This window comes from Sporocytophaga myxococcoides DSM 11118, assembly GCF_000426725.1.
Lineage (GTDB): Bacteria > Bacteroidota > Bacteroidia > Cytophagales > Cytophagaceae > Sporocytophaga > Sporocytophaga myxococcoides.
In genome coordinates, this window is sequence record NZ_KE384560.1 from 976,002 (window position 1) to 1,033,672 (window position 57,671).

Genomic DNA, 57,671 nt, shown 5'->3' on the forward strand with positions numbered 1-57,671 from the left:
CTTTTTACATCACCAGCCATTGATGTGGACCTTATTATTGATAGTTTGATAGTTGGAAATACAGCAGCAGGAAGATTAGCATTGCTAGCTGCTCCAATTGGTAAGGAAAGACATTCAATAAATCTAAGTCTGTCAGGTAAAGAGAACAATGCTTATGTACATGGATTTGTAGATAAGGTAACACAGATAAGCGAAGCCACAGGAAATATAAACGTTGACATACCCAAATTGAGCTTACATTTTTTTGAGCCTTTTTTGAAGAATTATTTATTTGCTATGCATGGTTATATGTCTGGAAAAATGGCATTAAAAGGAAAACTTCTTCGTCCTGATGTGAAAGGAAAAATAGCATTTGAAGAGAGAAATGTTCTGGGGCTTCACTTTACTGAAAGTAAATATGTGATAGCTAACCAATACATAACATTTAATAATAACAAAATTATTTTTGATAATCTTGATTTCAGAGATTTTGAAGGAAATAAAGCGCGTGTAGATGGATATATTCTTCATGATTATTTTAAGAATTTTGATATCAATCTTTCTCTTGAAGCCACGAATTTTCAAGTGATGAACACTGAAAAGGTGAATCAGGCTGGTTTTTATGGAGTTCTCTTTGCTGATATTAATATGGAACTCAGAGGACCGGCAAATGACCTTGCAATTAATCTTAAACTCACCACAAGGCCTAAGTCTACAATAAACATCCCTCTTCAAACATCTAATTCTGAATTTAAAACACCGAGTTATATCATCTTTATTGGAGAAGAGGAAAAATCTGATACATCGGAAGGTGTATTTCACGGTGTACCTATAAATCTGTCAAGATTTAAGTTTACAGGTAATCTTGCAATTACCAAAGATGCTCAGATAAATATTATTGTAGACCCTGCCAATGGAGATAAAATCTCAGCCAAGGGATCAGGTAAGTTTGAAGTAAAGGTAGATCAGGATAATGTTCCGGAACTTTATGGTTCTTATCAAATCCGAGAAGGTAGTTATACTTTTACCTTTGCCAGCCTTGTAAAGAAGGATTTTATAATAGAGAAAGGAAGCAGGCTATCCTGGAATGGAGATATTATGGAGGGGCTTTTGAATGTAAAGGCAAGTTATACTACCAAAGCATCCAGGTACGACTTGATAAGTAATTATACAACTGCATTAAATGATGAGTTTGTAAGATCTTCGAAAAGAAATCATCCTGTAACTGTAAAACTTAATGTTACGGGTGAGCTTGCTGAACCAGAGGTGAGCTTTCAGATTGAAATGCCGGAGAGTAATGACCCCTTTCTAGGTAATATTATTTCACAAAGGATTAACGAAATTAACAATGATCAGCAACAGTTGCAGAGGCAGGTGTTTGGATTGATTGTTCTGAATAGATTTTTTCCGGAAGGGACAGGATATGTAAATTCCGGAGGAGGCATAGCAATGGAGCAGGCAAATCAAAGTGTGAGTCAGATTCTTAATTCTGAGTTGAATAAAATTGCACCTGAATCAATCGCAGGCTTTGATATTGATGTAAATATAGAAGCACTTTCACCCGATAATCCGGGGCTTGCGCAAAGTTTACAGTTTAAAGCCAGTAGACAGATTAGTGAAAGGATTACGATTACAGCAGGAGGGAATGTTAATGTGGGCAATGTGCCAAATTCCGGACAGTTTCTTGGAGATTATACTGTCGTTTATAGGTTGAATAGTTCAGGAAGTGTCAATCTCAAGTTTTTCAGTACGACTTATCAAAGTTATTACTATTACTATTATGATGATATCACTACACGTTCAGGTGTTAGTATTCAACATAGAAAATCTTTTAATGAATTTAAGGAACTATTTAAGTAATTCTTTATTTACTTCTACTGACCAACAAAACTCCTGCAAGCACGAAGGCTGTTCCTAAAATCTGAAGCATGGTAATTTCTTCATTTAGAAATATGTTTGCAAGTATAATCGTGGAGACAGGGCCGACACTGCCGATAATGGAAGCTTTTCCTGCTCCTATGAGTCTTATACCCTCTGCCAGAAGAAAACTTGGGATAACAGTTGCTACAATGGCCATAAATACGCTAAGCGCATATACCTGCCATTCATAGTGGAATAGATTACCTTCGGCATTCAATAAATAATGTATCAGCACTATCAATGTTGATACAATCATCGAAATGGAATTATATCTGACAGCACCAATTTTAGGGATAAGTTTTCCACTTCCTACAAGGTAAAATGAATAAGTGAGCGCACTTCCAAAAATGAGAAGTCCTCCAGTAATTACATTTTTTTGATCAAACTTTAAATCGTTAAGAAAAACAACTGCTATGCCACTATATGTCAGTAGTAAAGCAATAATTTCATTGCGCGTAATTTTCTTTTTATAAAGAGCAGCTGATAAAAGTACTACAAGGGTAGGATAGATAAAGAGGATAAGCCGCTCAAGACTGGCAGTGATATATTCAAGTCCTTTGAAATCAAAGTAACTAGCCAGGTAATAACCCATTAACCCTAAAATAATCAAGAAAAGCCAATCGTTTTTTTCAATAGGTTTGGGTTTTTCTTTAAGCCTTGAATATGCAAGAGCACCAACGAAAAATGGTAAAGAAAACAGCATTCGTAAAGCAAGAAGAGACACTGAATCTATATGATAATTATAAGCTAATTTGACTATTACCGCTTTGGAAGAGAAGCATATTGCTCCAATAAAAATGATAATAGATCCCCAAATGTTTTTGTACTTAGTATTCAATTGAATTCTTTTTCCGGTTTTATCCGGTGACTTAAATTAGTGAAATTACAGGTGCATTTTCCCTAGAATTTTTAAAACAAATCGTCTAAAAAAAACGTTTTAAAATTACTTCTAAGGGAGGTATTGATAAATATTAAATTTTTTAGAAAATGGTAATGCAAGGAAATAAATTAAAAGTTTTCATTCAGGAAGATGATAAACTTTTGCAAAAAAGAATAGCGGAAGATCTTAAAGAATATAACTACAAATTACATTTTTTCTCCAAAGATGATTCTGTATTTGATTTGCTTAAATTCAATCCGGATATTCTGATTCAGGATTATTACAAAAACAAAGTAATAAACTGCTATCAATGGACATTTCCTTATTAAGTTCCCAGATTTCTGAGGGATCTGAAGATAAGCTGTATATCGTTTATTGGTGTATAATCCCTGGAGTATAAATAATTAAGCCTTTTAACGGTCTCTTCATCCAGGGATTCGCTGGATATGCCTGTGATAGGGTTAATTATACCATTTTTCCCCTGTTGCAAATCTTTATTCTTAAGACCAACCCAAGAAATCTTTCCACTTATAACATTAAAGATATTTCTTAAAAATTTTCCAGGATTTTTTACCAGAAAAACCAATAGTGGAAAAGATATTAGAAAGAATAGTGCTATTAAGGTGTCAAATATTCTTTTAGTTTTTATCTTTTCATCATCAGTCTTATTAAGCTTAATATCAAGTGTATAAAATGATCCAGGAGCATTAGATGAATTGCTTCCTATGACAAAATTACTTTCATCCGGAACAATTTTGTATTCAGGTATATCTTCCCCATGAGTAAGCATCCATTCTATAATCTGCGAAGTATCAAGCCCCTTAGAGCAAAATATGATTTCATGAGGTTTGTATAGAAGGCATATTTCGTCTAAACGATCAATATTGCCAAGCCAGAAATCCTTATTGGTTCTTTTGTCCGGACTTACAAAACCTAGAATTTCAAGGTTATAATCCTGGGTGTTCAAAGTCCTGATAACACGTAAGCACTCTTCTTCGCGTCCTGCAATAATTACTTTTTTATTGAGATTTTCCGGAAGTAGTTTTTTTGACTTGATAAAATTGATAATTAAGCGGATCAAAAAACTACAAGCTATTGTCAAAATTCCACCCAGCACAATCAATGCTTTTGAAAAGCGGTAGTCATCAAAAAAATTGCTTACAGCCGAAATAATTAAAGTGCCTATTAAAGCCCCTTGAATAATTTTTCTTGGTTGAAATGATTTACGATACCCCCCAAAGAAATAGATGCTTAATGACCATACACAAATGTATGCCGGTACAATAAACTTCATATATACAGGAGGATACGGCAACGGAACATATTTGTGATTGTTCTCCCAATATGTTTTTAATAAAAACATGCCGACATAAATTAATGAGGCCTCGGCAAAAGGGATAGAGCACTTTTGTATAAATCTTGAAGAAATGGATAAAAATGCTCTCAGGTAAATTGCAATTCTGATTAAGAATGAAAATGCACCTGCCTTACTGTCTGGAAAATGCTTTTGAGCAAAGATTATCATTGCCTTATAAAAGATAAACACGTAGTTTATGCTAGTTTTCTTCGTGCTTTCTCCTTTATAGTGGATAATCCGTGTTTCTGGATAGTAATAGTTTTTATATCCTCCTTTAAGAATTCTGTAGGAGAGGTCAATATCTTCTCCATACATGAAATAATCCTCGTCAAGTAGGCCGATTTTATCAAGCACAGATTTGCGGATTATCATAAAAGCTCCACTGAGAACTTCTACTTCATGTATTTTATCTTTATCTAAATAGGTGAGGTGATATTTTCCAAATTTTTTTGATTTAGGAAAAAGGAAAGATAAGCCGAACATTTTGTAGAATGCAATCCACGGAGTAGGTAAGCCTCTTTTAGATTCAGGAAGAAAATTTCCTCTACCATCCAGCATTTTTACTCCCAAGCCACCACCATCAGGATTACTGTCCAAAAAAGAAATACATTTTTCAAATGTTTTTTCCTCAACAACAGTATCAGGGTTGAGCAACAAAATATATTCGCCGTTTGCTTGCCTGATAGCCTGATTGTTAGCTTTTGAAAAACCACAATTGACCTTATTTTCAATAAGATTAAATTCAGGAAATTTTTCTTTAACCATTTCTACCGAATTGTCGGCAGAGTTGTTGTCAACAATCCAAACTTCACCGTCTATTCCGGTAAGTGCTTTTTTTACGCTTATCAAAGTCTGCTCTAAAAAATAACAGACATTATAATTGACGATAATAATGGAAAGTTTTTTCAAGGATTTTAATGTTCGTACGTTGTTCGTGCTGTAATACTTCTTCCAAGAGTTATTTCATCAGTATACTCCAATTCTCCTCCAACGGGAATTCCCCTTGAAATGGTACTTATTTTCACGTTAAAATCCTTAATTTTTTTGGTGATGTAAAAAGCAGTGGTGTCACCTTCCATAGTTGGACTAAGAGCTAATATCACTTCTTTGATTTCCGAACCTGGTATTCTTCGAGTCAGGGCGTCAATTTTTAAGTCGGTGGGACCTATGCCTTGAAGCGGAGAAATGATACCTCCAAGTACATGGTAAATTCCATTATACTGATGCGTATTTTCTATTGCCATAACATCTCTGGTATCTTCAACAATACACAGGACTGAAGGATCTCTTCTTGGATTATTACAGACATTACACAAGTGATCATCTGCAATATTATGGCATTCTTTACAATAGGTAATATTTTTTCTCAGGGTCAGCAAAGCTGAGCTAAGGGATTCTGTAGCGGTACTTTGCTCTTTTAATAAGTGCAATACCAGTCTAAATGCTGTTTTTTTCCCTATGCCAGGTAGTTTTGAGACTTCATTAACGGCGTCTTCAATCAGCTTTGAGGGGTATATCATACTTTAATATAATTATTTAGGTTCAACCCGTTTTTCACAGAAATGATTTCCGAATAAAGCCTAAAAATTAAAGTATTTCTGCAGAAATGCCTCTGTTACAGATGGCTTGCCTCATTGGTATGAGCTTTTCAAAATTCCCTGATTTTACAGTGCATTTACCCTTGTAGTGAATAATAAGAGTACATTGTTCTGCCTGCTCGGATGAGTGTTCACATATTTCGATTAGAGTATTAATGACATGATCAAAAGTATTCACATCATCATTAAAGACAACCAAATCAAAATTTTCTGAAGTTTTTTCAAGCTCTAGAACTTCAATTTCTTCTTCGTGAAATGGACGCATGTTAGAAATTGTGGTCATATATGTGATTGACATTTTAGCAAATTTAAAAAAAAATAAACAATTTTATCGCTCATTTATTGATAAAATATGTCTCCTTCTCTGATTATCACTATTATAGCAGTCTATTTCAGCGCATTATTGGTAATTGCTTATATTACAGGCAAAAATGCTGACACGAAAACTTTTTTTACTGCCGATCGGAAATCGCCATGGTATTTGGTGGCTTTTGGAATGATAGGAACATCAATCAGCGGAGTAACGTTCATTTCTGTTCCTGGAGCTGTTGGCTTGGTCAATCAGTCAGGAGAATTGAAAGCATTTTCCTACTTCCAGATTATCCTGGGCCACCTGGTCGGATATTTTATCATCGCCACTGTTCTAATGCCTTTATATTATCGTCTGAATCTTATAAGCATTTATACTTATCTTGAACAGCGATTCGGTTTCTGGGCCTATAAAACAGGATCTTTTTTCTTTTTGCTTTCCCGCACAATAGGATCTTCTTTAAGACTCTTTCTGGCTGCTATGGTGCTGCAGTTGTTTTTATTTGACAAGCTTAATGTGCCGTTTTTTATGACGGTATTAATTACTATTGTTCTTATCTGGATCTATACTTTTAAAGGGGGGGTAAAAACCATCATTTGGACAGACAGTTTCCAGACTCTGTTTTTGGTTGGCGCAGTTGGAATCAGTTTGGTGTTGATCTCCCAGCATTTAGGTTTATCAGTACCTAAAATGTTCACCATGATCCAAAGCACTGATTACTCTAAAGTTTTCTTTTTTGATGATATAAAAAGCGATAAATACTTCTTTAAGCAATTCATTGCAGGAATTTTTATCGCAGTTGCAATGACAGGTCTCGATCAAGACCTGATGCAAAAGAATCTGACTTGTAAAAACATAAAGGAAGCCCAGAAAAATATGTTTTCCTTTTCCATTATCATGGCTATAGTAAACTATATGTTTTTAATGCTGGGAGCTTTGCTCTATATCTATTCTACACAAAAGGGAATTCTACTCCCTGCAGGTGCTGATAAAGCATATCCTTTTCTGGCAATGAATGAATTTGGTACTTTAGCTGCTGTGTTTTTTCTGCTTGGAATTATCGCTTCATCTTATGCCAGTTCAGACTCTGCACTTGCTGCCTTAACAACATCGTTTTGTATTGATTTTCTTGATTTTAAAAATAAGCCTGAAAATGTAAAAGCAAAGCAGAAAACTATTGTCCATGTGGGATTTTCCCTGGCATTTTTGATAATTATAGTTCTTTTTAAAGAACTAAAACAGACTTCTGTAATTGATGCCGTATTATCCGCAGCCAGCTATACCTATGGCCCTCTCTTGGGATTATTTAGCTTTGGAATATTGACTAAAAGAAAGGTAAAGGACACCTTGGTGCCACTTATCTGTATTCTGAGCCCATTTATTACACTGCTTATCAGTTATAATTCGGATGTTTTACTTTGGGGATATAAATTTTCGTTTGAAACCCTGATTTTGAATGGATTTATTTGTTTTCTTGGATTGTATCTGATTTCAAACTCTTCCCAAAAGGAAGAAAAAATAGTTATATGATTTTAAAGCAGTTCAATTGAAGGATCCCAAAAAAACGATTTAAAATCTTTTATTTTATCATTAATAACTTGAATTCCTTCCTTTTCCAGCTTTTCCTGCATTAAGGTAGGAGGGGAGAAATGCATTTTTCCAGTAAGCAGTCCGGAGCTGTTTACAACGCGATGAGCAGGAATATTTTTTTTGATATGTGATGACTTTAATGCCCATCCCACCATCCTGGCACCCGATTTTATTCCAAGATATTTTGCGATTGCTCCATAAGAAGTAACTCTTCCTTTAGGGATGAGCTTAACAACTTCATAGACATTTTCAAAGAAAGATTCAGATAGCATGGAGTAAAAGTAGGAGAAACAAAATTAAAATTAAAAAGTCAGGGTATTGGCCCTGACCTTACTTAATTTCGATAGATTTAACATTTTTAATATCCTTGTCGGCTATTTTAGGAATAAATAATGCTAAAATTCCATTTTCATATTTTGCTTCTACCTTATTTTTATCTGCTGTTTTTGGCAATATAAAAGACCTTGAAAAACTTGAATAGCTGAATTCTTTTCGACTATATTTTTCATTCGATTCTTCTTCACTTACCTCTTTTTCAGCAGAAATGGTTAACGTATCATTATCGATATTAACCTTAAAGTCCCCCTTTTCCATACCAGGAGCAGCCACATCCACTTGAAATCCTTTATCTTCCTCTTTCACATTTACAGCTGGCACAATGTCAGCAGAAGTGCCGAGAAAATCAGAGACGTCTCTTCCAAAAAAGTCTTCCAATACGTTTGTGATGCCAGGAACCCTGGATTTATTAAATTTAACAATTCCCATAATTATATCCCTCCATATAAAAAACAATGGGTTATGGAATATAATTCTTACCCAGGAACCCCTATTTTCTTTTCAGAATAGGTAAGCCTGTTTTTTCATTTTCAATAATTGTATAGCCATCTGGCATGTCTTCAATGACATCGGTTCCTTGGCTTTTGGAAAAAAAATAAAGTTTACCTTTACCCTCTTGTTTTGCCGGGCCCCTTAAATGAAGATAGTAGGTAATTCCTTTTTTGTTTTTGTAGCTGAATGGCATAGTAGTTCTGATTTGTTTGGTACAACTACCCGTGAAAAGCTATTTTGTTAAATCTTTTTGAAAAAAAATGAAAATATAAGGCAAATTTAAGGGAGGATCTCTTTGTAATAAATGTTCGATAGTACTTTTCGTTGAATATTTTTGGCCTATTTAAGAAGGGGTTCCTGTAAGTTTCCGAAATTCAAGTGCAAAAAATACCTTTCCATTTTAATGTAATAAAATGTCAATTGGATTTTTACCCAATTTATATAATTTATTTGTCTTCCATTCGGATCTTTCTTAATTTGTAGTCAATTTTTTAGATAAAAAATGCAAAAATTAAATCTTTTTATAACTAAACTATGATAAAACAATACAGTCTCAGACTATGTGTGTTTTTGATTTGTAGCTTTTTCTCCATTGGGGCGATAGCGCAGATTAATACACCGGCAGGGGCGGTTGTACCATTTAACGCAAACCCTAAGTATGCTAATGGTATAATGCCTAAAACCCTGCCTACTTCAGGAGCGTATGGCAAATCAACAGATGCAGCTAACGCTTACAATGAATGGAAGGCAAACTATACTGAAAGCTGCGGAAGTGGGAAGTGGCGTGTAAAATTTGATGATCCGTCAAAAACGGTTTCTGAAGGTATCGCTTATGGTATGTTGCTGTCTGCTTATGCTGCAGATAAAGCTCTTTTCGATGGACTTTGGGCATTTTATAAAGCAAATTCTAATAATGGATTCAGCTTTATGAATTGGAAAACAAATGGATGTGTGGCGAACCCGGAAACAACCGGTGGAGCTACAGATGCTGATCTTGATGTAGCATTTGCATTATTAATTGCCAAAACACAGTGGCCATCAGGAACATATGGAGTTGATGCAACAAACTTGATTAATGCTATCAAACAATCAGAAATACATTCTTCAGGGATTGCCAACAATGGTAATGGCTGGGGAATGGGTTCTGTGGATGGATCCAATGGAAAACAAGCTTGCGTTAATCCAAGTTACCAATCGCCTGCATATTATAAGGTGTTTAAGGATTATACAAAAGATAATTCATGGGATAACGCTGTAACTGGTGGTTACAACTTGATCAATGCAAATGCTCATACTACAACCGGGCTTGTTTCAGACTGGTCAACCAACACTGGTGTAAGAAATACTTGTAATAATTCAGGAACAGGTTCTTCCCCTACTGATGGGTATGGTTATGATGCTTGCCGTAACCCTTGGAGATTGGCTCAGGATGTAATATGGAATAATGAAGCGAAAGCTAAAAGTATACTTGGCAAAATATCCACTTATTTAGCAGGAAAGGGGGCATCAAATGTAAGAGGACCTTTATATCAGGATGGTGGACTTTACAGCGGAAATGCCCATAATGCAACATTCGTTTCTACATTTGCTGTTGCTGTGATGGGCTCTACAAATCAGACTTTAATGGACCAGATGTATACTGAGACTGTAAATACTAAAGATCTGATTCAAAATCAAACATTGTCTGGTTATTATGGAAATACGCTACGTTGTATTTCTCTTTTCATGATGACTGGTAATTTCTGGCCTTATGGTACAACGTCCGAGCAAGAGATAAATGTAAGACAGGGATCGGTTAATATTGAAAACAATACTACTTTTGATTTCCAGAATGGACAGATCGGTGTCGGCAAATCTATTAATTTTACAATAGAAAACCTTGGTTTTGCTCCTTTAACCTTATCTGGTTCACCAATAGTTGTTTTAACTCCTACAACAGATTTTACTGTAACAACTCAGCCATCTGGTCCCCTTGCTCTAAACGCAAATACGATTTTTACTGTAAAATTTAACCCAACATCAGCAGGTTTGAAAACTGCTACAATTACTATTGCAAGTAATGATGCAGACGAGGGTACTTATAAAATAACATTAATCGGAACAGGAACTACAAATGCTACTGCTCCGAAATTAGTAGCTAAAAATGACAATGTAATTTTAGCTAATTTAGGTACATTTGATTTAGGCAATGTAACTTCAGGTGCTACTGGTACTAAAAAGTTGAAAATCATTAACAATGGTGATGCTCCTTTAAACTTGAGTAAACCAACTGTTGCTACTGATTTTATTTCAGGAGGAACTCATCCAACAAACTACTCTGTCACTAGCACTTTGCCTATAACAATCGCTAAAGGAGACTCTGCATATATTACAATTAGTTTTGTAGCTCCGTCTACAATTCCTTCAAATCCAGTCGCTACAACAACTCTTAAACTGGTAACCGATGATCCGTCTTATGCGACCTTTACTTTAACATTAAATGCCACAATAGTAAATTGTGCTAAATCTATTAGCGATTCAAAAATCTTAACTGATTTTGATGGAAATTATAATGTTAAACATACATGGGATCCTAAACCTGCTGGAGCTTTTAGCCAGGCAACTGCAAATCCATCAGCTACAGGTTTGAACTTAAGTGCTACGGTTGCAAGTTATAACAGACCTTCAACTGGAACATTTGAAATTATCAGATATTTCCCTTGTTCAGGAACAAATTTTGACGGACTTACTCTTGCAACCCCTGCAATCAGCATGCTGGTATATTCACCTGCTGTGGGAATCAAAGTTACTTTGGCAGCACAAACTGGAACAGATGCAGCTGCTAAACCAATTTATACTGACTATTCAAGTAATGTTAACGTTTTCACTACTAAAGCAAATCAATGGGAAAGGTTAACATTTGATTTGTCTAAAGTTGTTAAAAATGGAGATGTAAGCAAATTTACTATTCTTGATATTCAAATAGATCCAGAATTGGGTTATAGCGGATGGCCTGCAAAATTCTATATTGATGATATTAAATATAGTGGTTTGGCCTGTGTAAATGACCTTCCTGCATCTCAGGTTCTTCTTGATTTTGATAACCATAATAACGTATCTCTTGATTATGGTGTATCATCTCTGTCTGCCCCAACTGGCAATGTAGTATCTGGTGGATTAAATACTAGTGCAAATGTTGGTAAATTCACAAAAGAAGCTGCAGCTGCAGCATATTCAGATGGCTTAAGATACAATGGTTGTGGTGGAGTGTTTGACCTGAGCTCTAAGAAAATCATTAGCATGCTAGTTTATTCTACTGTGGCTGATGCTCCGATTCAAATCAGCGCAAAAATTCCTGATGGATCAGATTTAGATACATATCCGGATGATGCTGCAACAGCCATTGTTAGAACTGTTTTTGCAAATAAATGGCATAGGCTTTATTTCGATCTTTCAAGTGTTCCGACAGCTCAAATACCTAATGTTTTTGCATTTGATGTAAACTTTGATCCAAATAATACAAAGAAAGCTCAAACTTATTATTTTGATGATATCAGATATGAGACAGCAACGCCATGTGTTACAGGTATTCCTGCGACAAATGTGTTGAATGACTTTGATGACAATAGATATTTAGATATCGTGTTCCCTGGAACTTTCAATACTATCTATCCAAACCCTACTACTACAGGAATCAATAATAGTGCAACTGCAGGGCAATTTGTAAGAGATGCAGGAACTACAACAGGTACTTCTTTCAGATTCAAAGCTTGTCAATCAAATATTGATTTGGGTGCTGGTAAAGCTGTTATTAACTTAATGGTAAATGCTCCGAATGCAGGTACTACATTCTTGATGTCTTTGAAAAATGCTGCTGGTACAGATTTAAGCAGTGTTGAAGCTACTACTACTGGTGCAGCCGGTGTTTGGGAAGAACTTTCATTCGACCATTCTGCTATTCTGAACTCCTCAGATGTTGCATTTATTGATGTAATAGTTGATCCGAATGCTAAGTTTTCGGCAGCAGGAAGCTCAGTTGCAGCTCGTACTTATCTTGTAGATAATTTGAGATATGGTTATGTTCCTGCTCAACCAGAGATTAACGTTAGAGTGCAGACAGCTACACCAACAAATATACTTACTACCCAGTCATTTAACATGGGAACTATAAGTGTGGGTGATAGTAGTGCTGCCATTACATTCAGTATCCAGAATAATGGTTTGGTTGACTTATTGTTGAATGGAACTCCTGACCTTGCAATTGCGGGAGCAAATCCAGGTGATTTTACCATCTCGAAGAGCCCAACTTATACTACTACAGTAGGAGCCCTTTCAGCAAGTAACTTTGTTGTAAGATTTAAACCAACTGCTGGTGGTGCAAGATCTGCTTCAATTACTATCAAAAATACTGATAGCAATGAAGGTTCCTACATCATCTATCTAAACGGAACGGCGAAACAACCTACTATGTCCTTAAAGCAGGGAGCAACAATTTACAACGCTGCTTCTGCTGCATATGACTTCGGTACTTCTTTATTGAACACAGCTACCTCTCCTGTTACTTTCACAATTACAAGTATAGGTGACGATACACTAAGATTGTCTGGTACTCCAGTTGTAACTATCACTGGTACTAATGCTGCTGACTTCTCGGTAACTCAGCCAGTGATAACTAAATTACATCCTTCAACAGGTACAGTTCTTACAACTACATTTACAGTAACATTTAAGCCAACAACTTCTGGTGTTAAAAATGCTGTAATCAATATCGGAAATAACTCTTCTGTTAATCCTTATACTTTCAAAGTAACAGGTAACGGAGATTGTCCACTGCCTACAGCACCTCTTGCCGGTCCTGATCAGTCAACTTGTGATGCATCAGTTACTCTTGCTGGAAATACTCCAACTGTTGGAACCGGAACTTGGTCTATTGTAGGAACGTCTTCTGCAACTATTAAAACTCCATCTTCGGCTACTTCGGTGGTTGAAAATTTGACAGCAGGTCAAAGTGTAACATTAAGATGGACAATTGCCAATACTTGCGGTACTAACTTTGACGAGGTGGTAATTAAAAGGAATGTTACACCAAGTGTTTCTTTCCCTGAAATAACATCAGTTTGTGCCGGAGGATCTGTAGATCTTTTCCCAACTGTAACTGGTGGAACTCAGCCTTATGTTTATACTTGGACTGCAAGTGCTGGAACAGCGCCAACTGGACCTATTCCAACTGTTACTCCATCTGCTACAACAACATATTCATTAGTGGTTAAAGATGCGAACAATTGCTCAAACGTCGCTGTTCAGAAAGTAATTTCTGTTAATGCAAAACCAGTATTAACTGTTACTCCTGCAACATCAGATATTTGTGCTGGTGGATCAGCAGCATTAACTGCAAGTGCAACTGGGGGAACTGTTCCATATTCATATGCTTGGGATTCTGCTCCTGCATTGGTTATTAATAATGACAAAGCAACTGCATCACCTTCTGTAACATCAACATATTATGTGACTGCATCAGATGGAAATGGTTGTACAAGTGATAAGAAAAGTGCTTTAGTTAATGTCACATCTGGTGGTGTTGCTTCTGTTACTATTTCGCCGGCTACAGTTGCTGTTTGTGATGGAACTCCGGTTACCTTAACTGCTACTGGTGTTAATGGTGGTGTACCAACTTATGAGTGGTTTGTTAATGGTAATAAAGTTACTGCGGGGGTAAACGGTTCAGAATTTACTTCTTCTGCTCTGCCAAACAATGCTCAGGTAACAGTTAAAATGACTTCAAGCATTGCTTGTGCTACAGGTTCTCCTGCTACTTCAGGTGCAACAACTGTTACAATTAATTCTCTTCCTTCAGTAGCAGTAAATACATCAGCTGCAGAAATCTGTAATGGAGGATCAGTTAATGTAAGTGCTGTAGTAAATAATGGTAAAGCTCCATATGCTTATGCATGGACATCTTCTGTAGGAAATAAACCTGCTGATGCTGGATCTACTTTAAGCCCGACGGAAACTACAACTTATTCAGTTCAAGTAACCGATGCTAATAATTGCAAAAATACTGTGGCTGCATCTAAACAAGTTGTTGTAAATGCTAAACCTTCAGTTGCTGTTACTCCTTCATCTACAGATGTATGTACTGGACAATCTACTGTTCTTACTGCTAACGTTATCGGAGGAACTGCACCGTTCAACTATCAGTGGACAAATGTTGTGGGTAATACTGCAAGTGTAACAGTAGCTCCAACTGCTGAAACTACTTACTCTGTGGTTGTAACAGATGGTAAAAGCTGTCAAAGTGCTGCAGCAACTTCTTTGGTAAAAGTAAGTTCTACTGTAGAAGCTAAAGTAGTAATTACAGCTTCAACAGAAAAAGCTTGTGATGCTGGAACAAATGCAACATTCACTTTAACATCTCAGGGTGGAGGAACTAGTCCGGTTTATACTTGGTCAGTAAATAACATAAATGCAAGTAATAGTTCTGAAACTTATTCGGCATCGGTAAAACCTGGTGATATCGTAAAAGTTGTAATGACTTCAAGCCTTGCTTGTGCGACAGGTTCTCCAGCAACTTCTAATGTGATCACTATAGCTAATGCAGGTAATATTTGCGTAGTTCCTGCTAAGAAAACTATAACAGGTCCGACATCGGTAACTGCTGGTGATGAAGCTACATATATGACTGATGGTGCCCCTGAAGGATCTGAATATACATGGTCTCTTCCTGAAGGTGCTACAATTGTAGAGCATAATGCAGATTATTCAACTATCAAAGTTAAGTTTGCATCTAATTCGGGAAATGTAGTGCTTCACGAAACAAATCCTGCCGGAACTACTGATTCCGATCCGATTAGTGTAGTTGTTACGCCTGCTGGAATATCTGCTTTATTAAGCAATTCTATAAGCGTAATGCCAAACCCTGGTGTAGACTTCCTAGTTACTTTAGGAGAAGTGTTCTCAGGAAATGTTAATATTATTGTGAAAAATGCTCTTGGTACTTCAGTACTTGAAGAAAATGTATTTAAAGGTTCTTCTTCTGCTGATTACAATGTTAACCTAAGTGGTTTTGCTTCTGGGATTTACTTCCTTGAAATCAGAACTGAGCAAGGTAATGCAGTTAAGAGATTGATAAAACAATAACAATACATCTCTTTAATAAATAAAAGCGGCTACCTCATTAGGGTAGCCGCTTTCTTTTTATACCAGAATGAATCAGTTAATGAATCTTTATTTTGTTCGGCAACTATACATTTATTTTTAAGTACAAATTTGGATTTTCTTTTTAATAAAGAATTTTCAGCTAATAATTCTTATATAATCCTCTTGAATCGAATTTAGTATACATCCATAATCTTTCTCCGAAATATTTGCAAGAGAAATGACTAATTGACCTTCGGAGATCTCAGTTTTTCCAAACTTTGAAATATTATGAATGGAAGTACATTCATAAAGTTTTTCATTTATTTCATCAGAGTGTATTTCATTAAAAGAAAAACAAATTGAATTCATCCCCTTTTCAAGTGTCGAATAATAATTGAATAAAACATTGTTGATCATTAAAGGATGATATGGGCCTGTTTGAAGGGGTATAGTATTCAAGTTTATATGAGTTATGCAGCCGGGATGTTCATACAAAAACAATTTTTTCTGATCCCGGAAGAAGAAATAGGTTGTTTCATTAACACCCCAATATAATCTATAACTGTTGTAAAGCTTATAGTAATCATGTATTAGCGTCCTCTTCAGATCAGAAGCATGAAAACTAATACGATAAGCCGTTTCTTCATTCGAATCATGAATAGGGAAGAGAATAACCTTGCCTTCTTTAATTTCCCGTCCTCCGTTCTTCATAAAGAAACAGAGTGTTTGAGTTGCTTGGCTTTAGTTCTTCATAATTTAAACTTCCTTCTTCTGCATATGGTATTTTATGATAATCACAGAGTTTGTTGTAAGGTAGGTCATTGTTCAAATTGTCGATATAGAGATTAGGAGGGTTAGGCAGAAGTTCAAGAGTCATTTGATTAATGACCGCATAAGGTATTCTTTCCACAAATTTTTAAAGTTTGATAATAAAAAAAAAAGATTTGGGAGCTTAAAGTTAATCAGTTATATGCACCTATTTTTAAAATATTTTATAACCAAAGGTCATTAAGACGAATAGATAAAAATAAAAAACCTCAGTTTTTTCAAACTGAGGTTTTTGCAGAGAGAGAGGGATTCGAACCCCCGGACCTGTTACAGTCAACGGTTTTCAAGACCGCCGCATTCGACCGCTCTGCCATCTCTCTGTGATTTGGACTGCAAAGATAGATAAAATGATATTGTGTCCAAATAATTCAAGTAATTTTTTTAAAATTTTTCCTTAAGAAAATAACTACTTGTTGTTCTTTCAAATTCTTCCGGGGCCACACATGGTTTACCGGTTTCAGAATTCACGAATACTAATGTTGTTTCACCTATATTAAGCAGAACATTTTGTTCATTATATGTTTCGTATTCAAATTTTATTCTGACTCTTGGAATTTCCTTAATAAAAACTTTAATCCTGAGTAAATCATCGTAGAGTGCCGGTTTGATAAACTTTGTTTTATATTCCAGTACAGGCATCATTATGCCGGTTTCTTCTAGTTTTTTGTAGCTTAATCCTAAATGACGCATCATTTCGACACGGGCTACTTCATAGAAAGCAGCATAGTTGCCGTAGTAAACATAGCCCATTTTATCAGTTTCAGCATATCTGACTCTTACCTGAACTTCAAATTCAATCATTATTTAATATTCAGTTTATTTAAAGCTCTTCTATACTTTTCAGCATTCACCTGATGTTGTTCGTATGTTTCTGCGAAATTATGGTGTCCTGTAAGATCGTCACTGGCGCAGAAGTATACATACTTATGATTGGCAGTATTTAGAACAGCATCAATACATTTAGTAGAAGGAAGATTTATGGGTCCTGGAGGAAGTCCTGTATATTTATATGTATTGTAAGGCGAGTCTATAGCAAGGTGACCATCATAAATTCTTTTAATTGTAAAATCACCTACAGCGAATTTAACAGTTGGGTCTGCTTGCAAAGGCATTCCCTGTCTTAGCCGGTTTATATAAACTCCTGAAATGATTGATCTTTCATCTTGTTTGTTAGTTTCTGCCTCTACGATAGATGCCAGAATTGTAATTTCCACTGGAGTAAATCCAAGACTTTTAGCTTGAGCTTTTCTTTCATTGTTCCAGAAACTATCGTATTCTTTTTTCATCCTATCAAAGAGTTCTTTCCCTTTAATATTCCAGTATACTTCATAAGTATTGGGAATAAACATGGTAATGATTGTTGTGGTGTCAAAACCATACTGGGAAACAAATTTAGGGTCACTTAATAATTTCAGAATTTCCTCTTTAGAAAGAGACAATTGGTTATCAAGTTTTTCAGCTAAATCTTGTTTAAGTCTTATTGTATTAAAAACAAGTTTAGCTGGCTCTTGTCTGCCTCGTTTTAACATGCGAACTGCATTTAAATTTGACATATTGGCAGAAATACGATACATCCCCGGCTTTACAGCCTCCTGATAACCTAAAAGCCTGGATATAAATGCGAAAGACAAATAGTCAGTTACTATTTCATTCTTTTTTAAACTATCTGAAACAGTTTGGAAATTAGCACCTTCAGGAATAAACAAGTATGTATCACCTTTTTTAAATTGCAGATTAGGTGTGAAGAAAATCTGGTATGCATAAAATGAAAAGCATACAAATGAAATTGCAAAAACAACTGCAAAGACTTTAATTTTGTACTTTCTATCTTTCATAAGTCTTCAAAAATAATCAATTCATTTGGAAACAGGAAAAGGGTATTAAGAGGTTCTATTTAAAGTGTGAATTTTTAATAAATAAAATAAGGTTTATATTAAAAAGCAGGGATGAAAGCTAAATTAATAAAAATTAACCCAATAAATCCGCAAATGAATAAAATCGCGGAGGTGGTAGAAGTTTTGCAAAAAGGTGGGGTTATTATATATCCAACGGATACTGTATATGGAATTGGATGTGATATACATAATCAAAAGGCGGTAGAGAGAGTTTGTAAAATTAAAAATATCAACCCTCAAAAAATAAATCTTTCTTTTATCTGCTACGATTTAAGTCATATTTCGGAATACACAAAAAATTTACCAACAAACATTTTTAAAATTATGAAGAAGGCTTTACCAGGTCCTTTTACATTTATTTTAAATGCAAGTGGGAAAGTACCTAAAATTCTTCATACTAAAAAAAATACTGTAGGAATAAGAGTTCCTGATAATACAATTCCTCGACTGATTGTTAAGGAATTAGGAAACCCTATTATTACAACTTCAATAAAAGATGAAGATGCAATACTGGAATATTCAACAGACCCTGAATTGATTTATGAGAGATTCAAAGGACTTGTGGATATCGTCGTTGATGGTGGGTTGGGGAATATTGAGGCTTCTACTATTGTAGATTGTACGACTGACGAGCCTGAAATTTTACGTGAAGGTCTAGGAAAGATTGAGGAAGTATTATAACCTGTTTGGTTATAATACTTTTAGCTTTTTAGCCAGACGTTTTTCCAGCGTTTGTGAGACCAAAGCCAATCTGAGGGAGATTCTATTATGGTTTTTTCAAGTGCTTTAGCATATTTTTCAACAAGAGAAAATTTTTCTTCAGGAAAGGGTGGTTCAGCCAAAAGTTCATATTTTGTTTCATAAAATCCTCTCTTTATTCGTTTCATGCTGAGATAAAATACGGGAAAGGATGTATTTCGTGCTATTTTGTCAGCCCCCACGAAAAAAGGCGTGTCTTGATTTAAAAATTTGGTCCAATACTGAATTTCACCTCCCGGAGGTGTTTGATCTGCAACCATCGCAATACCTCTAGTAATGTCTTTTCTCTTGATAATACTTCTTAACGTATCTTTCATTGGAATCAAGTTAGCTCCAAATTTGGACCTCATTTTTAAGAAAAAAAGATCTGAGCTTTTGTTTTTTAAAGGACGGTAGATAGCATCAACACTATATTCTGAAAGCATAGAGGAACTTAAGAGGAGCCATTCCCAGTTACATTGATGCCCTGTGAGAACTATAATAGACTGACCTTTTCTCAGGTATTCAAGAGGAAGCTCAATATTTTTTTGTATGACTTTCTTATTTAGCTGATCTTTTGTTAGAGAAGGAATTAATAGTGTTTCCAGAATGGTATCAGTAAGATTAGAATAAAATTTTCTGGATATTAAGTTCAGCTCATGGACTTCCTTTTGAGGAAAGGAATTTTGAAGATTTTGAAATACAACTTTTCTTCGGTATTTGATTATATGATAGAGTACAAAACTTAAAAAATCAGAGAATAAATAAATCAATGAATTTGGGATAAAATAAAAGACAACTTTTAAAATCGAATACATTGGGGGAGATAATTATTACGAATGGATAAATTTATTAAAATCATTTCTAAAATTGTATTAAATTTTTAGAACATTGATGCAACAAGAATCACAAAGAATAGTATTAGACTTACAGTACCTTCCCTGTATCGAATATTTTTTAAATATATTGAAAGCGAAGGAAGTTGTTTTTGAAAATTCGGAAAATTATCTCAGGCATACTTACAGAAATCGTTGTAAAATATTAACGGCAGATAAGGTTTTGGAATTGTCTGTTCCTGTTAAGCATGAAGGTAAAAAGCTATATACGGAAGTAGAAATCGATTATTCCCAAAAGTGGCTTCAGGTCCATCAAAGGGCGATTGTTTCAGCTTATAGAAATGCTCCTTATTTTGAGTATTACTGGCCGTTTTTTGAGGGTATTTATTCCAAAAATCACAGAACTTTATTTGATATGAATTTTGAATTTCTGACACTTTGTCTGAAATTATTTCAAATTGAAAAGAATATTTCCTTTACAAACAGTTATATAAAAGAATATGAGGACGTTTTTGATATGAGAAATCATATTATCCCTAAAAGAAATCAGGCAGAAGACCCCAAACTTGGCAGAATAACATATCGACAAGTGTTTGGCAGGAATTTTGTAAATAACATGAGCATAATTGATTTATTATTTTGTGAAGGAAATAATGCAATAAATGTTATGAATACGTAAGGGATCCAATTAGGGAAAAGTGAAGATGATCGAACAAAGGGAAAAATCAGTTTGTTCTCTATTTAAGAGAAAGATAGAAATAAAATATATAAAATAGTTGGTTATTTATAGTAAAAATAATTTAGATTTACGCTATTACTAAATAGCTCCTTTATAATATGGAAGCAAAATTTTCAAACCGAGTTAAAGAAGTAATTTCCCTCAGCAGGGAAGAGGCACTTCGTTTAGGCCATGATTATATTGGAGCAGAACATCTTTTGCTTGGAATGATCAGGGAAGGGGAAGGAGTTGCAATCAGCTTGTTAAAAAAACTGGGTGTTTCTCTTGAAGAGTTGAGACTTGCGGTGGAGCAAGCTACAAAAGGTACTGCTACAGGCAATGTCAAAAACCTGGCCAACATTCCCCTAACAAGGCAATCAGAAAAGGTATTAAAAATCACTTATCTGGAGGCCAAAATTTTTAAAAGTGAATTAATAGGGACCGAGCATCTGCTTCTGTCAATATTAAGAGATGAAGACAACATCGCGACTCAGATTCTGGAAAAATTTGAAGTGAGTTATGATGTGATCAAAGAATTATTAGAATATCATCAGCAAAATCCTATGGCATCAGGCGATACAGACGATTCTGACGAAGATAGCTCAAGAATCTTCGGAGGAAGTGGTTCAGGAGCTGGCAAAGAGCCGGCCAAAGGAACCACGGAAAAATCCAGAACCCCCGTTTTGGATAATTTTGGCAGAGACCTTACAAAACTCGCAGAAGAAAATAAACTCGATCCTATAGTGGGTAGAGAGAAAGAAATTGAAAGAGTAGCTCAGGTGTTGAGCCGTAGGAAAAAGAATAACCCTATTCTTATCGGTGAACCTGGTGTGGGAAAAACAGCTATTGCTGAAGGTTTGGCTTTGAGAATTATTCAAAAGAAAGTTTCAAGGGTACTTTTCGGTAAAAGAGTAGTTACTCTGGATCTTGCCTCTTTGGTTGCAGGAACTAAATACAGAGGACAATTTGAAGAGAGAATGAAAGCCGTTATGAACGAGCTCGAAAAATCTCCTGAAGTTATTCTCTTTATCGATGAGATTCACACAATTGTAGGAGCAGGAGGTGCCTCAGGTTCGCTTGATGCTTCTAATATGTTCAAACCAGCTCTTGCTAGGGGAGATATACAATGTATAGGTGCTACTACTTTAGATGAGTATAGACAATACATTGAAAAAGATGGAGCCCTTGCAAGAAGGTTCCAGATTGTAATGGTTGATGCAACTACTCCTGAGGAGACAATAGAGATATTGACTAACATTAAGGATAAGTATGAAGATCACCACCATGTAAATTACTCTGACGAAGCAATTGCTGCGTGCGTAAAATTATCAGATAGATATATCAGCGATAGATTTTTACCAGATAAAGCAATAGATGTTCTTGATGAGGCTGGTGCAAGAGTGCATATTAATAATATTCACGTTCCGGCTGATATCGTGAAGCTGGAAGAGCAGATCGAAAATATCAAGAAGGAAAAAAATAAAGTCGTAAAAAGTCAAAAATACGAGGAAGCTGCCCAACTGCGCGATAAGGAGAAAAAATTTCTTGAGCAGCTTGATGCTGCTAAAGTAAGATGGGAAGAAGAAACTCGTAAAAAAAGATATTCTGTTACTGAAGAAAACGTTGCTGAAGTAATTGCTATGATGACAGGAATTCCTGTAAACAGAGTAGCACAAAATGAAGGTAACAAATTGCTTGGAATGGGTGGCGAGCTTAAAGGTAAAGTTATCGGTCAGGATCAGGCAATTGAAAAGCTTGTAAAAGCAATTCAGAGAACAAGAGTGGGGTTGAAAGATCCTAAAAAACCAATTGGATCATTCATATTCTTAGGTCCTACAGGTGTTGGTAAAACAGAGCTTGCTAAAGTACTTGCAACTTATCTGTTCGACAAAGAAGATTCACTTGTAAGAATAGACATGAGTGAATACATGGAGAAATTCTCCGTAAGTAGACTTGTGGGGGCGCCTCCAGGATACGTTGGATACGAAGAAGGTGGTCAGCTTACAGAAAAAATCAGAAGAAAGCCATACAGCGTAGTTCTTCTTGATGAAATCGAAAAAGCTCACCCTGATGTATTCAACTTGTTACTTCAGGTACTAGATGATGGTATCCTTACAGACGGTTTAGGAAGGAGAGTTGACTTCAGAAATACCATCATTATCATGACATCTAATATTGGTGCAAGAGATCTAAAAGATTTCGGTGCCGGTATCGGTTTCGCAACAAAAGCAAAACAGGATAATATAGATGAATTGATGAGAGGAACGATTCAAAATGCTCTTAGAAAAGCATTCTCTCCTGAGTTTCTGAACAGACTTGATGATGTGATTGTATTCAACTCTCTTGGTAGAGAAGATCTTCATAGAATTATTGATATCACATTGAACAATGTTTTCAAAAGAATCAATACTCTCGGCTACTCAGTAGAATTGACTGAAAAAGCAAAAGATTTTCTAGCTGAAAAAGGTTACGATCCTCAATATGGAGCTCGTCCTTTAAACAGGGCCATTCAGAAGTATCTTGAAGATCCTGTAGCTGAGGAAATACTTAAGGGAGAAGTTCAGGAAGGTGATACTCTTACAGCAGATTATGATGGAAAGAGTGAGACTCTTACCTTCAAGGTAAAAAAGAAAAAAGTTGAGAAAACTGATGAATAAAAAAAGGCCCGTTAAGGGCCTTTTTTATTTAATTAATTACAAAGAATATAAAGATCTGACTTTATTCCTCAAGGATGTGATCCACATATATTCCTGAATTTTTCATGTGGTTAAGCAAAGTTATTTTCCAACCACCTTTAGGTTTAAATTCTTCATAAGATATACCCTGAAAATTTAAACCCGTTTCAATGAATTTGTCACTTGGATAAAAGGCTATCAGGTTTTTTAGTGATGATTGTCCAATAAAATATCCAAGCTCAAGCATAACATTTGAATTGGTCTGAAATTTTCCTGTTGTTCCAATTTCCTGATCTGCGGAAAACAAGAAAATTCCGTATTCACAATCTTTAGCATATTTTACGAATGTTTCAGGAGAATAAGGAACGTCTTCTTCATCAATAACTACAAAATCCATTTTTGTCTTACCAAGAAAGGTACATACCTTATCTTTCATTCTTGATTCCTTCCCAAAACTTACGAAGATCTTTTTGTTCTCTTCTTTTATTTGATAAAGTAAATCAATAATATGTTTTTGGTTTCTTCTAAATGTCAACTTCTCTTCATGACCAAGGCTGTGTGGAAGATCCATCATTATGCCATTGAATTCATCAAGAGATTTTATGTAAATGTTTCTTTTGGGATAAAGAGAATTGTTTAACAGTTCATAGGACTTTTCATACAAATGATAATATTGCTCTTTCCACTCTCCCTTATACCCAAAATCCTGGAATCGTTTTAGTAAAAAATTAACCTCTTTCATCAATACAAATTTAAAGAATAGACTAGAACTATAGCGTAATAACGGCTAAAATGTTATAGTCTTATTTAAAGATTAACTTGCTTAATAACCTCCTTTAAATTTTCTAAAAAACCACTCTAATGTAATAAGGCTGAGTAGCAGGAAGAATACCCACTTTAGATTAATAACTTCAGATAGCTCTTCATTGCTATGTATAATACTTTGGGGAGATGATTTTTTTAATATCTCAGGTAATGATGATAACTTGGTAACAGGAAGAAACAGACCTTTATTTTTTTCCGATATTGTCCTTAATAAATCAAAATCTGAAGTTCCATTTATCAATTCAATATTTAATTCTTTAATTAAAAATTCACCTTCTGATGTTTCTTTTTTACCATTAAGAACTGTACTGGCAACATATTTATAAATTCCCTGGCTTAATCCTTTGATTTCAAATCTGGAATTTTCAGTATTTACATAGGAATAATGTTTCTTTTCATTTTTCTCTGAGACGATTGTCAGATCTATGTTTTGACCATAAATCTTTTCATAAATGTCATTGTATACTTCTGTCTCAAAAAGTACAGGATCGCTGGAGTAAAATTCAGAGTTAATTGGGTATACTTTGAATTTTCTTTTTTCTTCTCTGGAAGATAAAAGTTGTATGAGGTTACCTATAAGTTTGTCAAAAACTTTAGTTGAGCCGGTTTCTTTAAATTCAAGTAATCTCCATTCCCAAAGTCCTTCCCCTGAAAATACTGCCACTTTTTTATCATTAAAATTGGAAAAAAGAAGTAGAGGTTTTACTGTTTGAATATTTCCCAATCTCTGAAATAGGATTACTTCAGCATTATTCATTGGCTTGAACTCTCCAAAAGGAACAGATACGGGCGGATATTTGGATATAACAGAAGCTTCTTCTGCTGTAAGTGAAAACTTGTTGAAATCGGAATTATACAAAGCAGTAACTTGATCTAGTTGCTGCCCCCTTTGGCTAATCTTCAAAGCATTGTTGATCTGATTGAAGTTTGCATAGTTTACTTTGTTGCCCGTGATATACCAAATTGAACTATTGTCTTTACTATATTTATTTAATATTTCAGCTGCAGTATTTTGTAGATCTGGTAGTTGATGGAAAATGATCAGATCGTATTTTTCGTTTTTAAATTCCGTAATTCCTGGAATATATATATTCAGACTATAATTTTCTTTTTGATCAGTGACACTTTTAATCGCTTTAATATCAGGGTGAGGTGAGGAAGCTACTAACAGAATTTTTTCTTTCCCTTCAATAACATCAATGTATGCATGACCTGTATTATTTTTATCTGTAAACTCTCCTTCTTGTGGAACAATCTCAATTTCATAATGCTGAAGTCCTTTTTCGTCCGATGTCAGTCTAAATTCAACTTCTTTTAAATCATAGTTTCTGGAAAATTTTATGACCTTTTTGTCTAGTACTTTTCCTTTGTTTTTTATAGTAACAGTGATGTCCTTCCCTTCGAAACCCTGGTTTTGAATTTCGGCTACTATTGGAAAAGAATTACCCTGATAAGTAAGTTTATTATAAAGTATATTTTTAAGAATTATATCTTTCTTTGCTGTTGTGTCTCCTAGACCAATAGTGTACAAAGGATATCCCAGTTCCTTGTATGCTGGGGATAGTCCTTGATTATAAATACCATCGGAAAACAATACAGCTCCGGCAAGATTTCTATTTTCATAGTTGGATTCAATATTATCCAGCAGATAGTCAAGGTTAGTGGAAGGATTCTTGAAGTTTATATCATCAATGGCCTGTTTACCTGATAGGGTTACTATATCAACAGTATAATCTTCTTGTTGTATGCTTCTTTTAATTTGATCTATCTGATTTTTAAGAGCATCTAACTTTGATGCTCCTGTAGAAATAGTATTAGATTCTGAATCGTCTATTGCAAAGACAAAGATTGGTTTTTCAAAATCATTTTTGATGTATTGAAGCAGCGGTCCTATAAGCAAAAAGCATAGTAGAAAAATCAGAATGAACCTGACAGAGAAAAGTATTTTGTTTAATAGAGGGGACCAAGGCCCTTTTTTGGAATATAGGAGCCAGGAATAAGCACCGGCAACACATAGCGCCGGGATTATAAACCAAAGGGAGTATTCTGTTATGAGTTTAAAGCTTGACATTTTGATTATAAATGAAACAGCCTTTCAAAGAACGTGAAAGGCTGTAATTTTATTTTTATAATTTTGTAAAACTAGGTAAGCATACCACCATCAACCTGCAGTACTTGTCCGCTTATATATTTTGATAAATCGGAACCCAGGAATACAGCACAATCAGCTACTTCTTCAGGTAAACCAGCTCTTTTCATCGGAATTGAATCTTTCCAACCCTGAACTACTTTTTCATCAAGTTCGCCGGTCATTTCAGTTTCAATAAATCCAGGAGCAATGGAATTACAACGAATATTTCTTGAACCTAATTCAAGAGCTACAGATTTAGTAAAACCAATGATTCCCGCCTTTGACGCTGCGTAATTTGCCTGGCCGGCATTGCCTCTGATTCCGACAACTGAAGTTATATTAATGATAGAACCGTATTTTTGTTTCATAAGCTGTTTGGTGGCAGCTTTAGTAAGGTTGAAAACAGATTTCAGGTTGGTATTAATGACATCATCCCAATGCTGTTCAGTCATTCTCATTAAAAGGGTATCACGAGTAATACCTGCATTATTTATCAATACATCCAATGTTCCGAATTCTGCAATGAAGCTGTTGACTAAGTCTTCAGCAGCAACAAAATTAGAAGCATCAGATCTGAATCCTTTAGCTTTTATACCTTTAGATTGTAATTCCGCTTCTAAAGCCTGACCTTTTTCTATACTTGAAAGAAAAGTAAAGCCTACATTAGCTCCTTCCTGAGCATATCTCAAAGCAATCGCTCTGCCTATTCCTTTTGAAGCACCTGTAACTAGTACATTTTTTCCGGATAATAGTCCCATTTAAATTTTACGTTTTGGGCCCAAAAATAACTATATAATCCGAAAAACCTAGAATGAAGGCTCAAATTCAGAGTCATTTAATTGAAATCGTGTCGGATTAATAATATTTACCGCACTAAATTTCCCTGAATTTTTTTATAATCCTAAATAATTTAAATTTGCCCCCTGTAAAACTAAAAGTACTTTATGTCTGCAAAATATGATTTAATTGTGATAGGAAGCGGTCCTGGTGGATATGTTGCTGCTATCAGAGCTTCTCAACTTGGAATGAAAGTAGGAGTGGTGGAAAAAGCAGAGTTGGGCGGTATTTGCCTCAACTGGGGATGTATTCCTACAAAAGCTTTGTTGAAAAGCGCTCAGGTATTTGAGTATGTAAAGCATGCAAAAGAATATGGTATCAATGTCGGTGAAAGTCAGGCGGATTTTTCAGCAGTTGTAAAAAGAAGCCGCGACGTTGCCAGTGGAATGAGTAAAGGTATCCAATTCCTTTTCCGTAAAAATAAGATCGATCATATTTCTGGATTCGGTAAAATACTTCCTGGAAAAAAAGTTGAAGTAACTGATGCAGCAGGTAAAAAAGAAGTTTACAATGCTGACCATGTTATCCTTGCAACTGGTGGCAGATCTAGAGAGTTGCCTAATGTTAAAATTGATAACGAAAAGATTATTGGGTATAGAAAAGCCATGGTTTTGGAGAAAAAACCTGAATCTATGGTTATCATGGGATCAGGAGCAATTGGTGTTGAGTTTGCATATTTCTACAATTCAATGGGTACTAAAGTTACTATTGTAGAGTTTATGCCGAATATTGTTCCTGTAGAAGATGAGGATGTCTCTAAACAGCTTGAAAAAGAATTTAAAAAGGCAGGAATAGCAGTGATGACAAACTCTGCTGTTGAATCTGTAGATACGAGCGGCGCTAAATGCAAAGTAAAAGTTAAAACTGCTTCTGGAGCTGAAACTATTGAAGCTGATATAGTTCTTTCTGCAGTAGGTATTGCTACAAACATTGAGGGTATAGGACTTGAAGAAGTTGGTGTTGCTACTGACAAGGGAAAAGTTATAGTTGATGATTATTATAGAACAAACATCCCGGGAGTTTATGCAATCGGTGATATTGTAAAAGGACAAGCACTTGCACACGTTGCTTCTGCTGAAGGTATTATTTGTGTTGAAAAAATTGCAGGTCAGAACCCTCATCCATTAAACTATAATAATATTCCAGGCTGTACTTATTGCACTCCTGAAATTGCATCTGTAGGTCTTACTGAAAAGCAAGCTAAGGAAAAAGGGTACGAGATTAAAGTTGGTAAATTTCCTTTCACAGCATCAGGAAAAGCAAAGGCTGCAGGAGCAAGCGAAGGATTTATTAAAGTTATTTTCGACGCGAAATATGGTGAGTGGCTTGGAGCTCATTTTATCGGAGCTAATGTAACCGAAATGATTGCTGAAGTTGTTGTTGCAAGAAATCTTGAAACTACTGGACATGAAATCATAAAATCAGTTCACCCACATCCTACTATGTCAGAAGCTATCATGGAAGCTGCAGCAGCTGCATACAATGAAGTTATTCACTTGTAGTTCGATAACTTTTTTTTAAAAAAGAGGCAGTTTTACTGCCTCTTTCATTTTTATCATCTCCCAGCTTTTTTAAATATTTGTAAAGCATTCCGAAGTATTTCAGCACTTTCTTCTGCTGGTTTGGTGCTGATGTTTGCCCAGGCACCCATTTCAGATCCCCCATGGAATTTTACATTAGACGCGTCTTTAAGAACAGGTGAAAATTCGATATGTAAGCTGTAATAATTTTTATTATCGAAATATTCTTTTGACTTATGTGGTGCCTGATGAATGGACATTGTATATGGTAATGGCTTTTTATAAACAGCGTCCAAAGCTCCGGTAACGTCCTTTAAAATCATTGCAAGATCAGTTATTTCTTCATTCGTGAAGTCAGTCAAAAAACTCTTTTGTCTTCTGGAAGAAATGAATACGCCTAACGGATGTTCGGCAAAATATGGGATATAAGCAAGAAAGCTTTTGTTGGATGTGATAATCCTTTTTTGTTCGCTTTCTTCCTGTGCGTTTAATTCTAGTATAAGGTTCTTGTTGGTTTGTAAAAAATATTCCTTGCAAGAATCCAGTTCTGTTTTAAGTTTCAGAGGAATAAATGGATATCCATAAATCTGCCCATGTGGGTGATGTATGGAAGAACCTACCTCCTGACCTCTGTTCTCAAATATATGTATATACTCAATTGAAGCATTCTTACTCAACTCGAGACTGCGATCTCTCCATAACTTTATTAACTTCTCAACGTGTGAATTTTCCAAGTCATATAGGGTCGCAAAATGATCAGGGGAGTAAAGTATTACTTCACATTGACCATAACTTGCTCCGGATTTAAAAAAAGATCCGTTTTCTTGTATGGGAGCTTTAAATTCATTTGACAATACGGGAAACTCATTTGGAAGATAGAGAACGTCATAGGTGTCTTTTATTTTTCCACTTCCTGGACAAAATGGACACTCATCCGGAAATATAGGTCTCTGAATTCGATTAGTGGCGATTAAAGTGTAAGTTTTTAGTAAAGGATTCCACCTTAAATGATTCATGCGGTAAAAATTTAAACAAAATATACTCCAGGTAAATTAATCGGGAACTATAATTTTTAACTGAATATAGATTTAAAAGGTTGCCAGGATATTAATTTTCTTTAAAAAGTAATATTAATGATGATTTAAGTTCTTTTTACTTTAATTTTTTAAAAAATATCAAAATCTCAGAACTTTATAAATACAAATTAATTAACTTTAATAGAACGCATTTTTTATATAATGGAAGGTAAAACAATATTAGTAACTGGCGGAGCCGGATATATCGGTTCTCATACTGTAAGACTCCTTGCAGAAAAAAAATATAAGGTAATTGTCGTAGACAATCTTGTTTATGGTCATGAAGAGGCTATTCTGGATAAAAATGTAAAGTTAGTAAAAGCCAATATCGCAGATGGCAAGGCTATGACAACTATATTTTCCGAAAACAAAATAGATGCAGTACTTCATTTTGCTGCGTATGCTTATGTTGGTGAGTCTGTTAAAGACCCTGCAAAATACTATTTGAATAATATAGCAGCTCCTCTTAGCCTGATAGAAGTGATGAGGACATATAACTGCAATAATTTTATATTTTCTTCTACATGTGCTTCTTATGGAAATCCTGTAAGATTACCTATTGATGAGAATCATCCTCAGGATCCGATAAATCCTTATGGCCAAAGCAAATTAATGCTTGAAAAAATCCTTAAGGATTATGGTACTGCTTATAACCTGAATTACTTTTTTTTAAGATATTTTAATGCTTCAGGTGCATCGAAAGATGGACTCATAGGTGAAGATCATGATCCGGAAACACATTTAATCCCATTGGTGATTGAAGCAGCTAAAGGTACAAGAGGTCCTGTAACTGTATTTGGTACTGATTATGATACTCCCGACGGCACATGTATCAGAGATTATATCCATGTGGAAGATCTTGGGAGGGCTCATATACTTGCTCTTGAGCATTTGTTGAATAATAAAGGATCTGCAATCTGTAATTTAGGGACAGGAAAAGGCTGTTCTGTAAAAGAGGTGATTGAAACAGTGGAGAAAGTTACCGGCTTAAAAGTGCCGGTCATATATGGGCCAAGGAGAGAAGGGGATCCAGCACTTTTGGTTTCAGATCCTTCCGCTGCAAAAAATATTCTCGGATGGGTGGCTGAATACCAGGATCTTTCTGGAATTATTGAAACTGCCTGGAAATGGCATAATGGAGAGAGAAATGGCAGATACGCCCCTAAAAGCAATGAGATAAATGCTATTTAACTTATTAAAATAATTGATTATTAGTGAGATCAGTTTGAATAAAGCTGATCTCTTACTTTTTTATGAGGTTGCTTATTTATAAGAAATACACCGGTTAGAATTAAAATGCTGTAAGCAATTTTTTCTGATGTTAATTCGTCTTTTCCCAGCATTAAAGCAATGAAAGCGGCAAATATAGGCTGTAAATAGATATAACTTCCAGCAACAGAAGGGTTTACTTTTTTTAGTACTCCAACATTGAGAATATAAGAAATGTATGTTGCGAAGATTATTATGAAACCAATAGACAGATATGCAGTGGAATCGAAGTTTTGCCATTTAGTTTCCATAAATGAATTAATACTAAAAGGAAAAACGAGGAAGAAGCCCAGGTTAAACATCCATCTGGAAACTGTGATAAAATGATATTTCGCTAACAGAGGCTTTGCAATAACAAGAAACAGTGCCCAGCTAACTGCATTTAAAAGAACAAGGGTATCACCTATGAAAAGTTCGTTAAACTGATCTTTTCCGGACAGCAGCAAAGCACTCGTCCCTATAGTACCCAATAATAATCCTAAAATTCTAAAAGGGGTAATTCTTTCAAAGCCATTAATAGCAGAGATAACAAGGACAATAATTGGGCTCACTGTCATCATTAAAGAAGCATTGATAGGAGATGTAAGACTCAGGCCTTTATAAAAAAGTAATTGATTGCATGCAACTCCAAAGAGTGCGCAAAGGAATATTCTTTTTCTGTCAGATAGATCTATTTTTTCTTTAACGAAAAAACCTAATGCATTAAAAAGAAGTATAGTAGCGATGATTCTCAATAAAATAATTGCGGAAGGAGCAATATATTCCGGTGTTGCAAATTTTGAGATTGTATAATTAGCTCCTGCTATGAGGGTTGATAATAATAACAGCCCATGAGATTTTAAATCCTGCTTCAAAATTATGTTTCTAAGGTAAACCGGAAGATTTTTTAATTTGTTAAACATAAGAAAATTTTCAAATTTTGATTTCCAAAACTCTGTTAAATCATAGAAAATAAATATACATCCGGACAACCACTGGCCGAAAGACTCAGACCAACAAGCCTAGATGATTTTATAGGTCAGAAACATCTCGTAGGAAAAGGCGCTGTATTAAGAAAAATTATAGAGACAGGATCTATTCCATCTATGATTTTCTGGGGACCGCCCGGGGTGGGTAAGACAACACTGGCTAATATTATTGCAGCACAGTTAAAGACTCCCTTTGTTACACTCAGCGCTATAAGTGGTGGTGTAAAAGATGTAAGAGAAGTAATTGAAAGAGCTAAAGGTACCCGAAAGACTGTCCTCTTCATTGATGAGATTCACAGGTTTAATAAATCTCAGCAAGATGCTTTGTTAAATGCTGTCGAGAAAGGGATAATTACTCTAATCGGAGCTACCACTGAGAATCCTTCATTTGAAGTCAATAGCGCCCTTCTGTCGAGATCACAGGTTTATACTCTTAAAGCATTGGAAGAGGATGAGTTGAAAGGTATGTTGACTCAGGCTATGGAAAAAGATTTTCTTCTGAAACAAAAAAAGATTGAAATAAAGGAATATGCTGCAATGCTCAATCTTTCTGGTGGTGATGGAAGGAAATTGTTGAATTTGTTTGAACTGGTAGTTGACAATTTAAGTGACAAGGAACCGGTTGAAATTACTGATGAAGTTGTCTTAAACATAGCGCAGAGGAAAGTTGCATTATATGATAAACAAGGGGAGATGCATTATGATATTATCTCCGCTTTTATAAAGTCAATAAGAGGAAGTGATCCGAATGCCGCTGTATACTGGCTTGCAAGAATGATAGAAGGTGGAGAGGATGTAAAATTTATAGCAAGAAGATTGGTTATACTTGCTTCGGAAGATATTGGAAATGCCAACCCTACTGCTCTAGTGATGGCTACAACCTGTTTTCAGGCTGTACAGGTTATCGGTTACCCAGAGTCGGATATTATCCTTTCCCAATGTGTTACTTACCTTGCTTCTTCTCCTAAAAGCAATGCGTCATATGTTGCTATCAAAGAGGCTCATGAGCTTGTCAGGCAAACAGGAGATTTGCCTGTGCCGATTCATTTGAGGAATGCCCCAACCAAATTTATGAAAGAGCAAGGATATGGGAAGGACTATAAATATTCACATGATTATGAAAATAACTTTGTAGAACAAGAGTTTCTACCAGATAAAATCAAGGGGCGAAAATTATTTGAACCCGGAAATAATGCCAGAGAAAACGAACTCCGAACGAGGCTGAAAAAGCTATGGAAAACCAAATATGGGTATTAATCTTTAGGTAGCGTATATTCAGTTTTTTAAGGTTAAAATAAATAAGCTTGCACTAAAGAATCTGCAATATTTGTTAATTTACTAAAGAGTAAAACATGTAGGAATATGAAGGTTAGAAGTTTTGACGATCTATTCATAGACCTCTTTCGAGATCTATATAGTGCAGAAACCCAGTTGGCTGAAGCTTTGCCAGAGATTATAGAATGCTGTTCGAATCCAGATTTAAAAAGGGCTTTTGAAAAAAGTTTGACAACAACATTAAAGGATAAGGAAAGACTGGACAGTATTGCAAGAGAAATGGAGGTTGATCCATATGGACAAACTTGTCCGGTGATGGGTGGCTTAATAAGCGAAATAAAAGAATATATAAATGATATAGAAGATGACAGCGTAATGGATGCAGCTCTGATTGTGGGCCTTCAAAAGGCAAGGCATTATGAAATTGCAAGCTATGGCACGGTTGCTGCATTTGCCCATACCTTAGATTACGGCAATGTAGGAAATGTCTTTCATGAAATAAAGGATGAAAAGCAGGAAGATGATGCGGATTTGAGTAATCTTGCGAAAGGTTTGATCAATGAAAAGGCATTATTTCATTATTAATATTATTACTGACCATGAAAAGGTTGAAACTAAAAAGATATGATTTCAACCTTTTCAGGATTATTTTACTTTTTTGCAGTAAATTGTGTTTACATAAATCCGAATTTCAATATTAAGTAAGGAGCGTGAAAAACGTATAGTTTAAATTTAATTCGTGAGAAATTTTTTATACTTTTTTTTATTGTTGATCTTAATTGCTTGCCATTCAGTAAGTGCACAGCCATATAATTACAGATGTAAATACCCTTCTTTTGTTCTTGGGGGAGTAGGAAGCTATGCAAATGGAGATATTAAATCCTCACTGACTACCATAAGACCAGGTTTGTCACTTGGTTTTAACAAAAGAATTTATCCAAGACTATCATATGAATTTGACTTTCTATGGTTTAGAATTTTAGGAGACGATTATCTGGCTTCAGATAAAAAACTGGAATCTGATAATTACCTTAGAAATCTTCATTTTAGAAATGATATAAAAGAGTTATCATTTACTTTAAGATATGATTTGTTGCCTAATACAGATCATTATCGCAAACGTCCTATTTACAATGCTTATGTTTTATTGGGAGGTGGTGTTTTTTACCATAATCCAATGGCAAAAAACGACGCAGGTTCTTGGATAAACCTACGAAAGCTACAAACCGAAGGTAAGTCATATTCAAATATACAATTTTCTGTACCTGCAGGTTTTGGATTTCGATATAAGCTAGCAATTCAATGGGATCTTGAGTTGGAATTTACATATCGTTATACTTCTACCGATTACCTGGATGATGTAAGCGGAAGATATATCAATCCTGATCTTTTAAAAAGTGATCAGTCCAGACAAATGTCAAACCGTTCAGCATCAGTTGCTGGATCTTACAACGGAGAGAAGAGAGATCTGGATTTTATACATAATACCCTCGAAGAACAATTTTTTAATCAAGGCTCCGGATATTCTTATTCAACATCCAAAGCACCTGGAAGCAAAAGAGGAAGTAAAGATGGCCCAGATAGTTATGCTTTGGTTTCTTTGAGGTTAATTTACATTATTCCCGGTAAGATATATTGCCCAAAATTTAGATAGTAAGCCTAAAAAGTAGCCTGGAAATTTCATTTTTTAAAGATTTCAGTATTTTATGCTTAGGATTTTTTTATAAGAACCAAAAACTTTTATTTTTGTGGGGTATAATCTAACTAAAGATTCATGAGCGTACTAGTCAATAAACAGTCCAAAGTGATAGTGCAGGGTTTTACAGGCTCTGAAGGAACATTCCATGCCGGTCAGATGATCGAATACGGAACAAACGTTGTTGGAGGAGTAACTCCGGGTAAAGGCGGCACTAAACATCTTGAAAAACCTGTATTCAATACAGTGGAAGATGCAGTTAAAGAAACAGGTGCTAATGTTTCTATAATTTTTGTACCTCCGGCTTTCGCGGCAGATGCTATTATGGAAGCTGCTGATGCAGGTATCAAAGTAATCATATGTATTACAGAAGGAATTCCAGTAAAAGATATGATTAAAGCAAAAGAATATATCAAAGGAAAGAATCTTACGCTTATCGGACCTAACTGTCCTGGAGTAATGACTCCTGGAGAAGCTAAGGTTGGTATAATGCCAGCATTTATTCATAAACCAGGTAAAATAGGTATCGTGTCTCGTTCCGGTACATTAACTTATGAAGCAGTAGATCAACTATCTAAAGTTGGTTTGGGACAATCTACCTGTATCGGTATTGGTGGAGATCCTGTAATTGGAACTACTACTAAAGAAGCCGTTAAACTTTTAATGGACGATCCTCATACAGAAGGTATCATTATGATCGGTGAGATTGGTGGAAGCATGGAGTCAGAAGCTGCTAAATGGATCAAAGAAAATGGTACTAAACCAGTTGTTGGTTTCATTGCTGGTCAGACTGCTCCGGCAGGTAGAAGAATGGGACATGCTGGTGCTATCGTTGGTGGTGCAGATGATACTGCTGCTGCAAAAATGAAAATCATGAAAGATTGCGGACTGTTTGTGGTTGAGTCTCCTGCTGATATTGGAGAGACAATGCTAAAGGCGCTTCAAAAAAGCAAAGCAACTGCTTAAAACATAAAGAGGCTGTTTCATTGAAACAGCCTCTCTTTTTTATTTCCCAAGCATATTGTCTTTAAGGTCCTCATCTGCCGGATCATCACCAAGCCAGATTGTGAATAGCAATTTTTTAAAATCAAGTCCTTCCACCTGAGTTTTTAGCTTCCCGTTTTTATAAAGTTTTACACCGGAGCCAGGTAAATAGATAATATCAATCAAGTCTTTATTATGGATCTCTTCCTTAAAAGCCTGCAATAACTGATCAATTTTTGACTTATATGGTGCTGTATTGCCCTTAGTAGCTTTTTCAAAGCCTTCTTTAATGGACTCTTCCATTTTTTTATTTGTAATCTTATCAGATATAACATACATTCTAATGGCTTGAGGAGCATCCTGATTGATTATAGATTTAGGATCTTTATTTTTTTCTTTTAAATAGAGGGCGCCAACATAAAGGTCAAATATGTATTTGGTTCTCACTCCGGCTCCATTAAGCTGGAGCTTGCCCTTTTCTGTATCAATAGAAGATGGAACATCCACTCCTTCGATTTTTGTCTGAGCATGGCTTTTAAAGGGCAGAAGACTTAAAATGCCAATGAAAAAAAGTATCTGATTTTTTGTCATATTCTTAGTCAGTTTTAATAATAATAGCAGTTAGGATATTTTGTTTGATTCGATGATTTTAATTAAAAATCTGATTTAATTTGAATTATGAAAGCAGAGGAACTAATTAACCAACTAAAGCTGGAAAAGCATCCCGAAGGAGGTTATTTCAGAGAGATATACAGAAGTGAGTCTGAAATTCCAGAGTCAGCCTTATCTAAAGATTATTCAGGGAAAAGAAATACTGCAACGAGTATCTATTTTTTACTTACAGATAATGAGTTTTCAGCCTTTCATAAAATTAAATCAGATGAAATTTGGTATTTCCATCAAGGAAACTCTGTGGAAATTTATATGTTATCTCCAGAAGGTCTGGACGTTAAAAAGCTAGGTGTACAAATTGGAGACCAATTTCAATTGCTTATACCAAAAAATACCTGGTTTGGAGCCAAAGTAGTTGGAAAAGGATATACTCTTGTTAGCTGTATGGTGGCCCCAGGGTTTTCTTTTGATGATTTTGAACTCGGAAAAAGGGAAGATTTACTGAAATTATTTCCAGAGCAGGCTACTATAGTCAAGGAACTTTCAAGGTAAGTTGCAAACAAAGCTTTTCTGAATTTCTTCAAAACCAGTATTATTTTTCACCTCATCTTCCTGAGCAGTTTGAAAAATAAGACCTAATGTTCTGCCTTTGCAATTGAAGCAGACAATTTGTCCAGAATGTTTCAGCCCGGATAATTGTGTGATGAATCCTGTGCTTGAAACTTGAAAATGCCCAAGATTTTTAATTGGTTGGATTTCATTAAACAGAATCCCCGTATTTTTATAAAAAGAATTTTGAGACAGCTGTTTTTTGAGAAGCAATAAAAACTCTTCTTTGCTTACCTCCTGGTTAATCCAGCTTAGAGTAAACATGCCACTCTCATTCATCCCTTTTTTTTCACAGGTAAGGAAAAATCCAAGTGTATCATTTATGCTTTCCGATTGCGTAATCACCCAGCCCTCTGGAATGGTAAAAGAAACTCCGTGTTCAGCGAAAGTGTTCTTTTGTGGCTCTTTGCAGGAAACGAGGACTAGAACGAAAAAAGCCCAAACTAAGGAATTTTTCAATTTTTGCATCTGTTGAATAATTGACATAAAATATTAATTGGTCTTTATTTCTATAAAATGAAACTGCTGAAACTAATTTTGGTTTTCTCGCTATTTTTCGGAGTTAATTACTTCTCAAAAATTAATAGTTCCTCGATACAAAGTTCATTATCAAAAAATCGAACTATGTCTAGCTATTCATTATTTAAACAAATCAGCAGATTTACGGCTCTTACCTTTCAATAGTGAATTTCCGATAATACCTTTGGATTTCTATTTATACATGAAAGATGATAACCTTTAGATTAGGCGGAGTTCCGGAGCATTTTAATTTACCTATTCATTTAGCTAAGCAAAGCGGAAAATTTGAAGAAGCTGGCATTGACCTTGTCTGGACAGATTTTCCTGGAGGTACCGGAGCAATGTGCTCTGCTCTTAAGGAAGATCAGATTGATTGCGCAATATTGCTTACCGAAGGAATCACAGCCGATATCGTAAAAGGAAGTCCTCTTAAAATTCTTAAAGTATATGTGGAGACTCCATTAATTTGGGGGATTCACGTCTCTGCAAGTTCGCCATATATCAACATTGATCAGCTGGAAGGTAAAAGGTATGCAATAAGCAGGCAAGGGTCAGGTTCTCATCTTATGTCCTATGTAGATGCAGACCAAAGAAACTGGAAGATTTCAGAATCTCAGATGGTTGTGGTTGGTAATCTTGAAGGTGCAAGAACTTATTTATCAGAAGATAAAGCAGATATTTTTTTATGGGAAAAATATATGACCAAACCATTAGTTGATGCAGGTGAATTCCGAAGAATAGGAGAAAGGCTCACCCCATGGCCTTGTTTTGTATTTGCTGCATCAGAAAACTTTATCGAAAAGCATGGTTCCATACTAACAACATTTTTTAAAATTGTTAATAAATCAGTAGAAACTTTCATGCAAAACCCTGAAGCGTCGAATATGGTCTCAGAACGATATTCATTGAAGAAAGAAGATGCAAAGCAGTGGTTTGAAAGTACAAAGTGGAATATTGAAAATGGTATTGATGTAAAAATTCTAGATAATATTCAGGAATGGCTATATAGATTGCATATAATTTCTGCTAAAAAAATATCGACTCAATTGATTTTTAAGTATTAAATATCCGCTCAATACTTTTATAAATGGATGCCCTTAATTAATTTTGGGTACAACTTTTAAGTTTAAATAATTCAAATTTTTAACAAACAAAACTGATTTTTAAATCATGAAACAAAATTTTAGAAAGCTACTTATTGGTGGAACTCTTGCTCTATTTGTAGGGATGACATTGGTTGGATGTAAAAAGGATGATGATAATGGTCCTGTTGTGTCAAATGGAAAAGCTACGATTATAGGATATCTAAAAGCTGAACTAAACACTAATAATGGAGATTTTGAGCCGGCAGCAAATGTTAAAGTTCAGGCTATTATTAATTCAGCGGATCTTGTAACTAATCCTGATCCGAATAAAGACTATCCAAATATTGTGTACAACACAGTAACTGATGTGAATGGAAAGTATACATTCAATGTAGATGCGAATGGAAGATCAGTTGATGTAAGAATCATACCTCAGGATTTTGAAGCAAAACAAAACAACAATGGGGACGAAAGAGCGATGATTTACAAATTTCCTGGATCATTCTATGTATCAGATGACGTTTATGCAGGAACCATCACTTATGAGAATTACAGAGTTTATGATGAATATGTAAAGGCTAATTTTTAATCTGATTTTTTAAGCAAATAATAATGAAAAAAATAATCCTAGTAGCATTGCTGGCTATATCAGCATGCAAACTTGCGACTGCTCAGGAAACAGCAGCAAGTCAGGAAACTGTTGAATTAAGATCAAAAAGAGGTGTTTTAATTTTACCAAAAAAGGGAGAATATGCTATAGGATTCTCTGCTGATCCAGTTTTGTTGTACCTGGGTAATTTCTTCAGTGGAGGTAACCAAGCTCCAGCAGTTGATTACCCTAGTGGCTTCAGTAATACAGTATTAGGAGGCAGAATTGGTAATGCTTTCACTGGTAAATATCTTCTTGATGATCATACTGCTGTTAGAGCAAGATTCCAGTTTAACTTTACTAAGGCAACTAATAAATACATCGTTGCGGCAAATAATGATGGTACGGCAAATAACCTTGCGCCTCAGTTTGCGGAAGATAAAGTAACCATAAGAAATAACGCAGTATTGCTGGCTTTAGGACTCGAAAAAAGAAGAGGAGCGAGCAGAGTTCAGGGAGTATATGGAGGAGAAATACTTTTAGGATTCAATAAGGTAAAGGAAAAGGCTGATTATGGAAATGGAATGGGAGCAAATTTCCCAACACCAGTTTCTTATGAAAATGCTTATAACAGGATTCCAGGAGCAGATTCTACTACTTCAAGATGGACAGAATACAATCATGGAGCTACATTTTTTGCTGGTGTTAGAGGATTTGCCGGAATCGAATATTTCTTCGCTCCAAAGATCTCCTTAGGCGCTGAATTTGGTTATACATTAGGTTTTGCCAGCAAAAAAAGCGATTCTGTAAAGCTTCAAGCAATGAATAATACAAGCGGAAATGCAGTAGAATATGAAGCGAAACCAACTCCAAACAATTCAACAGGAATTAATAACTTTGGATTAGGATTGGATAATTTTAATGCTAATCTGAACCTACATTTCTATTTTTAATAAGAAATAATCAGTAATACTTAAAGCTGTCCTCAAAGGCAGCTTTTTTTATTTCCCGACAATTAATGTTATCCGCAAATGATTGAAGCTGCTGCAGGAAGGGCCATTGGATAGTCAAGTCGATATTTTACCCTACATTTGGTACCATTATCAAAGAGTTGGACACTATCGGTGTAAAATACTGCATCTCCAACATGTGGATTATTAGGACTAGACCACTCCATCATCCAAACGGTTATACATTTAGTTCCCAGTGGCAGGCTATGTATGATCACCTCATTTTCTCCCGGTTGTGCATCAAGGGAAATTCTTGCAAAAAATCCGGAGAAAGCTCCAGCCATTCTTGTTTCTGATGATGAAATATCCATTGTGGTGGTTGAAGAGAGTATAGTTTCCATTTTAAATTCTTTTATTAAGAAAACTGGTGGAAAATTAAAAAAGTTAAAAGTGTTACTTCAGCTAATAAAAAAGGCTGACCATTAAACTGGCCAGCCTTTTGTTTAAAGTCTGAATTCTTTGTTATTTCGCGTAGCTTACAGCTCTCATTTCTCTGATTACGGTTACCTTAATCTGACCAGGGTACTGCATGTCGGTTTCGATTTTTTTCGATATATCGAAAGATAATGTTCCTGCTTTTTCATCAGAAACATTTTCAGCATCAACCATTATTCGCAGCTCTCTACCAGCCTGAATAGCATAACATTTAGTAACTCCATCAAATGAAAGCGCCAGTTCTTCCAATTCTTTAAGTCTTCTGATGTAAGACTCCATAACTTCTCTTCTTGCTCCAGGTCTGGAACCGCTGACGGCATCACAAACTTGAATTATTGGAGAAAGGAGTGAGGTCATTTCAATTTCATCGTGGTGTGCACCAATGGCATTACAGACTTCAGGACTTTCCTTGTATTTTTTAGCAAGTTCCATTCCGAGGATTGCGTGAGGCAATTCTGGTTCTTCAGGAGAAACTTTTCCGATATCATGAAGAAGTCCGGCTCTTTTTGCAAGTTTGGCATTAAGGCCAAGCTCGGCTGCCATAGTTGCAGCTAATTTGGCAACTTCTCTGGAGTGTTGAAGAAGATTTTGACCATATGAAGATCTGAAACGCATTCTCCCCACCATTTTAATCAATTCTGGGTGTAAACCGTGAATTCCAAGATCTATAACAGTACGCTCCCCGATTTCAATAATTTCTTCCTCTATATTTTTGAAAGTTTTGGCAACAACCTCTTCAATTCTGGCAGGGTGAATTCTTCCATCCTGAACAAGTCTGTGCAACGAAAGTCTTGCAACTTCTCTTCTAACAGGGTCAAAACCACTGATAATAATTGCCTCAGGGGTGTCATCTACTATGATTTCAACTCCGGTAGCAGCCTCTAGAGCTCTGATATTTCTACCTTCACGACCAATGATTTTACCTTTAATATCGTCACTTTCAATGTTGAAAATGGAAACACAATTTTCAATTGCATTTTCTGTAGCAGTTCTTTGAATCGTTTCAATAACGACTTTTTTAGCTTCTTTGGTAGCGGTAAGCTTAGCTTCGTCAACAATGTCTTTGATATAAGAAGATGCCTTGGAACGAGCTTCATCTTTTAGAGCTTCTACCAAATTTTGTTTTGCTTCTTCAGCAGTAAGATTGGCAATTTTCTCAAGTTTGGTAACTTGAGAAGCTTTCATTTTTTCAAGCTCATCTTTTCTTTTGTTGATGATTTCCATCTGAGCAGAAAGGTTTTCTTTCATACTTTCCAATTCTGCTTCTTTTCTAGAATTGGTTTCCAGCAATTTTGAAAGATTTCCTTCTCTTTGTTTCAGCTTGTTCTCATTTTGAATAATGATGTTCTTTTTCTTGTTAGCTTCCTCTTCAAATTCCGCTTTGATTTTCAGATAGTTTTCTTTAGCCTGGAGAATTTTTTCTTTCTTGATGCTTTCTCCTTGAATTTCAGCTTCCTTAATAATTAATTGTGATTTAGCCAGTGCTTCTTCCTCATGTTTTTTGAAGACCTTCATGAGAAGGAATCTGCCAATTGCAATCCCTGCTCCCAGGAATACAATTGCAGTTATAATATAAAATAGAACATCTACCATTTTTTTGGTTTTAGGGTTTATTAAAAAAGGCAGAAGGGGAAATGAAAAAGTTTTCTAACTTTTAAGTAAAAATAATAGATCAGAAACAGGGATTCTAAATCAGATACCAGTGTTTGAAATTAGGTTGTCCAAACGGGTTATTTTGGACTCTAATTCATTTATATACTTTTGGTTTTCAGCATCTGTCCGCAGTCCTTCAGCAAAACAGTCAAAAGCGACCATTGCCAAAAGATCCTGCTTGTCATCTATTCCAAACTGATCCCTATACATTTTAATTCTTTCATTAATCAATCTGCCGGCGATTCTAAGTCGCTCTTCTTCAGCAGCATCTACACGCATTGGGTATTCCCTTTCTGCGATTCTGATTTTTATCGAAAGTTCTCCCATTCAGGGATTTATGATCTTTAATTATTCACTTAAATGTGCTATACACTTATCAATTTCTCTAATATACTCGTTAATTTTCAGCTTTAATTCTGAAGGATTATGAGCATCCTCTGCAATTGACGATACAATTTTACTAATTTTCTCTTGATTTTGAAAGTTTTTTATCTCTTGATTTTGGCGTTCGATTACCGCTTTTAAGTCTTGATTTTCTCCTTTAATCCTAATCAATTCAGTTTTGGCCGAATGCAGCTCCTGTAACACGCTTTCGATTTTATGCTCAAGAAAATCAAGTTTTACCAATAATTCCCGCTTATCCTTCATTAATTACTTTCTGATAATTGCTCCAAGGTCTTTTTCAAATGAATCCATGAGTTTTTGCATGGTTTGATCAATAACTTTATCTGTAAGTGTCTTTTCATCGTCCTGAAGATAAAAACTTACAGAATAAGATTTTTTGTTGTCTCCCAAATTTGCACCTTCATATACATCAAAGACGTTAATCTCCTGTAAAATCTTCTTTTCTTTACTCTGAGCAAGTTGTTTAATCTGTTCAAAAGTAACTCCTTTGTCTATAACTAATGAGAGATCCCGTCTTACTTCTGGGAATTTGGAAATTTCCTGATATACAGTAGTTTCAGATAGTAGATTTAAAAGAAGTGCAGCATCGAAGTCTGCATAGTAAACAGATTGTTTTAAATCAGTTGCCTTCAATATTTTATCCGCAATTTTCCCGAACTGAATTAAAGTTTTACCTTTGATTTGATATTCAAGGCCTTCAGAGAAGTAATTACTTGAAATTGTGTTAACAGTTGTTCCTTTAATATTGAGTTTTTCAATAATTCTATGAATGAAGTTTTTCAGTGTAAAGAAATCAGAGGGAGCATCTTTTGCTATCCATGATTCATGATGTTGGTTTCCTGTAATAAATAATGCAAGACGATCTTTTTCAGTATAGCCCTTCTCAGTTTTAAAATATGTTTTTCCAAACTCGTAGAATTTCAGGTCTTTTTGCCTTCTATTCACATTGTAAGCAATGACTTCAAGGCCTGAGAAGAGCAATGTTTGGCGCATTACCCCCAAATCTTCACTAAGTTTATTCAAAATCAATACAGGATTGTCACTATTTTCAACCAGTTTTTGATAACTTTCTTTTGTAAGAGAATTTGTAATTATTTCAGAAAATCCTGCTCCTGCAAGCAAATTACCAAGTTTGCCATGAAGTTTTGCTTTATCTTTTTTAGGGAAATCAGCAATGTAATCTGTCTTGATTTTCGGATCAATTTCAATATTATCGTATCCGTAAATTCTTAAAACCTCTTCAACTATATCAGCTTCTCTCTGAACATCAACTTTAAAAGGAGGTACTGAAACCTTAAGACTATCTCCTTTAACTTCAAGTATCTTGATTCCAAGATTTGAAAGAATTTCTACAATTGTATCAGGTGAAATCTTTTTACCAATCAATCTATGGATATAGGAAAATGAAGTTTCTATCTCAAAGTTTTGAATAGGACTAGGGTAAATATCAATCAAATCTGAAGCGATTTCTCCGCCAGCTACTTCCAGGATGAGGTTTGCAGCTTTTTTCAGAGCCTCAACAGTCATATTAGGATCTGTTCCTCTTTCAAATCTGAAAGAGGAATCTGTTTTTATTCCATGATGTTGAGCTGTTTTTCTCACATAATCCGGAGAGAAATAAGCACTTTCAAGGAAAATGGCTGTAGTGTCAGATTTTACACCTGAATCTAATCCTCCAAATACTCCTGCAATACACATTGGTTCGTTTGTATTGCAGATCATAAGATCTTTGGAAGTTAGTTTTCTTTTATTTCCGTCTAAAGTAACAAATTCGGTACCTTCTGTTGCAGTTTTAACTTTAACAGTATTTCCAACTTTGGCAAGATCAAACGCATGAAGTGGTTGGCCAAGATCATGCAGTATAAAATTGGTGCAGTCAACAATATTGTTAATCGGAGAGAGGCCGATAGACTTCAATCTGTTCTTAAGCCATTCAGGAGATTCTTTTACTGATATGCCTTTTATGATGATGCCTGAATATCTTGGGCAAGCTTCTGAGTTTTCGACAGAAACATTGATAGCATGTTTTTCTTTTTGAGCCGGTAAAGACTTTTCTTCTCCTTTGCAAATTTCTCTTTTCAAAAGAGCTCTCAAATCTCTTGCAACACCGAGGTGAGAAGCTGCATCAGCACGATTTGGAGTTAGGCCTATTTCAAAAGTATAATCATTTTCGACTTTGAAATATTCAGCAGCAGAAGTGCCAAGGGGCAGTTCAGTCTGAAGTACCATAATGCCATCATGAGATTTGCCTAACCCGATTTCATCTTCTGCGCAAATCATTCCTTCTGAAACTTCGCCTCTTATCTTTGCTTTGCTGATTTTAAACGGTTCGCCTTCAGTAGGGTATAAGGTCGCACCGACAGTTGCTACAATTACCTTTTGTCCTTCTGCAACATTTGAAGCCCCGCAAACGATTGGCAGAATTGTGCCATTTCCGATATCAACAATAGTTTTCTTTAATTTGTCTGCGCCCGGGTGTTTTTCACAGGTTAAAACCTTACCTATTACGATGCCATTAAGGCCTCCCTTTATGCTTTCAAACTTTTCAATTCCTTCAACTTCTAAACCTGATTTTGTAAGCAGAGTACCTATTTCTTCAGCAGGTTCGGTAAGTTGAATAAACTGCTGTAGCCAATTATATGAAATTTTCATTTGTAAATTTTAACCTTGAAATGTGGAATCTGTAAAATTACTTAAAACACTTATTTCTCCTGAGGCTTTTCCCATATTTTTTCGCCGGCAGGAATTTCTATGTCCAAATGGTTTTCCGGCGGCGGTAGAGGACAGCTGTATTTATAACTGTACACACAAAATGGATTGTATGCAAAGTTGAAGTCAATTACAGCGTGTTTTTTATCAGTTATTTTTAAGTCAAGGTATCTACCTCCACTATAAGTTTCCCCTCCATTGGTTTTATCAGAAAAAGGAATAAAAGCGTTTAGTTCATTGTTTGATGAATCTTTTGAAATTAGAAGAGTTAGCTGTAAAGGCTTTTTTTCTAAAGTAAAGGAAGCTGTGGCAAATTTTTTATAAGTGTCTTTTCTACCATCATTTCTGGTGATTGTAATTTCTGAAGAATCGGAAAGGGGGTAGAGTTCTGCCTCTACTTTATACTTAGTATTAGGTATAAAATAATTTAGCGTTGTGAAAGCTTCTTTATCCTCAATTGGAGAAAATGGAGAATGTTTGAAAAAGTCATTCCTCTGTCTCCTGTAATCCTCTACATTTTGCTTATAGCTCGTTTTAATATTGCTAAACACAAAAGAAAGAATAACTAATACTAAAGCAACACCCATCCCAGTCCAAAGGATGTGCTTAGTTTTTATTGTATCAAAGTTTGTCTTCATCTGCAAAACTATAATATTCATGATCAGTAAAGATCAGGTGGTCCAGAACAGGGATTTCCAGAAAAGACCCTGCCTGTTTTAATTTACGGGTTAACGAAATATCTGCCTCGCTTGGTTTCAGGTTGCCGCTGGGGTGATTGTGGACTAGGATGATAGCACTTGCAAGATGCTCAAGCGCATGTTTATATATCATTTTGGGATCTGCCACAGTTCCAGCAACGCCACCTGAGCTTATAAAAACTTTTTTTATAACATCATTGGATCTGTTGAGTAAAATAATCCAAAACTCCTCATGCTGAAGATCCAGCAGATGTGGTTTCATTAAATCAAATGCATCCGATGCACAGGTTATTTTTTCCCTCTTATTTTGACCTGCCTCTTTTCGTCTCCTACCAAGTTCAAGTGCGCTTATGATTGTAATAGCTTTAGCTTCGCCGATTCCTTTGAATTTTTGTAAATCTTTGATACTCAGTTTCGCGAGGTTATTAAGATTGTTGCTACATCCATTTAGAACTAGCTTTGCCACATCCACAGCACTTAAAGATACCGTTCCCGACCCTAATAATATTGCCATTAATTCTGCATCTGAAAGAGATTCTTTTCCTTTCAGAATTAGCTTTTCTCTAGGCCGATCTTCTTCAGCCCAACTTAAAATTTTTAAATATTTAACGTCTTCCATAGCTATTGAAAAAATTTTGGTTAAATATAAAAATAAAAGCCTTGTACAAGGCTCTGTACAAGGCTTTTTTATAAACTAATTTATTTTTTGTTACTTACGGCAAATTAAGCTAAAGCTGCAACGTGTTTTGCAAGAGCCGACTTTTTGTGCGCAGCATTATTTTTGTGAATAATGTTTTTCTTTGCAAGTTTGTCGATCATTCCCGAAACTTCTTTTAATAGTTCCTGAGCTTCAGTTTTATCTGTAGTGTTTTTTAATCTTTTGATAAAAGTACGAGTGGTTTTAGCCTGATATTTGTTTCTTAAAGCTCTAGCCTCGTTAGCTCTTATTCTTTTTAAAGCGGATTTATGATTAGCCATCTTATTTTTAATTCTTATATTAGACTTTTCCTAAATAGGATTGCAAAGATACGACTATTTTGAGAAAAACAAAAACTTTGTAAATATTTCCTTTATTTTCACATCATCAAAATTCAGCTATGAGATTTTTACTATCTACTATCGGGTTTCTGACTTCTAACTATTTGTTCGCCTGGGGCTTTTATGCCCACAAAGAAATTAATCGCCTGGCAGTTTTTGCTCTGCCAGAGGAATTAATGGCTTTTTATAAGCCTCATCTTACTTATCTTCAAAATCAGGCCGTATTGCCGGATAAAAGGAGGTATATAATAAAAGAGGAGGCTTGCAGGCATTATATAGATATAGATGTCTATGAAAGTTATAATAAAAACATTCCGGAAGGGTGGGAGCAGGCAAAAGAAGTTTTTACAGAGGACACTCTTTTAAAGCATGGGATCGTGCCTTGGCAGATTTACAAAATGACATTTCAACTTAAAAATGCTTTTCAGGAAAAGGACATTGAAAAAATACTTAAAGTCTCGTCCGAGCTAGGGCATTATATAGCTGACTCAAATGTGCCACTTCATACAACAAGCAATTATAACGGACAAAAGACCAATCAGCATGGGATTCACGGCCTTTGGGAAAGCCGAATTCCTGAACTGTTTTCTGAAAAGTATGATTTTTTTGTAGGACGGGCTTTGTATATAAATGATTTGAGATCTTTAATTTGGGATAATGTTTGGATAGCTCACGCGGCTGTTGATTCAGTCCTTTCATATGAAAAGCAAGCCACTATTGAAATTCCGGAGGATCAGAAATATTCATTTGAAGAACGCGGGACTGCAACAATTAAGGTTTATTCCAGGAAGTATTCCTCTTATTATGATAATCTCCTCGCAGGAATGGTCGAAAGACAAATGAGAAATTCGATATTAATGGTTGCATCTGTATGGTATACCTGTTGGAGAAATGCGGGGATGCCTGATCTGAAGAATGAACATAATATTCCTGAATCGCCCGCTAAACAAGAAAAGGAGGAGATTGCTGAAGTGCCTTCTGATTGTAATCACTGATTAAGCAAAAAGGCCGCAATCCGCGGCCTTTTGTTTTTTATTTGACAAGTTTTTTATACTTGATCCTTTTTGGGGCAGTATCACCAAGCCTCTTTTTCTTATTTTCTTCGTAATCTGAATAGTTTCCTTCAAACCACTGTACATGCGAATCTCCTTCAAATGCCAGGATATGTGTTGCTATTCTATCAAGGAACCATCTGTCGTGTGAGATAATAACAGCACAACCTCCGAAGTTTTCAAGTGCTTCTTCCAGAGCTCTGATTGCATTCACATCAAGGTCATTGGTAGGTTCATCGAGTAACAGAAGGTTTGCACCTGTTTTAAGTGTCAATGCAAGATGAAGTCTGTTTCTTTCTCCACCTGAAAGTATGCCTGCTTTTTTCTCCTGATCAGATCCAGTGAAGTTAAATTTGCTTACATAAGCTCTTCCGTTGATTTGCTTTCCTCCAAGGTTGATAAATTCAGTGCCACCAGTGATAGTTTCAAATACACTTTTTGAAGAATCAAGGTTAGCATGTTCCTGATCAAGATAGCCAATGTCAACAGTGTCACCTACGTCAAATGTACCGGCATCAGGTGTTTCAGCTCCAGTGATAAGCTTGAAAAGTGTAGTCTTACCAGCACCGTTAGGTCCGATGATTCCTACAATACCACCTTGAGGAAGTGAGAACGAAAGGTTTTCGAAAAGAATTTTATCTCCAAATGCTTTTGAAACATTATTAACTTCTATAACCTTGCTTCCAAGCCTCTGTCCTGGAGGGATGAAAAGCTCCAGTTTATCTTCTTTCTGTTTTGCTTCTTCTCCCAATAATTTCTCGTAGGAACTGATACGGGCTTTAGACTTTGCCTGCCTTGCTTTAGGAGCCATACGAACCCATTCGAGTTCGCGCTCCAATGTCTTTTGTCTTTTAGATTCAGATTTTTCTTCCTGAGCTAAACGGCTTTTCTTTTGCTCAAGCCAAGACGTGTAATTACCTTTCCATGGAATACCTTCGCCACGGTCTAGTTCAAGGATCCAACCTGCAACATTGTCAAGGAAGTATCTATCGTGAGTTACTGCGATAACAGTACCTTTATATTGTTGTAAATGCTGCTCAAGCCACTGAACTGATTCTGCATCCAAGTGGTTGGTAGGCTCATCAAGAAGCAATATATCTGGCTCTTTAAGAAGTAATCTGCAAAGTGCTACTCTTCTTTTTTCTCCACCCGACAGATTACCTATTTTAGCTTCTCCCGGAGGACATCTCAAGGCATCCATTGCTCTGTCAAGTTTACTATCCAGATCCCAAGCGTTAAATTGATCCAGCTTTTCTTGCACCACACCTTGCTTTTCAATAAGCTTAGTCATTTCATCATCGCTCAAAGGCTCTCCGAATCTGAGATTGATCTCTTCAAATTCTTTTAACAGATCCACAACTTCCTGCACACCTTCTTCGACAATTTCTTTTACAGTTTTCTCTGGGTCGAGCTTTGGTTCCTGTTCAAGAAATCCTACAGAATACCCAGGAGAAAAGGCAAGATCGCCTTGAAAGTCTTTGTCTATACCTGCTATGATTTTAAGGAGTGTAGATTTTCCTGAACCGTTAAGTCCGAGTACACCTATCTTTGCTCCATAAAAAAAAGAAAGGTATATATCTTTAATAATCTGTCTCTTTGGGGGAATGATTTTGCTCACTCCGGCCATTGAAAAAATAATGGTTTCGCTCATTAAACTCAGTTTAAACTTGTTGTGAAAAACAAATATCAGAAAATTTTATTGAAAACGGATATAGTGCAATGAGAAACAATCTATGGTATATAAGGTTTAAAGTATAAAATGAATAGATTAACTTATTAATTCTGCGAATTAGCGAGAATGGGTTAGACGGCAAATTTTTTATAAGACAACTTTTTCAAAAGTCACTCGTAGGACGGAGGAAATATAATTACCTCATAATCTTATAGAAAATTTGTTTATTATAATAAAATAAATTTTATTTTTGCGAAAACAAAATTAGGAATAGACTATGTACTGGACATTAGAATTGGCTTCTTACCTGGAAGATGCTCCCTGGCCTGCTACCAAAGACGAATTGATCGACTTCTCAATTCGTTCCGGAGCGCCAATGGAAGTTGTTGAAAACCTTCAGGAACTGGAAGATGATGGTCAGCCTTATGAAAGTATTGAGGAAATCTGGCCGGACTATCCGACCAAAGATGATTTCTTCTTCAATGAAGACGAGTATTAAAAATTGCCTATACTTGAAGTTAAGGGCCTTTCATTAGGCTTTGAAGGAAAGTTAATAATAGAAGGAATTTCTTTTGCTATTGGAAAACCTTCTTTTGTGGCAATTATCGGTCATAACGGTTGCGGTAAAACGACATTTTTCAAGTCTTTGATACAATCTCACCCATATAAGGGTGAGATTTTTCTTTTTGATCAAAAAGTAAATAAGAGTCAAACAAGTCCTCGACAAATTGCAATTCTTGAACAAAGAAATCTGGTTAATTTTCAGATTAAGGTAAAGGATGTTGTTGTAATGGGTCTTTTTAGGGGAAAAGGTTTTTTTGAAAATTATACAGCCTTAGATTATGAACGGGTTCTAGAGATATTGGAGTTTCTGGGGAGGCCAGACCTTTATGAAAAGGATTTCGACCATTTGTCCGGTGGAGAGCAACAGCTTGTCTGGATTGCCCAGATGATGATCCAGGAAGCTGAGATTTATCTTTTGGATGAGCCCACTCAGTATCTTGATCTTTATTATAAAAAAGTAATTTTTGATTTAATGGGTGATTGGGTGAAAAAATTTAATAAGACAGTCTTCTGTATCACGCATGATCTGTATTACCTGGAAAAAATGGATGGGTATCTGTTGAATTTTTCACAACCAGATCCAAAACCACAGGTATTAAACAATGAGTGCCTAGAAAAAAATATTGATTTAATTTTACGGAGAAAGCCTAATAGAACTTTTTGAGAAGAGCCTCTGCAATAATCAAATCTTCAGGAGTAGTTATTTTGATATTTTCATAGCCACCTTCCACCAGTGAAATCTTGTGACCTGCATGTTCAAATACTGTAGCGTCATCAGTAAAAGTTGACAATTCTTCGGTTTCAAAAGCCTTCTTCAGTAAAGTGAGATCAAAGCATTGCGGTGTTTGAATGCATTTGTACAAGCTTCTATCCACAGCTTCAGACTCATTTCCTTTTAGTATTCTCAGAGAATCTTTGGAGTTCACCGCAACAATTCCGCTACCATAAGTTTCAGCGGATTTAAAGGCATTTTGAATGATATTCTTACGGATCAAAGGCCTTACCCCATCGTGAATGGCAACGAGTCCGCGTTCTCCCTGGATATGAGCTAAGCCATTTTTTACAGACTGGAATCTTGTATTTCCTCCAGGTACGATCTCCAATGGCAAGTTAAAATGGTGATCCTGGCACAGATGGTTCCATGCAGAAATCTGAGAGGAGGGCAGTACCAGTATGATTGTAATTTTAGAGTCGTAGAAAAAAAAGTTTTTGACGGTATGCATCAAGATTGGAAGACCGCTCAGTGGAATAAACTGCTTTGGCACTTCGCTGTTCATTCTGGTGCCGCTCCCTCCAGCGACAATGATGGCATATTTTGGCAAAACTTCCATAAAGAAAAAACATCCGACATTCCTGTCGGATGTATATATTTAAAATAGTTTTTTACCTATAAAATAAGCATTGCATCACCATAGCTAAAGAATCTGTAGCGTTCTTTGATGGCAGTTTTATAAGCTTTCATTACCAGGTCGTATCCACCAAATGCACATGTAAGCATAAGTAGAGTGGACTCTGGCATATGGAAGTTAGTAAGCAAAGCATTAGCAATTTTGAAATCGTAAGGAGGGAAGATGAATTTGTCTGTCCATCCCTGATTTGGCTTTAGTCTGTTATTTGCAGAAGTAGATGATTCAAGGGATCTTACGGATGTTGTTCCGATTGCACAAACACGTCTTTTATTATCAAGAGCGCCATTCACCAATTTTGCAGTTTCTTCACTTACTACAAAATTTTCAGAATCCATTTTATGTTTTGTAAGGTCTTCAACATCTACAGGTCTGAAAGTTCCCAACCCAACATGTAGTGTTATAGGAGCAAAGTTAACGCCTTCGATTTCCAGACGCTTCATTACCTGCTTGGTAAAATGAAGGCCAGCAGTCGGAGCAGCTACGGCACCTGTGTGTTCAGCATAGATGGTTTGATATCTATCGCGGTCTGCAGGTTCAGCTTTTCTTTTGATATATTTTGGAAGAGGAGTTTCTCCAAGGCTGTCAATAGTTTTGTAAAATTCCTCATCTGTACCATCGAACAGGAATCTGATAGTTCTACCTCTTGATGTAGTATTGTCGATAACCTCTGCTACCAGATCACCATCTCCGAAATAAAGTTTGTTTCCAACTCTGATTTTACGTGCAGGATCAACAAGTACGTCCCAAAGATGTGCTTCCTGATTTAATTCTCTAAGAAGGAAGACTTCGATTTTAGCACCTGTTTTTTCTTTATTTCCATAAAGACGAGCAGGGAATACTTTAGTATTATTGATGACCATTACATCGCCTTCGCCGAAGTAGTCAACAATGTCTTTGAAAATTCTGTGCTCAATAGTTCCGTCAGCACGATTTACAACCATTAGTCGTGATTCGTCTCTGTTTTCTGCAGGGTAAAGAGCAAGTAATTCTGAAGGTAGGGTAAACTTAAATTCTGAGAGTTTCATTTGTTAATATTACGGTATTAAATTTAAAATAGGGCCTGCAAAGATAACAATTGTTTTGATTTTCGATTCAGCCAAAATTTTTTTTGTTTAATTAACTTTAACAGGGTGTAAATTCTGGAATAATATAAAACAGGGTAGGGAAATTGAAATTAATGGAAGTGAGTGATTTAACTAAATTTCTATAAAAGCAAAAAGCTGAACACTACGGCTCAGCTTTTCGATTATGAATAAATAGATAGGTTGTTCTTGTTATTTAACTTTTTCTGCTTTCTCTGCTTTTTCTGCCTTCGTAGGTTTAGCAGGTGCTGGAGCTGGTTCTTCTTCTCCTTTTTTCTTATCGTCAAGAACGTCAGATGATTGCATGATTTTAGCTCTGATTTTTGCATCAATCTCTTCCATAAGCTCAGGATTGTCTGAAAGAATTTCTTTTACAGCATCTCTTCCCTGACCTAATTTATTTCCTGAGTAAGAGAACCATGATCCTGACTTTTGAATGATTTCAAGTTCAACACCCAGATCAATTATTTCACCCACTTTAGAAATACCTTCTCCATACATGATATCAAACTCAACAACTTTGAAAGGAGGTGCCAGCTTATTTTTTACAACTTTTACCTTGGTCCTGTTCCCAATAATATTTTCAGCACCTTCTTTAATCTGACCTATACGACGGATATCAAGTCTTACTGAAGCATAGAATTTCAGGGCATTACCACCTGTTGTAGTTTCAGGGTTACCGAACATAACACCGATTTTATCTCTCAGCTGGTTGATGAATATACAGCAGCAACCTGTTTTGTTAATAGCTCCAGTAAGTTTTCTAAGTGCTTGTGACATTAATCTTGCCTGTAAGCCCATTTTGCTATCTCCCATTTCACCTTCAATTTCGCCCTTTGGAACTAGTGCTGCTACTGAGTCAATTACAATGATATCAATAGCTCCTGATCTAATAAGGTGTTCAGCAATTTCAAGAGCTTGTTCACCATTGTCGGGTTGAGAAATAAGAAGATTTTCAGTGTCTATTCCCAGCTTCTCTGCATATACTTTGTCGAACGCGTGCTCTGCATCTATAAATGCAGCAAGACCGCCTTGCCTTTGAGCTTCTGCAATGCAGTGCATTGTCAGTGTCGTTTTTCCTGAAGATTCAGGTCCGTATATCTCAACTATCCTTCCACGAGGCAAACCACCGATACCTAAAGCAAGATCAAGTCCAAGTGAACCGGTTCCAATTGCAGGAACATCGGTAACTTTTTCATCACTTAACTTCATTACGGTACCTTTTCCGTAAGTTTTTTCCAGCTTATCTATTGTCAGCTGCAGGGCTTTTAGTTTTTCGGCTTTGCTCATGTGAATGATTAATATTTATGCAATATTACAGCTTGCTAAAATAATTAGCAAGAAATATTAAAATTTTATTTTTTTGTTTTAAAGTAGCTGGTATTTAATAAGATGTGTTTGTTAAAATTTTTAACAAAGTAATTAAATGTAAAAGTTCCTTTAGGAAGAATTTTCATTTGTAAGTGAAAATTAAAAATTTTAGTCCGGATCTCTAAAATTTGCTTTGAAAAGTTATTCACAAAGGAAAAAATGTAAAATGAAGAGTGCAATGAAACTATTAAGCGATTTTTTAGATTTACAACGAAAATGAATAAGAGCTCAATAAAAATCAAAAAGGTTCTAAAATACTTTTTTTTAGGGTTGATCAGTATATTGATACTGTTTCTGACTTTTTATTATAAAGAATTGATCTACGGCGTTGGTCAGGCAAGGGGACAAATCTCTATTATATGGAATACCAGACCTGTAAGTGAAGTTTTAGCGGATGGTGATATAGCTGATTCCATTAAGCAAAAAATAAGACTTATAGATGAGATCAAGGCGTTTGCCAAAGATTCTCTTGGGCTTGATGTTAAAGATCAGTATACCTCATTCTATGATCAGAAGGGAAAACCTATTTTATGGATTGTAACTGCTTCTGAACCATTTGATTTGAAGGCGTTCGAGTGGTCATTCCCGATTGCCGGAAGTTTTTCTTATAAAGGTTTTTTTGATTATGAAAAGGCTGTGGCAGAAGAAAGAAAAATGATGGAAAAAGGATTTGATACGTCAATAGATGAAGTAGGGGCATGGTCTACTCTTGGTTTTTTCAGTGATCCTATTTTATCCGGAATGTTGGATAAAAGTCCGGGCGCACTGGCTGATCTTTTTATTCACGAACTTACGCATAGCACGTTATATGCAAAAGATAATGTCGAATTCAATGAAAACTTGGCTAGTTTCGTTGGATATGAGGGAGCTTTATTATTTCTTAAATCTAAATATGGACCAGACTCTCCAGAATTGAAAGATTTTCAAAAGTCAGAAGAGGTTTCGGATAAGTTTGCTGACCTTGTTCTTGCTCATTCAGATTCTCTAAAAAGATTTTATAAATCATTAGGATCGGCAATGTCTTTGCAAGAGAAAATTAAAAGGAAAGAAATTTATATGACTAGGGTAACAACTATCTTCAGGGACTTTTTAATTTCTAATGGGAAAAAAATAAGGAAGAAGAAAAATGTCAACAATACTTTTTTCTTGGATTATCAAAGATATTTATCTAAACAGGATGAATTTAAAATTGAGTTGAATACTAAATTTAATGGTAATTTTAAAAGGTATTTGGATCATTTGAAAAAGCGATATCCTCTACTGTAAATTTTGAAAGTAAATAATAGAGATCTCGTTGGTTCTTTTACCATATTAAGTAGCATGAAAAATAAATTACTTTTTTTGATTTGTCTTATTCCATTTCTGGTCGGATTTGTAGGATCTTCTTTGCCTATTTCCAGAGAAATGCCTTATGGCCCCAATGAAGTGTTGGAATACAGAATTCATTATGGTTTTATGAATGCCGGTGAGGCGCGCATAGAAGTGCACCCTAAACTTTATCTGGTAAATAATAAAGTTTGTTATAAGGCCACAGTAACTGGAAAATCAACCGGAGCTTTTGATTTTGCATTAAGAATCAGAGATCAATGGGGAACTTATATTGATACCACCACAATGAATCCACAGAGAGCGTTTCGTACAATTGAAGAAGGAAAATACCGGTTAAAGGAATATGCTTACTTTGATTACAAAAATAATCAGGTAAATCTTGAAAGGGAGACAAAGGGAAATAAAAAAGAGACAAGAGTGTATTCTATTACTGATGATGTGCAGGATATAATAAGTGGCTATTATTTTCTCAGAACGATAAATTACAATGCTCTCCATTTGAATGATACCATTACGGTGAATGCTTTTTTCGAAGATAAACTTTATAATTTTTCTGTGAAGTATCTTGGAAAGGGGCAGGTAAAAACAAAATTCGGATCTATTAATGCAATAAAACTATCTCCTATAATGCCTGAAAATCAATTATTTGAAGGTGGTAATTCTATTCGACTTTGGCTTTCGGATGATAAAAATAAAATACCTCTAAAGGTAGAGGCAGATATGGTTGTCGGAGCTGTTGAGATTGATTTAAAAGGGTATGAGGGACTTAAGCACCCTATTTGTTTTAAGTAACACTGATTTCTCCTGCCAATTGCTTAAATTTATGCAAAAGTTTTACTGTGAACTTCGATGAATTTCAATAAATATTATACGAGTCTGTTGCTGTTTTTCTTATTTATCAGTCATTTATCTATAGGTAAGGGAGTGACGGTAACAGGAGAATTTAAAAATTCTGGTAAAAATCCTTATGTATTTCTTTTCAGAATATTTGGTCCCGAAATAGCAAAATTAGATTCTGCTAAACTGAACAACGGCCAGTTTTCATTTAAGTTTAAAAACGCCCTTCCCCGTGGATTTTATAGAATAGGTGTTTCGGAAGAAAATTCCTTTGTATGTATTTTAGGAGAGGAAAATGTTTCTGTATCAGCAGATTTAAATAATATTCCTGCCGGTTTGCATATAGATAAAAGTAAGGAAAACGAGGGATATATTCTGTTTCTGAGACGCAACAATGAATATCAGCAACACCTAGCTAAACTTGATAAAGAAGCTCAGCATATTATGGCCCAAAATGCTTATAATTCTGAAAATTATTCGGTAGAAATAAAAAAGCTGCAAGTAAAGCTAGATTCTTTAAACAGAGATCTTAATAGTTTCTATAAAGAAATTGCTAAGAATTATGATGGATATTTTATCGGAAAGTTGGGTAATGTTTTCCATACTGATGACTCTACTTCCAGAGAAAATTTTTTTACGTCTTCAGATTTTAAAGACGATGAATTATCCAGAGGTGATATGCTTTCAACAAAGATTTCTATGTACTTACAGCGTTTTGTTGAGCCCAACATTGAAGAATATAAACTTGCAGCAAACAGGATCATGTCTCTCACGCTTCCAGGGTCACCACAAAGAGAAATTGTTTATAGTACATTTATAAAAATATTTTTACCACACGATCAATCTACTGCCAGGTCCCTTGCAGTGGCTTATGAAAAGGAATTTCCAAAATCTCCTTTTGCGACAAAATATATCAAGACTATTCCCAAAGGAGCACCAGCAGTAGGAGAGGATGCTCCAGATATTAAACTTACAGATCCTACAGGAAAAGTAATTGCTCTTTCGTCTTTAAAGGGGAAGGTGGTATTGTTGGATTTCTGGGCTTCCTGGTGCGGTCCATGCAGAAAGGAAAATCCTAACGTGGTTAGGGCTTACGATATATATAAAGATAAAGGATTCACTGTTTACAGTGTATCTTTGGATA

Annotated in this window: 54 protein-coding genes and 1 tRNA gene (2 of these 55 cut by a window edge); 23 read left to right on the top strand and 32 right to left on the bottom strand. The window is 35.5% G+C overall.

Features of this window, described 5'->3' with window-relative positions:
* Positions 1–1,839 carry the final stretch of a translocation/assembly module TamB domain-containing protein gene (locus tag K350_RS0122440; RefSeq protein WP_028981824.1) on the top strand. It extends 2,610 nt beyond the left edge of the window, so only the last 1,839 of its 4,449 coding nucleotides appear in the window; its start codon lies off the left edge, out of view; its stop codon occupies positions 1,837–1,839.
* 4 nt (positions 1,840–1,843) lie between these two features.
* Here K350_RS0122440 and K350_RS0122445 read toward each other — a convergent pair whose 3' ends face one another.
* The gene (locus K350_RS0122445) at positions 1,844–2,737 is read right to left on the bottom strand and encodes a DMT family transporter (RefSeq protein WP_051313501.1); all 894 of its coding nucleotides are present in this window, start codon (positions 2,735–2,737) and stop codon (positions 1,844–1,846) included.
* A gap of 155 nt (positions 2,738–2,892) precedes the next feature.
* On the opposite strand from K350_RS0122445, the gene K350_RS0122450 reads away from it, so the two are divergent.
* Complete coding sequence (locus K350_RS0122450) at positions 2,893–3,108, top strand: hypothetical protein (RefSeq protein WP_028981826.1); 216 nt, start codon at positions 2,893–2,895, stop codon at positions 3,106–3,108.
* Here K350_RS0122450 and K350_RS0122455 read toward each other — a convergent pair.
* From K350_RS0122455 to K350_RS0122465, 3 genes are all read right to left on the bottom strand, one after another.
* Positions 3,105–5,045 carry a glycosyltransferase family 2 protein gene (locus tag K350_RS0122455; protein WP_028981827.1) on the bottom strand — a complete coding sequence of 647 codons (1,941 nt, stop codon included), beginning with the start codon at positions 5,043–5,045 and terminating at the stop codon, positions 3,105–3,107. The genes K350_RS0122450 and K350_RS0122455 overlap by 4 nt on opposite strands.
* Before the next feature lie 5 nt (positions 5,046–5,050).
* Positions 5,051–5,656, bottom strand: a complete 606-nt coding sequence (gene recR / locus K350_RS0122460) for a recombination mediator RecR (RefSeq protein ID WP_028981828.1) — start codon at positions 5,654–5,656, stop codon at positions 5,051–5,053.
* A gap of 67 nt (positions 5,657–5,723) precedes the next feature.
* Positions 5,724–5,999, bottom strand: coding sequence for an ATP-dependent Clp protease adaptor ClpS (locus K350_RS0122465; RefSeq protein ID WP_028981829.1), 276 nt, complete (start codon positions 5,997–5,999; stop codon positions 5,724–5,726).
* Between the two features lie 87 nt (positions 6,000–6,086).
* Between K350_RS0122465 and K350_RS0122470 the strand changes: the two genes are divergently transcribed.
* The gene (locus K350_RS0122470) at positions 6,087–7,574 is read left to right on the top strand and encodes a sodium:solute symporter (protein ID WP_028981830.1); all 1,488 of its coding nucleotides are present in this window, start codon (positions 6,087–6,089) and stop codon (positions 7,572–7,574) included.
* Between the two features lie 2 nt (positions 7,575–7,576).
* Here K350_RS0122470 and K350_RS0122475 read toward each other — a convergent pair whose 3' ends face one another.
* The 3 genes from K350_RS0122475 to K350_RS0122485 form a co-directional block, all read right to left on the bottom strand.
* Positions 7,577–7,906 (bottom strand): MGMT family protein, encoded by a 330-nt coding sequence (locus K350_RS0122475; protein ID WP_028981831.1) that lies wholly within the window; start codon positions 7,904–7,906, stop codon positions 7,577–7,579.
* Between the two features lie 58 nt (positions 7,907–7,964).
* Complete coding sequence (locus K350_RS0122480) at positions 7,965–8,399, bottom strand: Hsp20/alpha crystallin family protein (protein WP_028981832.1); 435 nt, start codon at positions 8,397–8,399, stop codon at positions 7,965–7,967.
* 61 nt (positions 8,400–8,460) lie between these two features.
* Positions 8,461–8,655 carry a hypothetical protein gene (locus K350_RS0122485; RefSeq protein ID WP_028981833.1) on the bottom strand — a complete coding sequence of 65 codons (195 nt, stop codon included), beginning with the start codon at positions 8,653–8,655 and terminating at the stop codon, positions 8,461–8,463.
* 341 nt (positions 8,656–8,996) lie between these two features.
* On the opposite strand from K350_RS0122485, the gene K350_RS29975 reads away from it, so the two are divergent.
* Entirely contained in the window at positions 8,997–15,578 is a 6,582-nt protein-coding gene (locus K350_RS29975) for a glycosyl hydrolase family 8 (RefSeq protein ID WP_081671107.1), read from the top strand.
* A 156-nt stretch (positions 15,579–15,734) separates the two neighbouring features.
* Here the strand turns inward: K350_RS29975 and K350_RS0122495 are convergent, their stop codons facing one another.
* From K350_RS0122495 to mltG, 5 genes are all read right to left on the bottom strand, one after another.
* Positions 15,735–16,289: a hypothetical protein gene (locus tag K350_RS0122495; protein ID WP_028981834.1), complete on the bottom strand. Its 555-nt coding sequence runs from the start codon at positions 16,287–16,289 to the stop codon at positions 15,735–15,737.
* Positions 16,264–16,488: a hypothetical protein gene (locus K350_RS0122500; protein ID WP_028981835.1), complete on the bottom strand. Its 225-nt coding sequence runs from the start codon at positions 16,486–16,488 to the stop codon at positions 16,264–16,266. The genes K350_RS0122495 and K350_RS0122500 overlap by 26 nt, the downstream gene beginning before the upstream one ends.
* Positions 16,489–16,641: 153 nt before the next feature.
* Positions 16,642–16,726, bottom strand: a tRNA-Ser gene (locus tag K350_RS0122505).
* Positions 16,727–16,787: 61 nt separating this feature from the next.
* The gene (locus K350_RS0122510; protein ID WP_028981836.1) at positions 16,788–17,207 is read right to left on the bottom strand and encodes an acyl-CoA thioesterase; all 420 of its coding nucleotides are present in this window, start codon (positions 17,205–17,207) and stop codon (positions 16,788–16,790) included.
* Positions 17,207–18,241, bottom strand: coding sequence for an endolytic transglycosylase MltG (gene mltG, locus K350_RS0122515; RefSeq protein ID WP_037576634.1), 1,035 nt, complete (start codon positions 18,239–18,241; stop codon positions 17,207–17,209). Before mltG ends, K350_RS0122510 begins: the two co-directional genes overlap by 1 nt.
* Positions 18,242–18,352: 111 nt before the next feature.
* Here mltG and K350_RS0122520 point away from each other — a divergent pair, with 111 nt between their 5' ends.
* The gene (locus K350_RS0122520; protein ID WP_028981838.1) at positions 18,353–18,982 is read left to right on the top strand and encodes an L-threonylcarbamoyladenylate synthase; all 630 of its coding nucleotides are present in this window, start codon (positions 18,353–18,355) and stop codon (positions 18,980–18,982) included.
* A 20-nt stretch (positions 18,983–19,002) separates the two neighbouring features.
* On the opposite strand, the gene K350_RS0122525 is transcribed toward K350_RS0122520, so the two are convergent.
* Positions 19,003–19,857, bottom strand: coding sequence for a lysophospholipid acyltransferase family protein (locus K350_RS0122525; RefSeq protein WP_037576638.1), 855 nt, complete (start codon positions 19,855–19,857; stop codon positions 19,003–19,005).
* Between the two features lie 76 nt (positions 19,858–19,933).
* On the opposite strand from K350_RS0122525, the gene K350_RS0122530 reads away from it, so the two are divergent.
* Positions 19,934–20,554 (top strand): WbqC family protein, encoded by a 621-nt coding sequence (locus K350_RS0122530; RefSeq protein ID WP_037576640.1) that lies wholly within the window; start codon positions 19,934–19,936, stop codon positions 20,552–20,554.
* 158 nt (positions 20,555–20,712) lie between these two features.
* Positions 20,713–23,250 carry an ATP-dependent Clp protease ATP-binding subunit gene (locus tag K350_RS0122535; protein ID WP_028981841.1) on the top strand — a complete coding sequence of 846 codons (2,538 nt, stop codon included), beginning with the start codon at positions 20,713–20,715 and terminating at the stop codon, positions 23,248–23,250.
* 61 nt (positions 23,251–23,311) lie between these two features.
* Here the strand turns inward: K350_RS0122535 and K350_RS0122540 are convergent, their stop codons facing one another.
* From K350_RS0122540 to fabG, 3 genes are all read right to left on the bottom strand, one after another.
* Positions 23,312–24,010 carry a TIR domain-containing protein gene (locus tag K350_RS0122540; protein ID WP_028981842.1) on the bottom strand — a complete coding sequence of 233 codons (699 nt, stop codon included), beginning with the start codon at positions 24,008–24,010 and terminating at the stop codon, positions 23,312–23,314.
* Positions 24,011–24,091: 81 nt separating this feature from the next.
* Entirely contained in the window at positions 24,092–25,993 is a 1,902-nt protein-coding gene (locus K350_RS0122545) for a vWA domain-containing protein (RefSeq protein ID WP_156027154.1), read from the bottom strand.
* Between the two features lie 242 nt (positions 25,994–26,235).
* The gene (gene fabG, locus K350_RS0122550; protein WP_028981844.1) at positions 26,236–26,982 is read right to left on the bottom strand and encodes a 3-oxoacyl-[acyl-carrier-protein] reductase; all 747 of its coding nucleotides are present in this window, start codon (positions 26,980–26,982) and stop codon (positions 26,236–26,238) included.
* 186 nt (positions 26,983–27,168) lie between these two features.
* Between fabG and lpdA the strand changes: the two genes are divergently transcribed.
* The gene (gene lpdA / locus K350_RS0122555; RefSeq protein WP_028981845.1) at positions 27,169–28,563 is read left to right on the top strand and encodes a dihydrolipoyl dehydrogenase; all 1,395 of its coding nucleotides are present in this window, start codon (positions 27,169–27,171) and stop codon (positions 28,561–28,563) included.
* Positions 28,564–28,616: 53 nt separating this feature from the next.
* Here lpdA and galT read toward each other — a convergent pair whose 3' ends face one another.
* Positions 28,617–29,597, bottom strand: a complete 981-nt coding sequence (gene galT / locus K350_RS0122560) for a galactose-1-phosphate uridylyltransferase (RefSeq protein WP_028981846.1) — start codon at positions 29,595–29,597, stop codon at positions 28,617–28,619.
* Between the two features lie 222 nt (positions 29,598–29,819).
* Here galT and galE point away from each other — a divergent pair, with 222 nt between their 5' ends.
* On the top strand, positions 29,820–30,848 hold the full coding sequence (gene galE, locus K350_RS0122565; RefSeq protein WP_028981847.1) for a UDP-glucose 4-epimerase GalE: 1,029 nt from the start codon (positions 29,820–29,822) through the stop codon (positions 30,846–30,848).
* Between the two features lie 29 nt (positions 30,849–30,877).
* Here galE and K350_RS0122570 read toward each other — a convergent pair whose 3' ends face one another.
* A complete protein-coding gene (locus K350_RS0122570) occupies positions 30,878–31,828 on the bottom strand; it encodes a DMT family transporter (RefSeq protein ID WP_156027156.1) in 951 nt (316 codons plus the stop codon).
* Positions 31,829–31,870: 42 nt separating this feature from the next.
* On the opposite strand from K350_RS0122570, the gene K350_RS0122575 reads away from it, so the two are divergent.
* From K350_RS0122575 to sucD, 4 genes are all read left to right on the top strand, one after another.
* Positions 31,871–33,151, top strand: a complete 1,281-nt coding sequence (locus K350_RS0122575; RefSeq protein WP_037576643.1) for a replication-associated recombination protein A — start codon at positions 31,871–31,873, stop codon at positions 33,149–33,151.
* Positions 33,152–33,256: 105 nt separating this feature from the next.
* Positions 33,257–33,754: a YciE/YciF ferroxidase family protein gene (locus K350_RS0122580; RefSeq protein WP_028981850.1), complete on the top strand. Its 498-nt coding sequence runs from the start codon at positions 33,257–33,259 to the stop codon at positions 33,752–33,754.
* Positions 33,755–33,908: 154 nt separating this feature from the next.
* Positions 33,909–34,823, top strand: coding sequence for a DUF6089 family protein (locus K350_RS29980; RefSeq protein ID WP_081671108.1), 915 nt, complete (start codon positions 33,909–33,911; stop codon positions 34,821–34,823).
* Between the two features lie 120 nt (positions 34,824–34,943).
* A complete protein-coding gene (sucD, locus tag K350_RS0122590) occupies positions 34,944–35,831 on the top strand; it encodes a succinate--CoA ligase subunit alpha (protein ID WP_028981851.1) in 888 nt (295 codons plus the stop codon).
* A 39-nt stretch (positions 35,832–35,870) separates the two neighbouring features.
* Here the strand turns inward: sucD and K350_RS0122595 are convergent, their stop codons facing one another.
* Positions 35,871–36,440 carry a chalcone isomerase family protein gene (locus K350_RS0122595; RefSeq protein ID WP_037576645.1) on the bottom strand — a complete coding sequence of 190 codons (570 nt, stop codon included), beginning with the start codon at positions 36,438–36,440 and terminating at the stop codon, positions 35,871–35,873.
* A gap of 87 nt (positions 36,441–36,527) precedes the next feature.
* Between K350_RS0122595 and K350_RS0122600 the strand changes: the two genes are divergently transcribed.
* Positions 36,528–37,013, top strand: coding sequence for a cupin domain-containing protein (locus tag K350_RS0122600; RefSeq protein WP_028981853.1), 486 nt, complete (start codon positions 36,528–36,530; stop codon positions 37,011–37,013).
* On the opposite strand, the gene K350_RS0122605 is transcribed toward K350_RS0122600, so the two are convergent.
* Positions 37,005–37,538, bottom strand: a complete 534-nt coding sequence (locus K350_RS0122605) for a hypothetical protein (protein ID WP_156027157.1) — start codon at positions 37,536–37,538, stop codon at positions 37,005–37,007. The two genes, K350_RS0122600 and K350_RS0122605, sit on opposite strands and share 9 nt — an antisense overlap.
* Before the next feature lie 260 nt (positions 37,539–37,798).
* On the opposite strand from K350_RS0122605, the gene K350_RS0122610 reads away from it, so the two are divergent.
* The 3 genes from K350_RS0122610 to K350_RS0122620 all read left to right on the top strand — a co-directional run bounded on the left by K350_RS0122610 (position 37,799) and on the right by K350_RS0122620 (position 40,216).
* Positions 37,799–38,653 carry a substrate-binding domain-containing protein gene (locus K350_RS0122610; protein ID WP_028981855.1) on the top strand — a complete coding sequence of 285 codons (855 nt, stop codon included), beginning with the start codon at positions 37,799–37,801 and terminating at the stop codon, positions 38,651–38,653.
* A 106-nt stretch (positions 38,654–38,759) separates the two neighbouring features.
* Positions 38,760–39,263 (top strand): hypothetical protein, encoded by a 504-nt coding sequence (locus K350_RS0122615; protein ID WP_028981856.1) that lies wholly within the window; start codon positions 38,760–38,762, stop codon positions 39,261–39,263.
* Positions 39,264–39,286: 23 nt separating this feature from the next.
* The gene (locus K350_RS0122620) at positions 39,287–40,216 is read left to right on the top strand and encodes a hypothetical protein (RefSeq protein ID WP_028981857.1); all 930 of its coding nucleotides are present in this window, start codon (positions 39,287–39,289) and stop codon (positions 40,214–40,216) included.
* 68 nt (positions 40,217–40,284) lie between these two features.
* Here K350_RS0122620 and K350_RS0122625 read toward each other — a convergent pair whose 3' ends face one another.
* The 8 genes from K350_RS0122625 to rpsT form a co-directional block, all read right to left on the bottom strand.
* Complete coding sequence (locus K350_RS0122625; protein WP_028981858.1) at positions 40,285–40,614, bottom strand: hypothetical protein; 330 nt, start codon at positions 40,612–40,614, stop codon at positions 40,285–40,287.
* A gap of 121 nt (positions 40,615–40,735) precedes the next feature.
* Positions 40,736–42,301: a ribonuclease Y gene (gene rny, locus K350_RS0122630; RefSeq protein ID WP_028981859.1), complete on the bottom strand. Its 1,566-nt coding sequence runs from the start codon at positions 42,299–42,301 to the stop codon at positions 40,736–40,738.
* A 99-nt stretch (positions 42,302–42,400) separates the two neighbouring features.
* Positions 42,401–42,688: a cell division protein ZapA gene (locus tag K350_RS0122635; protein ID WP_028981860.1), complete on the bottom strand. Its 288-nt coding sequence runs from the start codon at positions 42,686–42,688 to the stop codon at positions 42,401–42,403.
* A 21-nt stretch (positions 42,689–42,709) separates the two neighbouring features.
* Positions 42,710–43,009, bottom strand: a complete 300-nt coding sequence (locus K350_RS0122640) for a coiled-coil domain-containing protein (RefSeq protein WP_028981861.1) — start codon at positions 43,007–43,009, stop codon at positions 42,710–42,712.
* 3 nt (positions 43,010–43,012) lie between these two features.
* Positions 43,013–45,418, bottom strand: coding sequence for a phenylalanine--tRNA ligase subunit beta (pheT, locus tag K350_RS0122645; protein ID WP_028981862.1), 2,406 nt, complete (start codon positions 45,416–45,418; stop codon positions 43,013–43,015).
* Between the two features lie 50 nt (positions 45,419–45,468).
* Positions 45,469–46,134: a DUF1684 domain-containing protein gene (locus K350_RS0122650; RefSeq protein ID WP_081671109.1), complete on the bottom strand. Its 666-nt coding sequence runs from the start codon at positions 46,132–46,134 to the stop codon at positions 45,469–45,471.
* Positions 46,097–46,792 carry a RadC family protein gene (gene radC / locus K350_RS0122655; RefSeq protein ID WP_028981864.1) on the bottom strand — a complete coding sequence of 232 codons (696 nt, stop codon included), beginning with the start codon at positions 46,790–46,792 and terminating at the stop codon, positions 46,097–46,099. Before radC ends, K350_RS0122650 begins: the two co-directional genes overlap by 38 nt.
* A 104-nt stretch (positions 46,793–46,896) precedes the next feature.
* Complete coding sequence (rpsT, locus tag K350_RS0122660; protein WP_028981865.1) at positions 46,897–47,151, bottom strand: 30S ribosomal protein S20; 255 nt, start codon at positions 47,149–47,151, stop codon at positions 46,897–46,899.
* Positions 47,152–47,270: 119 nt separating this feature from the next.
* Between rpsT and K350_RS29985 the strand changes: the two genes are divergently transcribed.
* Positions 47,271–48,206 carry a zinc dependent phospholipase C family protein gene (locus K350_RS29985; RefSeq protein WP_037577028.1) on the top strand — a complete coding sequence of 312 codons (936 nt, stop codon included), beginning with the start codon at positions 47,271–47,273 and terminating at the stop codon, positions 48,204–48,206.
* Positions 48,207–48,243: 37 nt separating this feature from the next.
* Here the strand turns inward: K350_RS29985 and ettA are convergent, their stop codons facing one another.
* A complete protein-coding gene (gene ettA, locus K350_RS0122670) occupies positions 48,244–49,914 on the bottom strand; it encodes an energy-dependent translational throttle protein EttA (RefSeq protein ID WP_028981866.1) in 1,671 nt (556 codons plus the stop codon).
* A gap of 298 nt (positions 49,915–50,212) precedes the next feature.
* Here ettA and K350_RS0122675 point away from each other — a divergent pair, with 298 nt between their 5' ends.
* Both K350_RS0122675 and K350_RS0122680 read left to right on the top strand, forming a co-directional pair.
* On the top strand, positions 50,213–50,434 hold the full coding sequence (locus tag K350_RS0122675; protein WP_028981867.1) for a DUF2795 domain-containing protein: 222 nt from the start codon (positions 50,213–50,215) through the stop codon (positions 50,432–50,434).
* 3 nt (positions 50,435–50,437) lie between these two features.
* On the top strand, positions 50,438–51,163 hold the full coding sequence (locus K350_RS0122680) for an ABC transporter ATP-binding protein (protein ID WP_028981868.1): 726 nt from the start codon (positions 50,438–50,440) through the stop codon (positions 51,161–51,163).
* Here K350_RS0122680 and K350_RS0122685 read toward each other — a convergent pair.
* From K350_RS0122685 to recA, 3 genes are all read right to left on the bottom strand, one after another.
* On the bottom strand, positions 51,147–51,830 hold the full coding sequence (locus K350_RS0122685) for a 2-C-methyl-D-erythritol 4-phosphate cytidylyltransferase (RefSeq protein ID WP_028981869.1): 684 nt from the start codon (positions 51,828–51,830) through the stop codon (positions 51,147–51,149). The genes K350_RS0122680 and K350_RS0122685 overlap by 17 nt on opposite strands.
* 56 nt (positions 51,831–51,886) lie before the next feature.
* Positions 51,887–52,933, bottom strand: a complete 1,047-nt coding sequence (gene queA, locus K350_RS0122690; protein ID WP_028981870.1) for a tRNA preQ1(34) S-adenosylmethionine ribosyltransferase-isomerase QueA — start codon at positions 52,931–52,933, stop codon at positions 51,887–51,889.
* Positions 52,934–53,182: 249 nt separating this feature from the next.
* The gene (recA, locus tag K350_RS0122695) at positions 53,183–54,280 is read right to left on the bottom strand and encodes a recombinase RecA (RefSeq protein WP_028981871.1); all 1,098 of its coding nucleotides are present in this window, start codon (positions 54,278–54,280) and stop codon (positions 53,183–53,185) included.
* Between the two features lie 297 nt (positions 54,281–54,577).
* On the opposite strand from recA, the gene K350_RS0122705 reads away from it, so the two are divergent.
* The 3 genes in view from K350_RS0122705 to K350_RS0122715 are tightly spaced (at most 57 nt apart) and all read left to right on the top strand, a layout consistent with a single transcriptional unit that may run on beyond the window.
* A complete protein-coding gene (locus K350_RS0122705; RefSeq protein ID WP_037576649.1) occupies positions 54,578–55,627 on the top strand; it encodes an aminopeptidase in 1,050 nt (349 codons plus the stop codon).
* Between the two features lie 54 nt (positions 55,628–55,681).
* Positions 55,682–56,482, top strand: coding sequence for a DUF3108 domain-containing protein (locus tag K350_RS0122710; protein WP_028981873.1), 801 nt, complete (start codon positions 55,682–55,684; stop codon positions 56,480–56,482).
* 57 nt (positions 56,483–56,539) lie between these two features.
* Positions 56,540–57,671, top strand: partial view of a TlpA disulfide reductase family protein gene (locus K350_RS0122715; protein ID WP_028981874.1) — the 5' portion only. It continues 215 nt past the right edge of the window; the window shows 1,132 of its 1,347 coding nt (coding positions 1–1,132); the start codon lies at positions 56,540–56,542; its stop codon lies beyond the right edge, outside the window.

Excerpts from the sequence above, each read along its gene's own strand:
- K350_RS0122450 (WP_028981826.1), top strand. The coding sequence starts at position 2,893 with ATGCAAGGAAATAAATTAAAAGTTTTCATTCAGGAAGATGATAAACTT.
- recR (WP_028981828.1), bottom strand. The coding sequence starts at position 5,656 with ATGATATACCCCTCAAAGCTGATTGAAGACGCCGTTAATGAAGTCTCA.
- K350_RS0122465 (WP_028981829.1), bottom strand. The coding sequence starts at position 5,999 with ATGCGTCCATTTCACGAAGAAGAAATTGAAGTTCTAGAGCTTGAAAAA.
- K350_RS0122470 (WP_028981830.1), top strand. The coding sequence starts at position 6,087 with ATGTCTCCTTCTCTGATTATCACTATTATAGCAGTCTATTTCAGCGCA.
- K350_RS0122475 (WP_028981831.1), bottom strand. The coding sequence starts at position 7,906 with ATGCTATCTGAATCTTTCTTTGAAAATGTCTATGAAGTTGTTAAGCTC.
- K350_RS0122480 (WP_028981832.1), bottom strand. The coding sequence starts at position 8,399 with ATGGGAATTGTTAAATTTAATAAATCCAGGGTTCCTGGCATCACAAAC.
- K350_RS0122485 (WP_028981833.1), bottom strand. The coding sequence starts at position 8,655 with ATGCCATTCAGCTACAAAAACAAAAAAGGAATTACCTACTATCTTCAT.
- K350_RS29975 (WP_081671107.1), top strand. The coding sequence starts at position 8,997 with ATGATAAAACAATACAGTCTCAGACTATGTGTGTTTTTGATTTGTAGC.
- K350_RS0122495 (WP_028981834.1), bottom strand. The coding sequence starts at position 16,289 with ATGAAGAACGGAGGACGGGAAATTAAAGAAGGCAAGGTTATTCTCTTC.
- K350_RS0122510 (WP_028981836.1), bottom strand. The coding sequence starts at position 17,207 with ATGATTGAATTTGAAGTTCAGGTAAGAGTCAGATATGCTGAAACTGAT.
- mltG (WP_037576634.1), bottom strand. The coding sequence starts at position 18,241 with ATGAAAGATAGAAAGTACAAAATTAAAGTCTTTGCAGTTGTTTTTGCA.
- K350_RS0122520 (WP_028981838.1), top strand. The coding sequence starts at position 18,353 with ATGAAAGCTAAATTAATAAAAATTAACCCAATAAATCCGCAAATGAAT.
- K350_RS0122525 (WP_037576638.1), bottom strand. The coding sequence starts at position 19,857 with ATGTATTCGATTTTAAAAGTTGTCTTTTATTTTATCCCAAATTCATTG.
- K350_RS0122530 (WP_037576640.1), top strand. The coding sequence starts at position 19,934 with ATGCAACAAGAATCACAAAGAATAGTATTAGACTTACAGTACCTTCCC.
- K350_RS0122535 (WP_028981841.1), top strand. The coding sequence starts at position 20,713 with ATGGAAGCAAAATTTTCAAACCGAGTTAAAGAAGTAATTTCCCTCAGC.
- K350_RS0122540 (WP_028981842.1), bottom strand. The coding sequence starts at position 24,010 with ATGAAAGAGGTTAATTTTTTACTAAAACGATTCCAGGATTTTGGGTAT.
- fabG (WP_028981844.1), bottom strand. The coding sequence starts at position 26,982 with ATGGGACTATTATCCGGAAAAAATGTACTAGTTACAGGTGCTTCAAAA.
- lpdA (WP_028981845.1), top strand. The coding sequence starts at position 27,169 with ATGTCTGCAAAATATGATTTAATTGTGATAGGAAGCGGTCCTGGTGGA.
- galT (WP_028981846.1), bottom strand. The coding sequence starts at position 29,597 with ATGAATCATTTAAGGTGGAATCCTTTACTAAAAACTTACACTTTAATC.
- galE (WP_028981847.1), top strand. The coding sequence starts at position 29,820 with ATGGAAGGTAAAACAATATTAGTAACTGGCGGAGCCGGATATATCGGT.
- K350_RS0122570 (WP_156027156.1), bottom strand. The coding sequence starts at position 31,828 with ATGTTTAACAAATTAAAAAATCTTCCGGTTTACCTTAGAAACATAATT.
- K350_RS0122580 (WP_028981850.1), top strand. The coding sequence starts at position 33,257 with ATGAAGGTTAGAAGTTTTGACGATCTATTCATAGACCTCTTTCGAGAT.
- sucD (WP_028981851.1), top strand. The coding sequence starts at position 34,944 with ATGAGCGTACTAGTCAATAAACAGTCCAAAGTGATAGTGCAGGGTTTT.
- K350_RS0122595 (WP_037576645.1), bottom strand. The coding sequence starts at position 36,440 with ATGACAAAAAATCAGATACTTTTTTTCATTGGCATTTTAAGTCTTCTG.
- K350_RS0122600 (WP_028981853.1), top strand. The coding sequence starts at position 36,528 with ATGAAAGCAGAGGAACTAATTAACCAACTAAAGCTGGAAAAGCATCCC.
- K350_RS0122605 (WP_156027157.1), bottom strand. The coding sequence starts at position 37,538 with ATGCAAAAATTGAAAAATTCCTTAGTTTGGGCTTTTTTCGTTCTAGTC.
- K350_RS0122610 (WP_028981855.1), top strand. The coding sequence starts at position 37,799 with ATGATAACCTTTAGATTAGGCGGAGTTCCGGAGCATTTTAATTTACCT.
- K350_RS0122615 (WP_028981856.1), top strand. The coding sequence starts at position 38,760 with ATGAAACAAAATTTTAGAAAGCTACTTATTGGTGGAACTCTTGCTCTA.
- K350_RS0122620 (WP_028981857.1), top strand. The coding sequence starts at position 39,287 with ATGAAAAAAATAATCCTAGTAGCATTGCTGGCTATATCAGCATGCAAA.
- K350_RS0122625 (WP_028981858.1), bottom strand. The coding sequence starts at position 40,614 with ATGGAAACTATACTCTCTTCAACCACCACAATGGATATTTCATCATCA.
- rny (WP_028981859.1), bottom strand. The coding sequence starts at position 42,301 with ATGGTAGATGTTCTATTTTATATTATAACTGCAATTGTATTCCTGGGA.
- K350_RS0122635 (WP_028981860.1), bottom strand. The coding sequence starts at position 42,688 with ATGGGAGAACTTTCGATAAAAATCAGAATCGCAGAAAGGGAATACCCA.
- K350_RS0122640 (WP_028981861.1), bottom strand. The coding sequence starts at position 43,009 with ATGAAGGATAAGCGGGAATTATTGGTAAAACTTGATTTTCTTGAGCAT.
- pheT (WP_028981862.1), bottom strand. The coding sequence starts at position 45,418 with ATGAAAATTTCATATAATTGGCTACAGCAGTTTATTCAACTTACCGAA.
- K350_RS0122650 (WP_081671109.1), bottom strand. The coding sequence starts at position 46,134 with ATGAATATTATAGTTTTGCAGATGAAGACAAACTTTGATACAATAAAA.
- radC (WP_028981864.1), bottom strand. The coding sequence starts at position 46,792 with ATGGAAGACGTTAAATATTTAAAAATTTTAAGTTGGGCTGAAGAAGAT.
- rpsT (WP_028981865.1), bottom strand. The coding sequence starts at position 47,151 with ATGGCTAATCATAAATCCGCTTTAAAAAGAATAAGAGCTAACGAGGCT.
- K350_RS29985 (WP_037577028.1), top strand. The coding sequence starts at position 47,271 with ATGAGATTTTTACTATCTACTATCGGGTTTCTGACTTCTAACTATTTG.
- ettA (WP_028981866.1), bottom strand. The coding sequence starts at position 49,914 with ATGAGCGAAACCATTATTTTTTCAATGGCCGGAGTGAGCAAAATCATT.
- K350_RS0122675 (WP_028981867.1), top strand. The coding sequence starts at position 50,213 with ATGTACTGGACATTAGAATTGGCTTCTTACCTGGAAGATGCTCCCTGG.
- K350_RS0122685 (WP_028981869.1), bottom strand. The coding sequence starts at position 51,830 with ATGGAAGTTTTGCCAAAATATGCCATCATTGTCGCTGGAGGGAGCGGC.
- queA (WP_028981870.1), bottom strand. The coding sequence starts at position 52,933 with ATGAAACTCTCAGAATTTAAGTTTACCCTACCTTCAGAATTACTTGCT.
- recA (WP_028981871.1), bottom strand. The coding sequence starts at position 54,280 with ATGAGCAAAGCCGAAAAACTAAAAGCCCTGCAGCTGACAATAGATAAG.
- K350_RS0122705 (WP_037576649.1), top strand. The coding sequence starts at position 54,578 with ATGAATAAGAGCTCAATAAAAATCAAAAAGGTTCTAAAATACTTTTTT.
- K350_RS0122710 (WP_028981873.1), top strand. The coding sequence starts at position 55,682 with ATGAAAAATAAATTACTTTTTTTGATTTGTCTTATTCCATTTCTGGTC.